The sequence below is a fragment of the Chryseobacterium sp. BIGb0232 genome, assembly GCF_024810195.1.
GTDB classification, from domain to species: domain Bacteria; phylum Bacteroidota; class Bacteroidia; order Flavobacteriales; family Weeksellaceae; genus Chryseobacterium; species Chryseobacterium pennae.
Genome location: NZ_JANUEH010000010.1, coordinates 1 through 57,671, shown reverse-complemented (window position 1 = coordinate 57,671; position 57,671 = coordinate 1). Strand labels below are relative to the sequence as shown.

50 protein-coding genes (1 of these 50 running past the window's edge) are annotated in these 57,671 nt (G+C 36.6%); 21 read left to right on the top strand and 29 right to left on the bottom strand.

Going from position 1 to position 57,671, the window contains the following annotated elements; all coding sequences use genetic code 11:
* Positions 1-2,899, bottom strand: the 5' portion of a protein-coding gene (locus M2372_RS19190) for a TAT-variant-translocated molybdopterin oxidoreductase (protein ID WP_123320375.1). Its footprint begins 167 nt before the window's first position; only the first 2,899 of its 3,066 coding nucleotides appear in the window; the start codon lies at positions 2,897-2,899; its stop codon lies off the left edge, out of view.
* Positions 2,900-2,922: 23 nt separating this feature from the next.
* On the bottom strand, positions 2,923-4,281 hold the full coding sequence (locus M2372_RS19185; RefSeq protein ID WP_123320376.1) for a c-type cytochrome: 1,359 nt from the start codon (positions 4,279-4,281) through the stop codon (positions 2,923-2,925).
* 182 nt (positions 4,282-4,463) lie between these two features.
* Here M2372_RS19185 and M2372_RS19180 point away from each other — a divergent pair, with 182 nt between their 5' ends.
* On the top strand, positions 4,464-5,021 hold the full coding sequence (locus tag M2372_RS19180; RefSeq protein WP_115968327.1) for an SPOR domain-containing protein: 558 nt from the start codon (positions 4,464-4,466) through the stop codon (positions 5,019-5,021).
* 46 nt (positions 5,022-5,067) lie between these two features.
* Here the strand turns inward: M2372_RS19180 and M2372_RS19175 are convergent, their stop codons facing one another.
* The 6 genes from M2372_RS19175 to M2372_RS19150 form a co-directional block, all read right to left on the bottom strand.
* Positions 5,068-6,345, bottom strand: coding sequence for a DUF6080 domain-containing protein (locus M2372_RS19175; protein ID WP_228455757.1), 1,278 nt, complete (start codon positions 6,343-6,345; stop codon positions 5,068-5,070).
* A gap of 77 nt (positions 6,346-6,422) precedes the next feature.
* Complete coding sequence (locus M2372_RS19170) at positions 6,423-7,379, bottom strand: T9SS-dependent choice-of-anchor J family protein (protein WP_123320377.1); 957 nt, start codon at positions 7,377-7,379, stop codon at positions 6,423-6,425.
* Positions 7,380-7,461: 82 nt separating this feature from the next.
* Positions 7,462-9,003: a YdiU family protein gene (locus M2372_RS19165; protein WP_123320378.1), complete on the bottom strand. Its 1,542-nt coding sequence runs from the start codon at positions 9,001-9,003 to the stop codon at positions 7,462-7,464.
* Positions 9,004-9,078: 75 nt separating this feature from the next.
* The gene (locus M2372_RS19160; RefSeq protein WP_115968321.1) at positions 9,079-11,454 is read right to left on the bottom strand and encodes a transglycosylase domain-containing protein; all 2,376 of its coding nucleotides are present in this window, start codon (positions 11,452-11,454) and stop codon (positions 9,079-9,081) included.
* A gap of 6 nt (positions 11,455-11,460) precedes the next feature.
* Entirely contained in the window at positions 11,461-11,925 is a 465-nt protein-coding gene (locus M2372_RS19155) for a gliding motility lipoprotein GldH (protein WP_115968319.1), read from the bottom strand.
* Positions 11,918-13,330, bottom strand: coding sequence for a regulatory iron-sulfur-containing complex subunit RicT (locus tag M2372_RS19150; RefSeq protein WP_123320379.1), 1,413 nt, complete (start codon positions 13,328-13,330; stop codon positions 11,918-11,920). The genes M2372_RS19155 and M2372_RS19150 overlap by 8 nt, the downstream gene beginning before the upstream one ends.
* A gap of 479 nt (positions 13,331-13,809) precedes the next feature.
* Between M2372_RS19150 and M2372_RS19145 the strand changes: the two genes are divergently transcribed.
* The 5 genes from M2372_RS19145 to M2372_RS19125 all read left to right on the top strand — a co-directional run bounded on the left by M2372_RS19145 (position 13,810) and on the right by M2372_RS19125 (position 19,708).
* Positions 13,810-15,051, top strand: coding sequence for an OmpP1/FadL family transporter (locus tag M2372_RS19145; RefSeq protein WP_115968315.1), 1,242 nt, complete (start codon positions 13,810-13,812; stop codon positions 15,049-15,051).
* 10 nt (positions 15,052-15,061) lie between these two features.
* On the top strand, positions 15,062-16,543 hold the full coding sequence (locus M2372_RS19140) for a G-D-S-L family lipolytic protein (RefSeq protein ID WP_123320380.1): 1,482 nt from the start codon (positions 15,062-15,064) through the stop codon (positions 16,541-16,543).
* 85 nt (positions 16,544-16,628) lie between these two features.
* Positions 16,629-17,567: a ribose-phosphate pyrophosphokinase gene (locus tag M2372_RS19135; protein ID WP_115968312.1), complete on the top strand. Its 939-nt coding sequence runs from the start codon at positions 16,629-16,631 to the stop codon at positions 17,565-17,567.
* 55 nt (positions 17,568-17,622) lie between these two features.
* On the top strand, positions 17,623-18,276 hold the full coding sequence (locus M2372_RS19130) for a 50S ribosomal protein L25/general stress protein Ctc (RefSeq protein WP_115968310.1): 654 nt from the start codon (positions 17,623-17,625) through the stop codon (positions 18,274-18,276).
* Between the two features lie 211 nt (positions 18,277-18,487).
* Positions 18,488-19,708, top strand: a complete 1,221-nt coding sequence (locus M2372_RS19125; RefSeq protein ID WP_123320381.1) for a cysteine desulfurase — start codon at positions 18,488-18,490, stop codon at positions 19,706-19,708.
* A 96-nt stretch (positions 19,709-19,804) separates the two neighbouring features.
* On the opposite strand, the gene hemE is transcribed toward M2372_RS19125, so the two are convergent.
* The 4 genes from hemE to hemA are packed head-to-tail and all read right to left on the bottom strand — an operon-like array spanning position 19,805 to position 23,794.
* On the bottom strand, positions 19,805-20,836 hold the full coding sequence (gene hemE / locus M2372_RS19120) for a uroporphyrinogen decarboxylase (protein WP_115968307.1): 1,032 nt from the start codon (positions 20,834-20,836) through the stop codon (positions 19,805-19,807).
* A 46-nt stretch (positions 20,837-20,882) separates the two neighbouring features.
* Positions 20,883-21,566: a uroporphyrinogen-III synthase gene (locus M2372_RS19115; protein WP_115968305.1), complete on the bottom strand. Its 684-nt coding sequence runs from the start codon at positions 21,564-21,566 to the stop codon at positions 20,883-20,885.
* Positions 21,567-21,624: 58 nt separating this feature from the next.
* Positions 21,625-22,533 carry a hydroxymethylbilane synthase gene (hemC, locus tag M2372_RS19110; protein WP_115968303.1) on the bottom strand — a complete coding sequence of 303 codons (909 nt, stop codon included), beginning with the start codon at positions 22,531-22,533 and terminating at the stop codon, positions 21,625-21,627.
* Entirely contained in the window at positions 22,520-23,794 is a 1,275-nt protein-coding gene (gene hemA, locus M2372_RS19105; RefSeq protein WP_115968301.1) for a glutamyl-tRNA reductase, read from the bottom strand. Before hemA ends, hemC begins: the two co-directional genes overlap by 14 nt.
* Positions 23,795-24,164: 370 nt before the next feature.
* Here hemA and M2372_RS19100 point away from each other — a divergent pair, with 370 nt between their 5' ends.
* The 6 genes from M2372_RS19100 to M2372_RS19075 all read left to right on the top strand — a co-directional run bounded on the left by M2372_RS19100 (position 24,165) and on the right by M2372_RS19075 (position 30,502).
* Positions 24,165-25,190 (top strand): rod shape-determining protein, encoded by a 1,026-nt coding sequence (locus M2372_RS19100; RefSeq protein ID WP_115968299.1) that lies wholly within the window; start codon positions 24,165-24,167, stop codon positions 25,188-25,190.
* A 28-nt stretch (positions 25,191-25,218) separates the two neighbouring features.
* Complete coding sequence (gene mreC, locus M2372_RS19095) at positions 25,219-26,073, top strand: rod shape-determining protein MreC (protein ID WP_123320382.1); 855 nt, start codon at positions 25,219-25,221, stop codon at positions 26,071-26,073.
* Positions 26,066-26,572, top strand: coding sequence for a rod shape-determining protein MreD (locus tag M2372_RS19090; protein ID WP_115968295.1), 507 nt, complete (start codon positions 26,066-26,068; stop codon positions 26,570-26,572). Before mreC ends, M2372_RS19090 begins: the two co-directional genes overlap by 8 nt.
* Entirely contained in the window at positions 26,569-28,614 is a 2,046-nt protein-coding gene (locus tag M2372_RS19085) for a penicillin-binding protein 2 (RefSeq protein ID WP_123320383.1), read from the top strand. The genes M2372_RS19090 and M2372_RS19085 overlap by 4 nt, the downstream gene beginning before the upstream one ends.
* Positions 28,611-29,840, top strand: a complete 1,230-nt coding sequence (gene rodA, locus M2372_RS19080; protein ID WP_115968291.1) for a rod shape-determining protein RodA — start codon at positions 28,611-28,613, stop codon at positions 29,838-29,840. Before M2372_RS19085 ends, rodA begins: the two co-directional genes overlap by 4 nt.
* A gap of 80 nt (positions 29,841-29,920) precedes the next feature.
* Positions 29,921-30,502: a pentapeptide repeat-containing protein gene (locus M2372_RS19075; protein WP_123320384.1), complete on the top strand. Its 582-nt coding sequence runs from the start codon at positions 29,921-29,923 to the stop codon at positions 30,500-30,502.
* A 174-nt stretch (positions 30,503-30,676) separates the two neighbouring features.
* Here the strand turns inward: M2372_RS19075 and M2372_RS19070 are convergent, their stop codons facing one another.
* Both M2372_RS19070 and M2372_RS19065 read right to left on the bottom strand, forming a co-directional pair.
* Complete coding sequence (locus tag M2372_RS19070) at positions 30,677-31,387, bottom strand: C40 family peptidase (protein ID WP_123320385.1); 711 nt, start codon at positions 31,385-31,387, stop codon at positions 30,677-30,679.
* Positions 31,388-31,893: 506 nt separating this feature from the next.
* Complete coding sequence (locus M2372_RS19065; RefSeq protein ID WP_123320386.1) at positions 31,894-34,089, bottom strand: glutamine synthetase III; 2,196 nt, start codon at positions 34,087-34,089, stop codon at positions 31,894-31,896.
* A 308-nt stretch (positions 34,090-34,397) separates the two neighbouring features.
* Between M2372_RS19065 and M2372_RS19060 the strand changes: the two genes are divergently transcribed.
* From M2372_RS19060 to M2372_RS19040, 5 genes are all read left to right on the top strand, one after another.
* Positions 34,398-36,089: a DUF6909 family protein gene (locus M2372_RS19060; protein ID WP_115968285.1), complete on the top strand. Its 1,692-nt coding sequence runs from the start codon at positions 34,398-34,400 to the stop codon at positions 36,087-36,089.
* Positions 36,090-36,264: 175 nt separating this feature from the next.
* Positions 36,265-36,735, top strand: a complete 471-nt coding sequence (locus M2372_RS19055) for a DUF1572 domain-containing protein (RefSeq protein WP_115968283.1) — start codon at positions 36,265-36,267, stop codon at positions 36,733-36,735.
* Between the two features lie 193 nt (positions 36,736-36,928).
* Entirely contained in the window at positions 36,929-38,767 is a 1,839-nt protein-coding gene (locus M2372_RS19050; RefSeq protein ID WP_123320387.1) for a M1 family metallopeptidase, read from the top strand.
* A gap of 102 nt (positions 38,768-38,869) precedes the next feature.
* Positions 38,870-39,628, top strand: coding sequence for a type III pantothenate kinase (locus M2372_RS19045; RefSeq protein WP_123320388.1), 759 nt, complete (start codon positions 38,870-38,872; stop codon positions 39,626-39,628).
* Positions 39,629-39,687: 59 nt separating this feature from the next.
* On the top strand, positions 39,688-40,224 hold the full coding sequence (locus M2372_RS19040; RefSeq protein WP_123320621.1) for a GNAT family N-acetyltransferase: 537 nt from the start codon (positions 39,688-39,690) through the stop codon (positions 40,222-40,224).
* An 89-nt stretch (positions 40,225-40,313) separates the two neighbouring features.
* On the opposite strand, the gene M2372_RS19035 is transcribed toward M2372_RS19040, so the two are convergent.
* The 9 genes from M2372_RS19035 to M2372_RS18995 all read right to left on the bottom strand — a co-directional run bounded on the left by M2372_RS19035 (position 40,314) and on the right by M2372_RS18995 (position 46,183).
* Entirely contained in the window at positions 40,314-40,745 is a 432-nt protein-coding gene (locus M2372_RS19035) for a nucleoside deaminase (protein ID WP_115968277.1), read from the bottom strand.
* On the bottom strand, positions 40,746-41,372 hold the full coding sequence (locus tag M2372_RS19030; protein ID WP_259081175.1) for a hypothetical protein: 627 nt from the start codon (positions 41,370-41,372) through the stop codon (positions 40,746-40,748).
* A gap of 43 nt (positions 41,373-41,415) precedes the next feature.
* The gene (locus M2372_RS19025) at positions 41,416-42,336 is read right to left on the bottom strand and encodes a YafY family protein (protein ID WP_123320389.1); all 921 of its coding nucleotides are present in this window, start codon (positions 42,334-42,336) and stop codon (positions 41,416-41,418) included.
* 122 nt (positions 42,337-42,458) lie between these two features.
* Complete coding sequence (locus tag M2372_RS19020; protein WP_123320390.1) at positions 42,459-42,749, bottom strand: hypothetical protein; 291 nt, start codon at positions 42,747-42,749, stop codon at positions 42,459-42,461.
* A gap of 15 nt (positions 42,750-42,764) precedes the next feature.
* The gene (locus M2372_RS19015) at positions 42,765-43,250 is read right to left on the bottom strand and encodes an SMI1/KNR4 family protein (protein ID WP_123320391.1); all 486 of its coding nucleotides are present in this window, start codon (positions 43,248-43,250) and stop codon (positions 42,765-42,767) included.
* Positions 43,251-43,258: 8 nt separating this feature from the next.
* The gene (locus M2372_RS19010; RefSeq protein ID WP_123320392.1) at positions 43,259-43,444 is read right to left on the bottom strand and encodes a hypothetical protein; all 186 of its coding nucleotides are present in this window, start codon (positions 43,442-43,444) and stop codon (positions 43,259-43,261) included.
* A 603-nt stretch (positions 43,445-44,047) separates the two neighbouring features.
* A complete protein-coding gene (locus M2372_RS19005) occupies positions 44,048-44,296 on the bottom strand; it encodes a hypothetical protein (protein WP_123947253.1) in 249 nt (82 codons plus the stop codon).
* Between the two features lie 157 nt (positions 44,297-44,453).
* The gene (locus tag M2372_RS19000; protein ID WP_115968263.1) at positions 44,454-45,491 is read right to left on the bottom strand and encodes a patatin-like phospholipase family protein; all 1,038 of its coding nucleotides are present in this window, start codon (positions 45,489-45,491) and stop codon (positions 44,454-44,456) included.
* 191 nt (positions 45,492-45,682) lie between these two features.
* Positions 45,683-46,183, bottom strand: a complete 501-nt coding sequence (locus tag M2372_RS18995; RefSeq protein ID WP_123320394.1) for a M15 family metallopeptidase — start codon at positions 46,181-46,183, stop codon at positions 45,683-45,685.
* A gap of 179 nt (positions 46,184-46,362) precedes the next feature.
* On the opposite strand from M2372_RS18995, the gene M2372_RS18990 reads away from it, so the two are divergent.
* From M2372_RS18990 to M2372_RS18980, 3 genes are all read left to right on the top strand, one after another.
* The gene (locus M2372_RS18990) at positions 46,363-47,946 is read left to right on the top strand and encodes a Na+/H+ antiporter (RefSeq protein ID WP_123320395.1); all 1,584 of its coding nucleotides are present in this window, start codon (positions 46,363-46,365) and stop codon (positions 47,944-47,946) included.
* A gap of 202 nt (positions 47,947-48,148) precedes the next feature.
* Positions 48,149-49,420, top strand: a complete 1,272-nt coding sequence (locus M2372_RS18985) for a Y-family DNA polymerase (protein ID WP_123320396.1) — start codon at positions 48,149-48,151, stop codon at positions 49,418-49,420.
* Positions 49,421-49,452: 32 nt separating this feature from the next.
* Positions 49,453-49,728 (top strand): hypothetical protein, encoded by a 276-nt coding sequence (locus M2372_RS18980; protein ID WP_123320397.1) that lies wholly within the window; start codon positions 49,453-49,455, stop codon positions 49,726-49,728.
* Between the two features lie 9 nt (positions 49,729-49,737).
* On the opposite strand, the gene M2372_RS18975 is transcribed toward M2372_RS18980, so the two are convergent.
* Together M2372_RS18975 and M2372_RS18970 are read right to left on the bottom strand one after the other, a co-directional pair.
* Positions 49,738-50,349 carry a YdeI family protein gene (locus tag M2372_RS18975; protein WP_123320623.1) on the bottom strand — a complete coding sequence of 204 codons (612 nt, stop codon included), beginning with the start codon at positions 50,347-50,349 and terminating at the stop codon, positions 49,738-49,740.
* A 4-nt stretch (positions 50,350-50,353) separates the two neighbouring features.
* Positions 50,354-51,487, bottom strand: a complete 1,134-nt coding sequence (locus M2372_RS18970; protein WP_123320398.1) for a serine hydrolase — start codon at positions 51,485-51,487, stop codon at positions 50,354-50,356.
* 98 nt (positions 51,488-51,585) lie between these two features.
* Between M2372_RS18970 and M2372_RS18965 the strand changes: the two genes are divergently transcribed.
* Positions 51,586-52,914: a M48 family metalloprotease gene (locus tag M2372_RS18965; protein ID WP_228455759.1), complete on the top strand. Its 1,329-nt coding sequence runs from the start codon at positions 51,586-51,588 to the stop codon at positions 52,912-52,914.
* A gap of 196 nt (positions 52,915-53,110) precedes the next feature.
* On the opposite strand, the gene M2372_RS18960 is transcribed toward M2372_RS18965, so the two are convergent.
* The 4 genes from M2372_RS18960 to M2372_RS18945 form a co-directional block, all read right to left on the bottom strand.
* Complete coding sequence (locus tag M2372_RS18960) at positions 53,111-54,646, bottom strand: hypothetical protein (RefSeq protein ID WP_115968252.1); 1,536 nt, start codon at positions 54,644-54,646, stop codon at positions 53,111-53,113.
* Between the two features lie 86 nt (positions 54,647-54,732).
* A complete protein-coding gene (locus tag M2372_RS18955; RefSeq protein WP_123320400.1) occupies positions 54,733-55,557 on the bottom strand; it encodes a hypothetical protein in 825 nt (274 codons plus the stop codon).
* A gap of 107 nt (positions 55,558-55,664) precedes the next feature.
* Positions 55,665-57,206: a glycine--tRNA ligase gene (locus tag M2372_RS18950; protein WP_115968248.1), complete on the bottom strand. Its 1,542-nt coding sequence runs from the start codon at positions 57,204-57,206 to the stop codon at positions 55,665-55,667.
* Between the two features lie 48 nt (positions 57,207-57,254).
* On the bottom strand, positions 57,255-57,455 hold the full coding sequence (locus tag M2372_RS18945) for a hypothetical protein (protein ID WP_115968246.1): 201 nt from the start codon (positions 57,453-57,455) through the stop codon (positions 57,255-57,257).
* Positions 57,456-57,671 lie beyond the last annotated feature (216 nt).

Sequence of the window (57,671 nt, the reverse complement as noted above, 5' to 3'; positions counted from 1 at the left end):
CACAAGCACAAGAGTTTTTGAACTCAGCATCTGTTACTTTTCTATTCTCTCTCTTCGCTGCTAAAATAGTAGCTTGAGTTTCTTGGATACACAATGAACACTTCTCCATTACCCCTCTAGTTCTAACAACTACATCTGGGTTAAGTACCATTCTTCCTAAATCGTTGTTCATGTTGTAATCGAACTTATCGTTTAGGTTATACGTAAACCAGTTGAAACGTCTTACTTTGTACGGACAGTTGTTTGCACAATATCTAGTACCGATACATCTGTTGTAAGCCATATGGTTTTGACCTTGCTTACCGTGTGAAGTAGCCGCTACCGGACATACAGTTTCACATGGAGCGTGGTTACAGTGCTGACACATTACTGGTTGGAAGATTACATCTGGATTATCAGCCGGGTGGTTCAATGCCCCTCCGTCTCCGAATGCAGTACCATATAATTCAGGTACAGCCATTCCTTCTTTTAATCCTTCATATACCTCTACTTTCTGTCTTGAAGAATAGTAACGGTCAATTCTTAACCAATACATATCTCTAGACATTCTTACTTCTTCTTTACCTACTACAGGAACGTTGTTCTCAGCCTGACAAGCAATTACACAAGCTCCACAACCTGTACAAGAGTTCAAGTCGATAGATAAGTTAAAGTGAGGACCATCAGTATCATCAAATGCATCCCAAAGGTCAATTTTTCTTGCTGGAAGAGCTCCACTGATCGTGTGGTATTCCAAAGGCTTGTTCCATCCTTTGTGCTGGTCATCGAATGGTACGTTGATGAATTCAGCTAAAGGAACTTCCTTAGCGATTTCGTAACGACCCATTAGTGTATTTTGAAGCTGGATACCTGCAAATTCGTGATCTTCTCCTGTTTTTTCAATTTTAACACCTGAAAGAGCAAGGTTAGAACCATCAAATAGAGGATAAGCATTTACCCCAGTATCTGCAGTTGCTCCTGAATTCTTTTTACCATAACCAAGGGCAAGACCTACAGATCCTTCTGCCTGACCTGGCTGAATAAATACAGGAACATCTTTTATTGTTACTCCGTTTACAGTAAGGTTTACAATAGAACCATCCAACTGCATTCTCGCGTTAAGATCGTTGTCAATTGCAAATTTCTCTGCATCTTTAGGAGAAATTGTCAAGTAGTTATCCCAAGACATTCTTGTCAATGGATCCGGCAATTCTTGTAACCAAGGGTTGTTTGCCTGAGTACCATCTCCCATAGAAGTCTTAGTATATAATACCAATTCTAATTCAGAAGCTTTGAAGTTTCCTAGTTCAGCAACAGCCTGAGCAGCGTTTCCACCTGTGTAAGCTAATGTTGTTGCGTTATTAGAAGTACTGATACCATTATACAATGCTTTGTTGAAAGAAGTACCACCTAAGATAGAAGCTGAGCTAGCTTTTAAATAATCGTAGTAATTGTTTGCTGCATTGTTTTTACCATTCTTCCAAACCAATAGAGATTCTTCAATCTGTCTTGATTTGTAGATTTTCTGGATCGTAGGCTGCATCAATGAATATACTCCGGTCTGTGGTTCGATATCTCCCCAAGACTCTAACCAGTTTGCTACTGGAATTACAGCTTTCGCTGCTTTGTACATTTCATTTTTCTTATCTGCTACAGCAACTACATAAGAAACTTTAGATAAAGATTTTTTGAAATCTTCTCCTTTTGGATGAGAGTAGATAGGGTCTACGTTGTTCGTAATTAATACTCCAACCTGACCTGCATTTACCCATCCTAAGAATTCCTGGTATCTTGCTTTATCAAATTCTTTTAGGAAGTTTGCTTTACCTGTGAAAGCTACTGAACCTAATTTTTGGTTGATTAAGTGTGCTAAAACCTGTGCTCCTTTAGAACCGTCAGCTAAAACAACAGCTTTGCTGCCTTTTGCTTTCAATTCGTTAGCGATCTCAGTAGCAGTCTTATCAGAAGTACCACCACCTACAATTGCATTATAAACCTCAACTAAAGTTTTGTTTACAGCACTTGGCTTTAATCTATATCTTGAGTCAGCGTTAGCACCAGTTAATGACATGTTAGATTCCACTTGGATGTGTCTCAACATGGTTGCACTTGGTTTTCTAGCTGCTGCGTAAGATGTTTCTAAGCTTGAAGCGTTATAATCTCCTAAGAAATCAGCCTGGAAAGAAACTACCAATTCAGAACCTTTAAGGTCGTAAACAGGTAATGCTCTCTGTCCGAATACTTCCTGAGCTGCATCTAATGCTGCAGAGTAAGGGAAAGCATCATACGTTACTAATTCTGCTGTAGGATATTTCGCTTTGAACTCACCAAATAACTTTTTGAAAGTAGGCGAAGCAAAAGAGTGTGATAAAAGCACAATCTTTTTACCTGATGCTTTAGCTTCTTCCAAACCTTTAAGAACGAAGCTGTCTACTTTATCGAAAGTTTCATCTTTACCGTCTAGTTTAGGCTGCTTTACTTTATCATTATCATAAAGAGAAAGTACACTTGCCTGAGCTCTTGCGTTAGTTTTACCTAAATCACCAGCTGCTGGGTTTGGATCAATTTTGATGGGTCTACCTTCACGGGTTTTTACTAAAACACTAGCGAAATCGAAACCGTCAAAATATGTTGATGCATAATAATTAGGAACCCCTGGAATAATATCGTGTGGTTTTACCACGTAAGGGATCGTTTTGATTACCGGAGCTTCGCAGGCAGCTAAAGTTACTGCTGCTGTAGAGAATCCTAATAATTTAAGGAAATCTCTTCTTGAAGTACTTGATCCGTTTTGTTCAGCATCTCCAAGGAAATCTTCTACCGGAATTTCTTCCTGAAACTCTTTAAGAGCCAGCTTTCCATTTAAAGCTGGGTCTTTAAGTTCATGAATACTTCTGAATTGTATTTTGTTTGAAGCCATTTATACTTCTAATTTTTTAGTTATTAATAATGACATTTACCACACTCAAGACCTCCAATTGCATCTACAGTGATCTTACCTCCATCTTGTGGATATTGTTTTTTCAACTTGTCGTGTAGATTTTTGAAGTACTCTTTATTATAACCGTTGTTCATATCAACCTCAGTCGTTCTGTGACATTCAATACACCATCCCATTGTAAAGTCGTTAGCCATTTGAACAACATTCATTGTATCAATTTTACCGTGACAAGCCTTACATACAACGTCAATTTTGTTGTTAGGATTCTTTTTGTTGAAAGAATTGATGATCGCTTGCTCACCTGCTACTACGTGCTGAGAGTGGTTGAAGTAAACGAAATCTGGCATGTTGTGGATTCTGGTCCATTCAACCGGTTGTGTTTTTCCTGTGTACTGTTGTTTAGCAGGATCCCAACCTGTTGCTGCGTAGATCTTCTGGATTTCTCCATCATAGAATGCCTTATCTTTTCCTGGCTCCATGTAGTGATCTGCGTTGTATTCAGAAATTGTTCTGTGACAGTTCATACAGACGTTCATAGAAGGAATTTCAGATACTTTTCCGTATTTAGCACTAGAGTGACATAATTGACAGTCAATTTTTTGTTCTCCAGCGTGGATTTTGTGGGAGAAGTAGATTGGTTGTTCAGGCTTGTATCCTTTGTAAACCCCGATCCACATTAACCAGTTCCAAACTCCGTAAGCAGCAAGAATAGCAAGTACAGCTATTATACCTTTTCCTACATAGTGGAACTTCTCGTACATTTCCTTGAACGAACGAACTCTCGTTTCGTTAAGCCCTGTTAATTCTTCAGACTGGCCTAGTTTTACTAATTGTCTTAGTTTAAGCAAGATCCAAACTAATAGACCTGCAATGGCTAATAGGGAAATGATTACAATGTTTGTTGTGCTTTTGTCTGCAGGAGCTGCCGCATCAGCGCCAGCTGCAGGAGTTGTTTCCGCTTTTTTCTCTTCCGGAGCCGGAGGATTAGTAGTGAATGCTAAGATGTCATCAATGTCCTTCTCCGTAAGGTTAGGAAACTGTAACATTTCAGTCTTATTATACTTTTCGAAAATTTCATTGGCGTATTTATCCCCTGAAGCTCTTAAAGCTTTGTTGTCTTTAATCCACTTGTGAAGCCAATCTCTGTCTACACCACCTTCTGTCTTTACTCGTTCTACAACCCCCTTTAATGGTGGTCCTATTACTTGTTTGTCCAGCGCGTGACATGCAGTACAATTCGCTTTGAAAAGTTTCTCTCCGTTTTTAGGATCGCCGTCTTGCCCGTAAAATGAAGCACTGGTTGATAGCAATAAGCCTATTGCGATCAACGTTTTTTTATAATGCTTTCTCCAACTAATCATTTAAATTATCTTATGTTAGTAAATTATTGAAACATATCAATTCCGCAAAAATAATATTTTTAACAGAAATTTAACGGCATATAGAAAGGGGAAAATATCATTTACGTTTAATTTGTATTGATTCTAAATAACTCGTTTGGTATAGTTTTTTAATTTGTATAAATTTGCGGAAACAAGTTTAAATGAGAAATTTGATCAAAATATTTTCGATATTATCATTGTTTGGTTTTTATAGTATTGAAGCCCAGCAAGTTGTTAAAAAAGATACGCTTTCGGGAACGGAGCTTGTTATCTCCATGGATTCCAAAATAAATGCTGCTTTGGAAGGAGTAGAAGATAAATGTTCAAAGGTTGTTACCAATAATCCTACTAAAGATTATAGTAATAATGACTCTGGTATTTCTTCAGGCATCAGTACAAAACCTCCTAAAATCTATGTGCCGAATAGGGAATTGACTAATGCAGAGATTTGTAGAAAAAATCCTAGAATTTTAGGATATAAAATTCAGATCACAACGGTGAAGAGCAATGAAGAAGCTAATGAAGTGAAGTCTTATTTCAGAAAAAGATTTCCTAATCTGAAAGTGGAAACAGATGCTTCTTTAAGACCGAACTATAAAATCTTAGCTGGAAGTTACTTTACTAAGCAAAGTGCGGCTGGGGATCTGTCTAGAATTAGAGAATATTTTAAATCTGCAGTGGCTGTTCAGTATAGAATTTTCTGTGCTGAAGCAAAATAATACTGAAGATTTTAAAACATATAAGCCGGGAATTTTCCCGGTTTTTTTATTGATAATAAGTTTCTAAAAACCAAAAGAATTCTGATATTCTGAACAGATTGTTTGCAAGTAAATAGACAAAAAGGAAACAGATTATTAGCGTTAAAAAAGCCATCATTTTTGCAGAGGATCTGTAGGCGAACAATAGCCAGCCAATAAGTAGTGGATATACAAATACAAAGTGACCACCGTAAATATATGAAGTGTGAAGCCCGAATCTCATGATGCAGTGAATGATGATGTCAAAGAGAAATGAAATCATAATAACCTGCACCCATTTGTTTTTAAAATTCTTCAGATAACTCCAACTTGTCAATATCAATAATAAGCTGATGAAAATGTAAGGGAATATTGACGAATAAAGATCCATATAAAGACCTTTAAAGTCAAAACCTTTCATATTGTGTTTGTCTGAAATAATGAAACTCGGAAAAAGAATATTTCCTCCGAAAAAGAAAGACAGGATCATATCCCAGGTCGGCATGGATTCTACATTGGAAAACTTTTCATATTGCTGATTGGTCTTTGAAAAAATGTTCTGGTATTTAAAATCAATTCTGTTCAGGTAAAGCAATGTGTAGATTGTAACGGCAGCCATACCTCGTAAAATGGCTCCTCCTAATTTTTTCCAGTTTTTAAAAAGTCCTTTTTCGAAGAAAACCGGGATGAAAACTTTTACCATGTTGGTAATGGTAAGTCCTCCAATGGTAATGCCTGCCAATGAAAGTGCTGTGGCTGGTATTTTTTCTTCCTTTCTGAGTTTTATAGCTGCATAATAATTGTACAGAGAAAGAAAGAATAGGGTGTAGGTGAAATTTTCCGGAGTAAAGGAAAGAATGATGTTGGTAGAAAATATTCCGAAGAATAATATAATCAAAAGACTATAAGGCAACGGAAGCCTGATGATATTCTTAAGGTATTTGAAAATCTGAACCACATTTAAAGTGATGATGATATTGCTGAGCCAGGCTAGGGTGAGTCTAAAGGTCATATCCATTTTACCTCCTGAAATGAATAAACAGAATTCTTTGATCCAGTTGAAAAAATAATAGGATAGAGGGTGTCTTTCAAAGCTGCCTCCAGTCATCAGAATAGATTTGTTGTCAAAGCTGAAATAGGCATCCCAAGGAATTCTGCTATCGAAGATAATTCTGTAATGAATGGCAATATAAGAACCCAGAATTCCGTAACAGATGATAAAGAACAGGAAAACTGTAAGTTCAGTGTAGGAGGAAGGGAAGACCAGCCTCAAAAAGTTAATAAATTTTGTCTTGATAAATGACACGTGCCGTATTTTTTGCAAAAGTAAAATAAAAAACCACCGGAATGGGTGGTTTTGGGAAGATTGTATACACGTTGTGATTATTGTTTGATAATTTTTTCTGTTGTAGAAGTTCCGTCAGCAAATTCTACGTTCATCAGATAGATTCCTTTTGGAAGAGATGAAATATCTGTATTTCCGGATTCTGTTCTGTTGAGGGTTTTTCCTGACATGTCAATTACTGAAGTTGATTTTATTTTTTTATCTGTTTTAATATTGATTTCTCCTTTAGTAGGATTAGGGTAAATGGCTGTGTTTGTTTTTGCTTTTGAAGCCTCACTTGTTCCAAGAGTTCCTGAAGTTGTGATTTTAACATCATCCAGCATAAACATGTATTGATTTTCAGACATATAGTTGAATCCAACTCTGATGGTTTGCCCTGCGTAAGCATCAAGGTTCAGAGTGACCATTTGCCATGACAAATAAGGGGCGCTTAAAGGAGTTGCACCTGAAATTGTTGTAAAATTACTTCCTGAGGTTGGGCTTCCGCTTCCTGTATAAATTCCCACTTTGTATTGTTCAGTATAATCGGGAGAAAGAGCTTTCACCCAAAATGTTAAAGTATTGGAGCTTGTTCCCAGTGTCACTGCCGGGGTAATAAGCCAGTCATTATTGGCAATGGTTCCTAGCTGTGCAGATGCAGCCCATGAGGTGGCGTATTTTTGTCCAGTATGTGGAGTGAAATCTCTTATTTCTTCATCTGTAGCCGTAACTGTCGTGTTGTTTGTGGCATTTGTATTGGCTGGATTAAATATTTGAAATGCCTTTGGTGAAGATGAATTGGGCCAGTTGGGTGTCCAGTTGGGATCAGTTACACCTCCAACAACCGGGCCTCCACCATAAAAAGTGCCCGCCATATCAAGGTCAAGTGTAAGCCAGCTTCCAATTCCTGTAATGGCAAAGTCCGTATAACTTTCAAAGCTCTCATTGAGCAGTACTGTTTGGGAATATGCTGCTGTTCCCAACATTAAACTTAAAGATAGGATAATTTTTTTCATATTAAAGATTTTTCTAAAATTAGTGAAAATATTTAATATGATGTAAATAATTCAATATCTACGACATTTTGTAGTATATTCATTAAGAACTACACGAAAGTGTAGAACATCCTGCGGTGTCGTCATATTCAGGTGGCCTTTTGGCGGAAAACTCAGGGAACAATTCTTCATAGGGAGTTTCCAGGGCCTGAGTTAGCTTATTCAGCATTTCAGTTTTACCATGGTTGATTTCCTCAATGCACTCATAGAGCAGATAATTTCTGAGAATGAATTTTGGATTTGATTTTACCATCATTTGTAAAGATTCTTCTCTGGAAATGGTATTTGAATTCAATCTGGACTTGTAACTTTCAATAAAGTTCTTAAGTTTCCCAAGCTTTTCTTTATTTAAAACAGAGTAGGAGATATCACTAAAAGCTGCCTTTAGATCTGTTTCGCCGGATAATTTTTCCAATTGATTAAAAAATAAAGTGTGATCCAGTTCCAGTTCCTGCATTAATCCCTGCCAGTTGGTAAAGAACTCTTCATCATCTTTTCTTAGTTCATCAAACCCGAATTTTCTGCAAAGCATTTTGTCATGAGCCTCCCAGAAATAATTGCCATATCTGTTTAAAGTATCTTCTAAAAACTTTTCATCCTTAATCAGCGGATGAAGAGCATTGGCCAATTGCCAGAGGTTCCATTGAGAGATCTGTCCCTGTTTTCCGAAGGCATACCTTCTGCCAGGAAGATCAGTGGTGTTGGGGGTGAAATTTAGATCATATTCATCCATCATTGAATAAGGGCCATAATCGATGGTAAGTCCTAAAATAGACATGTTATCTGTATTCATCACTCCATGTACAAATCCAACCCTGAACCATTCCACCATAAGATCTGCTGTACGGGTGCAAATGCTTTCAAAAAAGGCTTTGTATTTCTGGATGCCTGATGCTGTGATTTCCGGATAATAATTTTCAATGGTAAAATCCAATAGGTTTTCTAAGTTTTTGTATTCCTGCTGGGCAGACATCAGTTCAAAATGTCCAAAGCGAAGAAAACTTTCGGCAGTTCTGATTACGACTGCTCCTTTTTCCAACTGTGGATTTCCACTATACATAATGTCCCGAACGACATCTTCTCCGGTGAATGCAAGGCTTAATGCTCTGGTTGTAGGAACTCCCAAGTGAAACATCGCTTCACTCATCAGGTATTCCCTTACAGAAGATCTCAGAACGGCTCTTCCATCTGCATGTCGGGAGTAAGGGGTTGCTCCGGCTCCTTTCCACTGGATTTCTGTTCTTTTTCCGGAGTCATTAGTGATTTCTCCTGCAAGAATTGCTCTTCCATCTCCTAGCTGACCTGCCCAGTTTCCAAACTGATGTCCTGCATAAGCTGTCGCATAGGTCTGAATATTGTCAGGCAGATTGTTTCCTACCAGGAAATCCAGATCTTTTTCATCGAAATTACCCAATCCTATTTCTTCGGATAAAGTTTTATTAAAAGCTATTAACTGAGGTTTGTCAAATCCTGCAGGGGCAATCGTTGAAAATAAAACTTTAGGCGTATTTCTCTGCATAGGATTGTTTGAAAAATCTCCTGGAAATTTTTTGATAAAAGGCTGGCTTATGCGTTCGATATTCATCCTTCAAAGGTATTAATTATAAAAGAAAAGACCTTTCAAATTATTGAAAGGTCTTATGTATTTCTAAAAGAGAATTTATTTATTGAAATCTACCTCATCATTAGAGTGAAGGTTTTCATTGATATTTTCTTCTTTCTTTTCTGTAGATTTTTTGGGTGTTGGATCTGCCGGTCTTGGATTTTTGATCTCATCAATGGTCTGAAGACTTCCGTCATCTCCATATCCGCCACCTAATCCTTTAAGGTTTGAACAGCCGTCTTTCCAGTCGGAAGGTTTGATAAACTTATCATCCGGAGTAATTCCCAATGTCTTGTCTGCCCATACTTTCTTCATGAATATTGCCCATATAGGCAATGCCATTTTTGCTCCCTGCCCTTCACCCGTTCCGAAGAAGTGGGTTGCTCTGTCTTCCCATCCTACCCAGGCTCCTGTCGCAAGTTTAGGAGTGATTCCCATGAACCAACCATCGGAGTTGTTCTGTGTAGTACCTGTTTTAGCAGCAATTTCAACCGCTTTTGAGATTCCTCTTCTTCCAAGCTCTCCTGATGCAGTACCGTATTGTGCAACACCTTTCATCAATTCAATCATGGTGTAGGCATACATAGGGTTCATTACTTCTTTAGGCTCTACATTTACCTCCTTAATAACTCTACCGTTGGCGTCTTCAATTCTCCAGATCATTTCCGGTTTATTGTGGTTACCGTAGTTTGCGAAAGTACTGTATGCACCTAGCATTTCATAGATAGTAATATCTGATGAACCTAGGGCAATGGTATTGTTTCTAGGAATATCTTCTGTTACTCCAAGATCTCTTGCGGTCTGGATAACAGCGTCTACTCCCGTCATTTCTATAAGTCTTGCTGCAATCGGGTTCTGAGAATGTGCCAAGCCATCTTTTAAAGTAAGCATTCCTCCTCTTCCCGGTACATGCCAGCCGTTATGGTCATAAGTTCCGTTAGAAACAGCAGAACAAGGAGTCATTCCCAGTTTCATAATTGCAGTTGCATATACGAAAGGTTTGAATGTAGATCCTACCTGTCTCTTACCTTGTTTGATGTGGTCATATTGGAAATGCTGCCAATCGATACCTCCTACCCAGGCTTTGATCTCGCCGGTTCCTGGAACCATAGACATTAAACCTGCCTGTGCAATTTGTTTGTGGTATCTGATAGAGTCCCAAGGTGACATTTCAACCTCTTCTTCTCCAGCCCATGTGAACCTTGAAGTTTTGATCGGTTTTTTGAATTCCATCATAATGGAATCATCTGGCATGCCATCAGCTTTTAACAGCTTATATCGGCCAGTTCTTTTCATAGCCTGAAGCATTACACTACTGATTTGTTTATCAGTAAGATAGTAGAAAGGTCTGTTCTTTCTCCCTCTCTGTTCTGCGTCGAATCTTTTCTGAAGATCCGTTAAATGCTCTTTGATAGATTCCTCAGCATACTTTTGCATTTTAGAATCAAGAGTAACGTAAATTTTTAATCCGTCTTTATAAAGATTAAGCTTTTTACCGGTTTCTTTTTCATGAGACTCAAGATATTTATCAATCTCTTTTCTCAGATAGAACTTGTAGTAAGCAGAATATCCGTCAGTAATACTTTTGATAGGGTGGAAATCTACTTCTATCGGTGTATTGGCTGCTTTTTCATAAGTGGCAGCATCAATATATCCTGTTTTCTGCATTTGGTCCAAAACAACATTCCTTCTTTCCTTTGCTTTTTCAGGATATCTGTAAGGATTGTTTTTTCTTGGGTTCTCAAGCATCGCTACAAAAGTTGCTGCTTCCGGTAGGGTAAGCTCAGAGGTCTTTTTGTTAAAATAAACTCTGGATGCCATTTCAACACCATTCGCATTGAAAAGGAAATCGAACTTGTTGAAATATAGGGTAATGATTTCTTCTTTAGTATATCTTTTTTCAAGACTTACAGCAACCACCCATTCTTTCAGCTTCTGGAATGCTCTTTCAAATTTATTCTGAGATGCTGTTCCTGTAAAAAGAAGTTTTGCCAGCTGCTGGGTAATGGTAGAACCACCACCACGTCCACCTCCGTAGGCAACTGCTCTGGCGATAGAATAAAGGTCGATTCCTGAATGTTCTTTAAAACGCTCATCTTCTTTTGCCTGAAGAGCATAGATAAGGAAAGGAGGAAGATCCTTATATACGATAGGCTGAGTTTTTTCTTTCTCAAACTTACCTAGCGTTACCCCATCTGAAGAAATAATCTCAGAAGCTACAAATATGTCCGGGTTTTCCAGTTCTTTTACATCTGGCATTTCTCCAAGGAACCCTTGGGAAACTGCAAAGAAAAGTCCTGAAATCCCTAAAACTACCGCAATGAGTGCAATCCAAATAAAGGAGACCCATTTTTTCCAAGAGGTGTTCTTTTTTTTAGGAGGCAGAGGGAATGTTTTCCCCTTATTTCCTGCATTTTTGTTGTTTACTTCCATTTATGGTTACGGTTTAGCCGTTTCTATTTTTATCCCAATATCTTCAATTCCTGGTAAGATATCATTTCTCATAGCTTGAGTAAGCCCGATTTGATATTTTCCTTTTCCTGGGAATTTATAATTTAATTTATACTGAAACAATGTTTCCTTTGTATCACCAAAGCCTGTACCAAGCCACTCTCCGTTTGGTTTTGCCAGAACATAATTAAGGGTGTCTGTCTCTTTTTTCTTGTTCTGAAGATTGGTGAAATTCACAATGAACCTTATATTACTGTAAGGATAATTGTTGTTGTTTCTTACAACAAATATAATGTTTTTAGGATTCTGCGGATCTGAAATTTCAAGATTAAATTTTTGCTCACTTTTCTTATTCCACTTATTATCAACGGAATTCATAATAACATCTTCTCCTGAAGAAGAGTTACAGCTTAAGAAAAGAATAAAGGTCAATAATCCTAAAATTTTACGCATTTTTATCTTTTTTTGGAGGATATTTCTTTTTAAATTTTTTCTTGTTCGGATTGCTTTGTTGCGCATTCTCTGCATCAGGGTTTGCATCAGCTTTTACTTTTTCCACGGGTGCTTTTGGCTGCTGTTGTGGTTTGGGTTGCCTAGGCTGGTTTGCTGAATTAGCATTAGGGTTTTCCGGCTTTTCCGATCGGTTAGGTCTTTCCTGTCTTTCAGGTCTGTTTTTCTTTGGACCTTCTCCCTGAGGTTGCCTTTGTCCTTGTCCCGGGTTATTATTGTTCTGCTTAGTCTGACTGTTTCTGTTTCTGTTGTTTCTGTTTTTCTTCTCGAAGCGGTCTACATTATTTTCCTGGATAAGATCAATGCTTTGGGATGGTGTTTCCGGTTGTTTCAGGTCTTCCAGAGGAAGTATTCTTTCTCCTCTTTTGTTCTTTGCAATCAGTTTTTTAACAAGATCAATATCGAAGTCGTACCATGCGATAGAGCTGTCTACATAAGCAAACCACATTTTCTTTTTGAAAACGTCAATTTTGATACAGAATGCTTTTCCTTTTTCTGTGTCCAGTGTAGTAGAAGAAGATGGGAAGTTGCTTAATGCGTCTAAATAACTGTCAAGCTCATAGTTAAGGCAGCATTTAAGCTTACCACATTGTCCTGCCAGTTTTTGAGGGTTAATACTTAATTGCTGGTATCTTGCCACATTTGTGTTTACAGATCTGAAATCTGTTAACCATGTAGAGCAGCAAAGTTCGCGTCCACAAGATCCGATTCCACCTACTTTTGCAGCTTCCTGTCTGAACCCGATCTGCTTCATGTCGATCTTCGTTCTGAAAGCACCGGCGTAATCTTTGATTAACTGTCTGAAATCCACACGGGTCTCAGCAGTGTAATAAAATGTGATTTTTGAAGAGTCACCCTGATATTCAACATCAGTTACCTTCATTTCAAGACCTATTCTTTGAGCAATTTTTCTTGCTTCAAGCTTTACGGCTTCTTCTTTTTTTCTTGCTTCCTGCCATACCTCAAGATCTTTTTGGTTGGCCTGTCTGTATATTTTAAGTGCTGATTCTTCAGAAAACTTTTTCTTTTTCATCTGAATCTTTACTAATTCTCCCGTAAGGCTTACTACGCCTACATCGTGTCCCGGACTAGATTCTACTGTAATTACGCTACCTATATGTAAAGGAATATTATTTACATTCTTATAAAACGATTTTCTGTCATTTTTAAACCTAACTTCTACAAAATCACACCTGTTTGGTGCCGGATTGTTGATGTTAGAAAGCCAGTCAAAAACACTTAATTTATAACTATTCCCGCAGGTATTTACATTTTCACAACCACTTGCAGTTTTTTTAGGACCACAAGAATGTGCAGAATCGCCGGATGTTTTGCATCCACAACTCATATTACTATTATTTATAATCTTGCAAATTTATGTATTTTTATCTTTATGCAATTCTAAAATACTCAAATAACCTGAATTCGTGGTAAAACATTTTTGTATTTTAGTAAAGTCGGGAAGTTAAAGAAATAAAGAAGTCTGGTTGAGAGGGTTTTCAATAGGTCTTTTTTTTGCTTTTAAAATTTGTAACGGGTACAAAAAAATCTACTTTCAAAATTTTAACATTTTTTGAGATTTCACTCTATTATGATCTTTTTCAAGGTGATGATTTTCTTTTGTTAAACAATTGTTTAATGTTAAACAGTTTTAATAGCGTTATGTAGTCTGATTTGTAATTGTTTGTTAACTATTGTTTTGTGCTTTATTATGTCTAGAATGTTATTTTAAACATAGTTTTCTTTTTATATATTGTTTAAAATGTTAGCAAATATTAACAGACGTATTCAAAATAATTTTATATTTGGGTTATATAATAATAGTCTATGAAAAAAATATTAGTATCAACTGCTTTATTGGCGGGCGTTTTATCTTACGCAGGAGGCTTCAGAGTTTCTTTGCAGGGGGTAAAACAATTGGCAATGGCGCATACTAGTGCTCATGCCGAAGATGCGAGTGTGACATTCTTCAACCCGGCAGGTATGTCATTTATTCCTTCCAAGCTGAGCGTAGTAGCGGGAGGATTTGGTGCAAGTAATAAAGTTACTTTTCAAAACTTAAATACTTTGCAGAGTACGGAAACGGATAACCCACTTGGGACCCCAATCTATGCAGCGATTACTTATAAACCAATAGAAAATCTATCTGTAGGTTTTAGCTTTTCAACACCTTTCGGAAGTACGATTAAATGGCCGGATAATTGGGAAGGTAAGGAAATGGTACAGAAATTAGAACTGAAGAGTTATTATTTCCAACCAATGGTTTCTGTGAAACTGGCTCCTTGGTTGGCTTTCGGAGCAAGTTATATCTATGCAAGAGGGAAAGTAGATTGGGATAAAGCTGTGACACAATTTAATGGGCAAGTAAATATCAATGACGATAAAGCAAGCGGACACGGATATGGTTTCGGTTTCTATTTCAGACCTGATCCAAAATTGGATGTTAGTATTGCATACCGTTCAGCAATTGACATGAAGGCTGATAATGGAACTGCTACATTCAAGTTCCCAACTCAGACCCCTTATTCATTATTAAAATTAAATGCTGCAGGCCAAGATGGTTTCACAGCAACACTTCCGTTGGTTGAAGAGTATACTATCGGTTTAACTTATAAAGTGACTCCAAAATGGCAGGTTTCTGCGGATTTCAACTATCATGGATGGGAGAGATATAGTAAGTTAGTCTTGGATTTTGCGAATGCACCACTTGCACCTAATAACCCATCAGATCCAACAGTTCTTGTGAGTGCTAAGAACTTTAAAAACTCTAAAACATTCAGATTGGGAACTCAATATGCTTTCACTAATATGATTTACGGTCGTCTAGGTGCATATTATGACGAGTCTCCTTATACTAACGAAAACTTTATTCCGGAAACGCCTTCTTTTGATACCTATGTGATTACTGGTGGAGTAGGATTTAAGCTAAAACAGTTTGGAATTGACATTGCGGGAGGATATGCGATGCCTCAGTACAGAAATGTGAACAATGCTAATCTTGGATTCTATGGACAGGCTAAGGCAAAAGCGTTCTATTTTGGTCTAGGTTTATCTTATAACCCTTTTTAATTAAAAGACTATGAAAAAAATTATAATATCAACAATAGCAGTTTCTGCACTTCTTTTTACCGTAACAAGCTGTAAAACTGATTTTGATACTGATGTAAAGGATATACAAGTAACAAAAGGGGATGCTAATTTCTCGAAATATGTTGCGCTAGGGAATTCATTAACTTCCGGTTTTAGAGATAATGCTTTATATATTGACGGTCAAAATGAATCTTATCCACTAATGCTGGCAGGACAAATGAAACTTGCTGGTGGAGGAGAGTTTAAACAGCCTATGATGCCTAATAATTCGGGAGGTTTCACTAATCTAGCAAATCCTGTAACTGGAGATTTTCTAGGGAAAATGGGACTGGTAGTAGGATGTAATAATGCTTTAGGGCCAAAACCTTCAGCGCCAGGAGCTCCTTTAGATAATATTTTATCAGGAGGACCTTATCAAAACCTGGGAGTGCCCGGAGCAAAATCTTTCCACCTAGGGTTGGCTAATTATGGAACATTGAATCCTTATTATTCAAGATTCTCAACAGGTGTTAGCCCAGTAGCTGCAGCTGTGGCTCAGTCTCCTACATTTTTCTCTTTATGGATAGGTAATAATGATGTTTTATCATATGCAACCAGTGGAGGAACAGGTGTTGATCAGACTGGGAACGCAAACCCACTTCTCTATGGTTCTAATGATATTACAGATCCAACAGTTTATAAATCAGTAATTAATCAATATGTAACAGCCCTTACAGCAAATGGTGCCAAAGGGGTTTTAGCAAATATTCCTAATGTTACAAGTATTCCGTTCTTTACAACGGTTCCTAGTAAACCTGTAGCCAATCTTTCGGACGCTCAGGCTGCTCAACTTAATGCAGCTTATGCTCCTTATAATGCAGGGCTTGCACAAGTAAAGAGTTTAGGGTTGATTACTGATGTGGAGTATCAAAGCAGGCTTATTAAATTCGCTGCAGGGTCTACAATGAATGGGGCTGTAATATTGGATAAAGATCTGAAAGATCTAACAGGGATTAATCCTGCGTTAAAATCTTACAGACAAACTACAAGTAATGATTTTATTATCTTAACGGCTGCTAATTTGCTTAAGCCTTATGATGCTACTTGTAATCCTCAGGGAATTAGTGCTGGTACTGCTGTTCCATTGGAGGACAAATATGTTCTTACAGAAAAAGAAACAGCAAAAGTGATTACTGCAACAGCTGCTTATAATACTGCTCTTAAAGATATTGCAACATCAAAGGGGCTAGCTTTTGTAGATGCTAATGCTAAACTAATTGAGCTTAGCGGAAAATCAGGAATTTCATGGGATGGCGTAAAATATAGCGCCACATTTGTATCGGGAGGAGCCTTTTCACTAGATGGAGTACACCTTACGGGTAGAGGATATGCTGTTATTGCCAATGAATTTATTAAAGCAATTAATAGCAAATATAAATCTACGCTTCCACAAGTAGATCCTAACAAATATTCAGGAGTTAAATTCCCATAATTATTGATTAAATAAAAACTTAGAAACCACAAGAGTAAATCTTGTGGTTTTTTTTTAAATTTGCAAAATCTTTTAAAAAGTAAAAATGGCCGATCAGTTAAGTTATCTATTTTGTACAAGAACCAGCAGGGACTTGGCAGAGAAAATTGCCCAACATTATGGGAAAGAATTAGGGAAAATCAACTTTCAGGAGTTCAGCGATGGTGAATTTGAGCCTGTTTTGGACGAATCCGTAAGAGGAGGAAGAGTTTTCCTAATCGGATCTACATTCCCTCCTGCAGATAATCTTTTAGAACTTCTTCTAATGATTGATGCAGCGAAAAGAGCTTCTGCAAAGAGCATTACCGTTGTAATTCCTTACTTCGGGCTTGCCAGACAGGACAGGAAAGACAAACCAAGAGCGCCGATCGGTGCTAAGTTAGTTGCCAACCTTCTTACAGCAGCAGGGGCAACAAGAGTGATGACAATGGATCTTCATGCAGATCAGATTCAGGGGTTCTTCGAAATTCCGGTAGATCACCTGTATGCTTCTTCGATCTTCGTTGATTACATCAAATCTTTACATCTTGACAATCTTACCATTGCTTCTCCGGATATGGGAGGTGCAAAAAGAGCAAAAAACTATGCAGGTCACCTAGGGGCAGAGGTAGTAATTGCTTACAAGGAAAGAAAAAAGGCCAACGTTGTAGAAGAAATGTTCCTTATTGGAGATGTAACAGGTAAGAATGTGATTCTTATTGATGATATGATCGATACAGCGGGAACGCTTTGTAAAGCAGCAGATATCCTGATCGAGAAAGGAGCAAAAACTGTTAGAGCTATGGCGACTCACGGAGTGCTTTCAGGGAAAGCTTACGAGAATATTGAGAACTCAAAAATTCTGGAAGTTATTGTAACTGACTCAATTCCTGTTAAAAATAATTTGTCATCTAAAATAAAAGTGCTATCTTGCGCCCCATTATTTGCGGACGTTATGACAATGGTTCATGAGCACAAATCAATCAGTAGCAAGTTTGTTATTTAATTGATTTTAAATAGTTTGCAGATTAAATTAAGAACAATTTTTTAAATTTTTATAAATGAAATCTATTACAATTCAAGGTACAAAAAGAGAAAGCGTGGGCAAAAAGTCTACAAAAGCTTTACGTGATGCTGAATTAGTTCCTTGTGTTGTTTATGGAGGTGAAGCACCTTTAAACTTCTCTGCTGAAGAGAAAGCTTTCAAAGGGTTAGTATACACTCCTGAAGCACACACGGTATCTATTGAAGTTGACGGAAAAACAATTCCAGCAGTTCTTCAGGATATTCAGTTCCACCCAATTACTGACAAAATTCTTCACATTGACTTTTATCAATTATCTGAAGACAAGCCAGTTGTTATGGAGGTTCCGGTAAGAATTACAGGACGTTCTAAAGGTGTTGTTTCTGGTGGTGTTTTACGTCAGTCTTTCAGAAAGCTAAAAGTAAAAGCTATCCCTGCTAACCTACCTGACGAAATCGTTGTTGATGTTACTCCATTAAGAATTGGTAACAAACTTTATGTAGGTGGTATCAAAACAGAAGGATATTCTTTCGTGCACCCAGACAATGCAGTAGTAGTTGCTGTTAAGATGTCTAGAAATGCAATGAAAGGTGGTGCTGCTGCAATGGATGAAGAAGATGAAGAAGAAGCAGAAGAAGTTGCAACTCAATCTCCTGATGTTCCAACAACAGAAGAAAAATCTGCAGAATAAGTATTGCTTATTTAATGATATAAGACCTGTCAAATTTTTTGGCAGGTTTTTTTTGTGCTTTTCAATCTATATCAGTTTTATTCATGTGATATCATTGAATATTTCTATTAACTGACAAGTATCAGCTTGTGACCGGATGCTTCCTTTCGAAAAAAAAGCCGTAAATTTGAAGAGTTCTAAATAAGGACGTCTTAATTTAAAAAATAAATAAATGTTTGACATTCAGGAAATAAGAAGCCAGTTTTCTATATTGGACAGAGAAGTGAATGGTAAGCCGTTGGTTTATCTGGATAATGCAGCTACATCTCAAAAGCCAAATTCGGTTTTGGAAGTCTGTCACGCATATTATACGGAACTTAATGCAAATGTTCACAGAGGAATTCATACATTAAGCCAATTGGCAACAGAAGAAATGGAACTTTCCAGAAGAAAGATCCAAAAATTCATTAATGCTGAACATGACTTTGAAGTAATTTTTACAAAAGGAACAACAGAAGGACTGAACCTTATTTCTTATATTCTAACGCAAAAATTACAAAAAGACGATGAGATTATCATTTCTTATCTGGAGCATCATTCCAATATTGTTCCATGGCAATTGCTTTGTGAAAGAACAGGAGCAAAACTTCGAGTAATTCCTATTGATGAAAATGGTATTCTTCAGTTAGATTATTTTGATAAATTTTTAAGTGAAAAAACAAAAGTAGTTTCTGTAAATCAGGTTTCTAATGCGTTGGGAATTGTAAATCCTATTGAGGAAATCATAGCGAGAACAAGAAAAAACACGGATGCCTATATCGTTATTGATGGGGCTCAGTCTGCACCTCATTTCAATATTGATGTTCAGAAATTAGATTGTGATTTCTTTGTATTCTCAGGACATAAAATGTATGCTCCGATGGGAACAGGTATTTTATACGGAAAACGTGAAATATTAGAAGCTTTGCCACCATTCCATGGAGGAGGAGAGATGATTGCAACATGTTCTTTTGATGGAACAACGTATGCAGGGCTTCCATTTAAATATGAAGCTGGTACACCTAATGTAGGAGGGAATATAGCGTTGGGAGCAGCGGTTGATTTTATGAACAGAGTAGGGCATGAGAATATTCAGAACCATGAAAATGCTTTGTTGGAATACGCTCAAAGACATCTTTTGGAAATTGAAGGATTGAAAGTATATGGCGAGAAAGCGAAGAGAACAGGTGTTGTTTCTTTTAATCTCGAAGGAGTAGGGATTTCTTCCGATGTAGGAATGATCCTGGATAAAATGGGTATTGCTGTAAGAACGGGACACCATTGTACACAACCTATCATGGAGTTCTTTAATATTGCAGGAACGGTAAGAGCAAGCTTTGCTGTTTATAATACTTTTGAAGAAATTGATCTTCTTGTGGAAGGTGTGAAAAAAGCACAACGAATGTTGAGTTAGTGCTATTTAAAACCAAACATATAAAAAAAGCCCTGTCAGTAATGATAGGGCTTCTTTTATTATCTTAAATCTTCGGTGTGAAGATTGATTTTGTGTTTATAAAGTTGGTTTCCAGTCAACCACTGCTCTGATGAATGCTTCAGCATTTTCAACAGGAACATTAGGGAGAATTCCGTGCCCTAAGTTGGCGATATATCTGTCCTTTCCGAAACGGTTGATCATTTCATTTACCATTTTCTTGATGGTTTCAGGAGTTGAATGCAATCTGGCAGGATCAAAGTTTCCTTGCAGTGTCATCGTGTGGTTTGTCAATGTTCTTGCGAATTCCGGCTTAATGGTCCAGTCAACACCAAGAGCAGAAGCTTTAGACATCGTCATATCTTCCAATGCAAACCAGCATCCTTTTCCGAATACTACCACATGGGTAAGTGGGCTTAATGCTTCAACGATCTGGTTGATGTACTGCCATGAGAATTCCTGATAGTCAGTTGGAGAAAGCATTCCGCCCCATGAATCAAAAACCTGTACAGCAGAAACTCCTTTTTCTACCTTTCTCTTAAGGTAGGCAATCGTAGTATCAGTAATCTTCTGAAGTAATAAATGAGCTGCTTCAGGTTGTTGGAAACAGAAAGATTTAGCAATATCAAAAGCTTTACTTCCTTTTCCTTCTACGCAGTAGCAAAGAATTGTCCATGGAGATCCGGCAAAGCCGATCAATGGAATGTCGTTATCTAATTTCTGAAGAGTAAGTTCAATAGCATCAAAAACGTAACCTAAAGTATCATTCACGTCCGGAGTCACAATATTCTGAACCTGTTCCATTGTTCTGATCGGAGTATCCAACCATGGACCAACGGATTCTTTCATTTTGAAATCGATTCCCATAGCCTGTGGCACTACCAAAATATCAGAAAACAGGATCGCCGCATCTAAAGGAAATCTGCGGATAGGCTGCATCGTAATCTCTGCAGCAAGTTCAGGCGTTTGACATCTTGTAAAGAAATCGTATTTGTCTCTTAAGGCAATGAATTCCGGCAGATATCTTCCAGCCTGCCTCATCATCCAGACAGGAGGTCTTTCTACGGTTTCTCCGCGAAGTGCTTTTAAATATAGGTCGTTTTTTATCATAATCTATTTAAACTAATATCACCGTCTAAATCCGGTAACAGATATTCTAAAGTTTGCTCACGATTTCCCGTCTTATCAGCTCGAATATAGAATTCAGCGTGTTTTCTTCGGACGTGAAAATATTCTCGTGAGTATAATTTCTCAATTCCCCGGATGTAGTTTCTCCAATCGAAAACAGCTTCATCTCTTTCAGGGAATTTTGCTTTGCAAAACTACGAACTCCGCTTGGACTAAAAAATACTGCAGCATGATATTTTTCAGGAATTAAAGGATTGGTTTCCTCCGTATTGTAGATCGTAATTTTTTTATACTTAATGTTTTGCAGAGGAAGATCTTTGTCCAGTACATTAATAGCAAGATTACCACAGAAGTGGAGAAATTGCTCATGTTGGCAGTTTCCGATGATAAATCTGGAAAGAGTTTCAGCATTTTTTAAGACTTTAAAAGTTCCAAATCCGTGCTTTCTTAATGCTTTTTTTGTCTTTTCACCAACACAGTAGATCTTGTTATAGTTTTTAGCCGTGAAATTTTCATTAGGCTTAAACCTGTTTTTGAAAAATGAAGCTACACCATTCACGCTGGTAAAAATCAGGGAATAGTTTTTCAGATCAAAGGGGCTGATCAGAATAGGCTTGGTCTTAATCACCTCAACACAGTCAACCGAGATATCCTCTCCTAATTCTTTGGATATAATGGTTTGGTCTATATTTTTGGTAAATAAGATTTTCATGTCTGTTGGATTAGAAGATGAAAAATACAGTTAAAAGAAATTGGAAATCTAAATTATCTTAGATCTGGCTTTTGATTTCAGCCATCAATTCTTTTCCTCCGTTTTCCAGTACTACCTTTGCGAATTTTTCTCCAAAATTTTCTTCCGGATTGTATTCGAAATTTTCATCAATGGCAATACAGTTTTTACCATCAAGAGAACAAAGTGAGGCTACAAAGCGGATCTGATCCTCAATAATTTCAGCAAAAGCTCCGATAGGTGCTGTACATCCTCCTTCTAAAGTGCTAAGGAAGTTTCGTTCAATTTCTACACAGATCTGGGTAGGTTTGTGATTGATCTGTTTCAGTATTTCATTGATTTCCGGTTTGTCGGAATGTCCTGCTACGGCAATAACACCCTGAGATGGGGCTGAAATCATGACCGGAAGCATTTCGTAATCAATTTCCATTTTCATTCTTTTGATCCCTGCCAAAGATAGAATGGTCGCATCAAAATTTCCATCTTCAAGTTTTTGAAGACGGGTCTGGATATTTCCTCGGATATCAGAAAACTCAGTATTCGGAAAATGTCTTAACCAGAAAGCTCTTCTTCTCAGGCTGCTTGTGGCAAGCCTCAGTTCATGAAGTTCTTTATTTCTGGCTGATTCTTTTCTGATGAGAATGTCCTGTGGAAAGTCTCTTTCAAGATAGGAGATCATCTCAATATTCTGAGGTAACAGGGTAGGAACATCTTTTAAAGAGTGAACAGCAATATCTATTTCATCATTCAATAAGGCAGTATCAAGGTCTCTTGTGAAAACCCCGGTGATTCCTAATGAGTATAAAGGCTGATTAAGATTCTTATCGCCAGAAGAAACGATAGGAACAATCTCCGTTAAATAATTGTTGTTCTGAAGGTGCCTTGCAACCTCTCTAGCCTGCCAAAGTGCAAGTGCGGAATTTCTTGTTCCGATTCTAATGCTTTTCATTGAATTCGTTGTTTGGTTGTTCAACTAATATTTCGTGCATTAATTTACTAATTTCTTCGGCTTTTAAAGGATTATCGATGATATATTTTGCAAAACGGTTGGTGATCTTCTGGATCATTTTATCAGAAAGCTCCATATCCGTGATGTCTATATATTTATTTTTCTTGTAAAAATTATGCATTTCATTGCGTTCCATGTTCTTTAAAACAGCTTTGAAATGATGAATGTTTGGTGCTAATTTTCTTTTTTTCTCCCACTCAATGAAATCTTTCATCAGATCCTTAATGATCTTTTCAGCTTTTGGAATTTCCTTTTCTCTTTGCTGGATCGTTTCCTGAATCTGTTTTGAAAGCTCATCCACATCAATTAACGTTACATTTTCATTTTCCGTAACATTCTTTTCAACGTTATGAGGGATGGAAAGGTCTATTACCAATGTTTCTTTTCCGTTCGGGAAATGCGATTGGTTAATAATCGGGTGTTTAGCCCCCGTAGCCACGATAAGAATATCAGTGTTTTTTAATTCCTTGTCAAAATCAGAATAATCAACGTGAGGAATATTATATTTCTGGGAAATCTTTTCAGCTTTCTCCTGAGTTCTGTTCGCTATTTTAATTTTTGGCTGGTAAACATGTTTTACCAGGTTTTCAACAGTGTTTTGCCCAATCTCACCCACACCAAGAAGAAGGATGTTCTTTTCAGCAATTCTCTTTTGGCTGTTTAAGATATAGTGAACGGCAGCATAAGAAACAGAAGCAGCTCCATTGGAAATTCCTGTTTCATTCTTTATCCTTTTAGAAATCTGAATGGCAGCATTAATGGCTCTTTCCAGATATGGATTAGAATTCTGTCTTTCCTTTTTAAAACGGCTGTATGCTTTTTTGATCTGACCAATAATCTCAAAATCTCCGATAATCTGGCTTTCCAAACCGGCGGCTACTCTGAAAAGATGTATCAAAGCCTCTTCTTTAGTCAGAATATTGGCAAACTGAAGGAAGTCTGTAAGGTTTACCCCGATGGTTTTGCAGTATTCTTCAGCGACTAAAAGATAATTGGAAGAAGTGGTATAGATTTCAGTCCTGTTACATGTGGAAACCACAAATGCATCCCCAAGGTCTTCCTGATGGACGCGGGAAACAAAATTTTTGATGTTTTCATCAAAGAATGCAAACTTTCCTCTCGTTTCTACATCGGCCTTTTCGTAGCTTATAGAAAGCACGGCAAAATTCGATGTTTGATGGATGTTGGAATACTGTAACATAAGCAACGGCAAATTTACGTTTTTTTTAATTAATCATCCCCTGATAGTGTATATGATAATTATCGTAAAAAACTATAGAGAGATTCAAAAAGGCATCCGTGGAAGTTAAAATGCTGTTGAATACAAAATATAAATAAAGAAATTTTCAAATTCGCTTATTTACCTGTTTATTTTCTCTGCTTTTCTTTGTGTTTTTGAGTCTCAAATTGTCCCGTTAATTTTAGTTGAAATCAAACTCTGTAATTATCTAAACAGAAAGTTAATAAAGAATTATAAATTTTAATAAAATTTTAACCAAATTATGTTGTAATGAAATTTCTTTAGTAGGGTTAAATTTATATCTTTGTAAACTTAAAATCAGAAGAAAAATATGAGTTTATTTGATATGTTTACGCAAGAAATTGCGATAGACCTGGGAACAGCTAATACCCTTATCATTCACAATAATAAAATTGTTATAGATCAGCCTTCAATTGTTGCAATTGAACGATCTACGGGTAAACCTATTGCTGTAGGGGAACAGGCTAAGCATATGCAAGGTAAAACTCACGAGGATATCAAGACGATTCGTCCATTGAAAGATGGGGTTATCGCAGATTTCCACGCTTCTGAACACATGATCAAGGAATTTATCAAAAAAATTCCTGGAATCAAGGGTAAATTCATACAGCCTGCATTAAGAATTGTGATCTGTATTCCTTCTGGTATTACTGAAGTTGAAAAAAGAGCGGTAAGAGACTCTGCTCAGAAAGTCAACGCAAAAGAAGTAAGGTTAATTTACGAGCCAATGGCAGCTGCTATAGGAGTTGGGATCGACGTACAGAAGCCTGAAGGAAATATGATCATTGATATAGGTGGAGGTACTACGGAAATTGCAGTAGTAGCTTTAGGTGGTATCGTATGTGATAAATCTGTAAAGATTGCAGGAGATGTATTTACCAATGATATTGCTTATTTCTTAAGAACTCACCATAACCTTTATATTGGAGAAAGAACTGCTGAAAGAATTAAAATTGAAGTAGGTTCTGCTGTAGAGGATCTTGATGTAGACATCGAAGATATTCCAGTACAAGGTAGAGACCTTATCACAGGGAAACCAAAAGAAATTATGGTAGGGTATAAAGAAATTGCCCGTGCATTAGACAAATCTATCATCAGAATTGAAGATGCTGTAATGGAAACTCTTTCTCTTACGCCACCGGAATTGGCTGCTGATATTTATAAAACGGGTATTTATCTTGCCGGAGGAGGTGCATTGTTAAGAGGTCTTGCGGACAGAATCCACAAAAAGACAGGTCTTCCTGTATTTGTAGCGGAAGATCCGTTGAGAGCTGTAGTTCGCGGAACTGGTATTGCCCTTAAGAATATGGATAAATTCAATTTCTTAATTAAATAATTTTAACTTTTTACGACTATATATCTGAATGGGATTTTTGCTGAGATTATTTTCGAAGAACACACTTTTTATCTTCTTTATATTCCTGCAAATTATTGCTCTGGTTCTGATATTCTCTAGAAATGCCATGCAGAGATCCTGGATTGCGGGCCAAACGGCTGCGTTGAATTCATGGATTTCCGGGTATATTGATGAGGGGGTTTCTTATCTGAAGCTAAAACAGATCAATGAAGATCTTGTGGTTCAGAATAAAGCCCTTATGGCAGAACTCTATGGGAAAGACGGATCAAAAAATCCTGTTTTCAAAAGAGTACATGATACCATCGGAGGTGGTCAGATCTATACTTTTGTTGATGGTGAAATTGTTTTCAACAGTATCAACAGAAGAAATAACTATTTTACAATCAACCGTGGCCGCAGAGACGGGGTCTTTCCTCAGATGGGGGTAATGGCACCTAGGGGTATTGCGGGGATTGTTATCAATTCTACAGACAGTTACGCATTGGTTCAGTCAGTATTGAGTGTCAACAAAATCAGAATTAATGCAGCGCTGAAAGATTCAGGATATTTTGGAACGTTAACATGGAATGGAGATAATTCCAGAGTGATGCATCTTGCGGATATTCCAAAATATGTTGCTTTAAAAGTAGGAGATACCGTTGTTACAGACGGTAAGTCTGCCATCTTCCCGAAAGGGGTGACAATTGGAACTATTGCCGGATATTCTGTAGATAATAAAACAGGTTTCTGGGATATTTCTGTGGAATTGAGTGAAAAAATGGGTGCGTTGAATAAAGTGTATGTCGTGAAGAACCTGAAGAAAGCAGAAGTGCAGAAGATTCAGGACACGATGCAGGCTGTAATAAAAAAGGAAAATGATTAGCAGGACTTTATTTACTGATATATTAATCATGATATTTCTTGTTGCATTACAGATTTTTGTATTGAACAGGATTACCATTTTCGGGAAATATACTCCGGTATTATATCCTGTATTCGTCATGTTCTATCCTTTTTTCAGAAATAAATTTCAGTTCCTGGCGTTAAGTTTTCTGATAGGATTATCTATTGATGGTTTCCTCTATTCATGGGGAATCAATGCTTTTGCAACAACATTGATTGCTTATTTTAGAACCTTGATATTCAGAACATCTACAGATACGTCTACAGACTTTTTCTCCTTTCAGTCCCTGCAATGGGCGCAGTTTTTGCTGTTTTTATTTTCAAGTATTTTCCTGCATCAGCTTTTAGTTCAATATATTGAGTTCTTTAAGTTTAGCAGGTTTTTCGAAATATTATTTAATGTGTTGGTAACTAGCGTAATTTCATTTATATTTATAGTTGTCTACGCATTAATATTTAAAATCAAACAAAAAGTTTGAACACACGTTATTTAAAAATCTTTTCCGTCCTTGTTGTAATCGCTCTTATTTTTGTAGCGAGGCTTGCATATTTGCAGTTGTTTACAGACCGTTATGCACTGAATGCAGCCAACACTTCCATCAAAATTGAATATGTAATTCCTCAACGAGGGGTAATTTTTGACCGTAACGGAAAAATTATGGTGGGAAATCAGCCCGCTTATGAGATTTCCTTTACCCAAGGCTTAATGAAACCGGATTTTGATACAATAGGTTTTTGCAGTCTGATGAAAATCAATAAGGCAGACTTTATCAACAAGATCAATATTATTAAGAAAGAAAAATATTATTCTAAGCTGACACCTATGACCTTTTTAAAGGATCTCAGCAGGGAAGATATTGCGAGAGTGCAGGAAATTATTTTTAAATATCCTGCCTTTAATATTGTACAGAGACCTCAGCGTCAATATGAAGTTTCTACTTCAGGTAACCTTTTAGGATATACCAGTGAAGTAAATGAAAAAGAGATTAAAAAAGACTCTGTCTATTATTTACCGGGAGATTTTATCGGAAAAACAGGTGTTGAAAAGTCTTATGAGAAGGAACTCCGTGGGGTAAAAGGAATGAAGTATATCCAAAAAGATATCAGACTCCGAAATATTGGATCTTATAAAAACGGATCTTTGGATAAAGATGTAATTACGGGTAAAGATATTACGTTAACTATTGATTATGATCTTCAGAGAACGGCTGAAGAAATGCTGGTCGATAAACACGGTGCCATTGTAGCTATTGACCCTAATAATGGGGAAGTATTAGTAGCAGCAACCGGACCGGATATTGATCCGAACCTTTTCACCGGGCCTTATAAATCCAAAAATTTATATGCCCTGTCAAAAGATACGCTTTATGAAAACAAGCCTACTTTTGATCGTTCTTTACAGGCGGGATATCCTCCGGGATCAACTTTCAAGTTGTTGACTGCCTTGGCTGCCATGCAGATGGGCGTAATGGATGAAAAGACTGTTTTTCCTTGTGGTGGCGGATTTTTCTATAAAGGAAAAAGAATTAAAGGACATGGTGGTGCAGATCCCTTGATTCCTTCTATCCAGGTTTCCAGTAACTGCTTTTTCACCTATGCATTTATTGCTATTATCAAAAAATATCCCGGAAACCCTTCAAAAGGTGTTGATGAATGGAAAAAGATCATGAGCAGCTTTGGTGTTGGAGAGTTTTTAAATAATGACTTTGCGGTAGGAGCAAAAGGAAGAATTCCTTCCGGAGATTTTTATGAGAAAAGGTTTAAAACCATCATGAAAGCAAGCGGGTCTCAGAGAACTGATTTTAAAAACTGGGATGAAATGTCAACCGGAGCCATCTATAACGGGATGGGGCAGGGAGATGTTTTGGTAACCCCTATTCAGTTGGCCAATTATGTGGCTGCTATCGCTAACAAAGGATGGTATTACACACCTCATATTGTAAAAGCTATTGATGGAAAGGCAAATCCTGATCCAAGATTTAAGGTAAAGCACCAGACTTTAGTTGATCCAAAACATTTTGAACCTGTTTTAAAAGGTATGGAAGCCGTAGTGTTGAGAGGAACGGCAAGAGGACTGAAATCCAATGACTTTACACAATTAGCCAAAACAGGTACCGCACAGGTACCGCAAGGAAAAGATAACTCCATCTTCGTATTGATTGCTCCTGCTGATAAACCAAAAATTGTTGTGGTTGCAGTAATGGAACACGCGGGATTTGGAGCAACGTGGGCAGGCCCGGCTTGTACAGTGATTGCTGAAAAATATATTACCGGAGATTTAAAAAGAGAAAATCTTTATAAAAAAATGATTACTTCGAGTTTCATGCCGGAATATAAGAGACAGTGGATTGCAGACTTGAAGCGTAAAGGACTTTATAAAGATCCTAAACCGGATTCCATTAAACAAAAAAGAATAAAGGATAGCCTGGAACTTGTTAAACAACAAAAAGCCAAGCTCCAAAAGAAAATAGAAGAAGATAAGAAGAATAGTAACACTGTTAAAAAACCTGTTAAGCAATGAAATGGACAGAAGGGATAGATAAACTGGGCCTTGGGCTGTATTTCCTGCTTTGCATTTTTGCCATTGCCAATATCTACAGTGTTGACCAGAAATTAGGAGAAAAACAGTTGATATTCTTCTGTATATCTTTAGTGGTGGGACTCGTTATATTTTTAGGAAGAAGTAAGTTCTTCGAAAATATGGCCGGTATTATTTATATAGGCGGGGTTTTGTTACTGATCGGGCTTTTCCCTTTCGGAAAGGAAATTCTGGGGCAGAAGAACTGGTATAAGTTCGGAAGTCTTACCATGCAGCCTGTAGAGTTCGCAAAAATAGGTACTGCATTGATGCTGGCCAACTATGTTTCAGGGCCTGATTTTAATCTTAAGAATAGAAAATCACTGCTTACAGGTTTAGGGATTATTGGTATTCCGGCGGTTGTAGTATTGGCTATTCCCGATGTTGGTTCTATGCTTGTATTTATTGCATTCTTTATCGCTTTATACAGGGAAGGATTAAGTGGTTTGCTATTTGGGGTAGGTTTCGTTTTCGCTGCCGTTTTTTTGGTGGCTCTTGCGATTCCGCCAGTATATGTAGCGGCTGCTATTCTAATCATTGCAGGTGTTCTGATCGCGATGAATTATCATAGAATGTCGTGGGATGTGATTTCGATTTCTGGAATTTCAGGGTCTATTCTTTTATTATGTGGATTGGCATTCGGGTCACCTTATATCTTAGAAAAATTGCCTAAACACCAGAGAGAACGAATTGAGGTTCTTTATAAAGGTGAAAAAGCATTTAGAGACACTTCAGGATACAACTTATTATATTCCAAAACAGCGATTGGATCCGGAGGCCTTTTAGGAAAAGGATACCGTGAAGGATCAGTCACCCAGGGGAAATTTGTTCCCGAACAGGAAACCGATTATATTTTCTGTACAGTGGGTGAAGAATGGGGCTTCTTAGGAAGTGCTATCCTTGTTTTATGCTATATGGTATATATCGGACGGATCTATTATCTGGCAGAGAGGCAGAAGTCTACCTTTAACCGGGTATTTGGGTATTGCTTTGCTTCGATTTTATTAATGCACTTTTCAATCAATTTAGGGATGGTTATGGGGCTTTTCCCAACAGTAGGAATCCCGCTTCCGTATTTCAGTTACGGTGGAAGTTCTTTGCTGGCCTTCTCCATGATGACTTTTATTTTCTTTAAACTTAATTATTCGGATAAGAACAGCTTAGTATAGCTATTTCCAAAGATTTAACTTTGTTTAAGTTCTGCAGAATTTGTGGATTCTATTGTTATACCTATAAATCATTACTTTTTATGAAAGACGCTTATATTTTAGATCAAAATTTTGAGAATACAGATTTTGTACAATCTCCATTGGAAAAAGGAGAGTACGAGAATTGTACTTTTAAGAATTGCAACTTTGAATATGGAAACCTATCCGGTTTTAGTTTTACAGATTGTGAATTTATAGGATGTAACCTCAGCATGGTAAAACTTACCTCAACGGCTTTTAGGAATGTTTTTTTCAAGGAATGTAAAATGTTAGGCCTGCAGTTTAGTGATTGTAATGGCTTTGGTCTTTCCTTTAAGTTTGATGGGTGTGCTCTTCGTAATTCTATATTCTATCAGACCTCAATAAAGAAAACTGTTTTTAAAAATTCTAAGCTGATTGAAGTAGATTTCACCGAATGTGATTTATCCAATGCAGTATTTGGCAACTGTGATCTGTCAGGAGCTGTTTTCGACAATTCTAACCTTGAAAAAGCAGATTTGAGGACTTCGGTAAACTATTCGATAGATCCGGCTTTAAATAAGCTTAAAAAGGCCAGATTTTCGCTTTCTGAAATATATGGACTTTTGTATAAGCTGGATATTGAAATAGACAGAAATAGCTAGGTGTTGAATGTTGGTCTAAGCATTAATCATTAATTTCAATAGAAGCGAGCTTTAGTCTGCTTTTTATATAAAATGCATTCCATTGGATTTAACCTAAACTTAATGGGGTAAGACAAATAAAAAAGCCGTCAGAATTTCTGATGGCTTCATTATTTAAATCAATTATTTATAAAATTAAAAATTTGCTGGTGTAGCTTGAGTAGCAGAAGCTAGATTGTTGTAATTTTCTCCTTCTGCATTAATTACTCTTTTTGCGAATCTGAATTTAGGGCCCCAATAAGAATCATTCAGTGAAGAAACCATTACTCCTTTAGATGTTGCTGCGTGAATAAATTTGATCTCTCCTTCTTCAGTAACACTTTCTACAATACCTACGTGAGAAATTCTTCTTCCATGAGAAAAGAAGATTAAGTCTCCTTTCTGTAATTCTCCTTTTTCAACTCTTTCACCTTCCTGAGCCTGAGAAGCCGCTACTCTTGGTAAAGTAAGACCTGCTGCAGCTCCGAAAACAGAAAGAACGAAAGCTGAACAATCAATACCTCTTCTTGTAGTTCCTCCATATCTGTAAGGAGTTCCAAGGTATGTTTCAGCTTCTTCAAGGATACCGTCAATGGTTTTATTGTGTTTGATTGCTTTTGCAATCTCAGAATTCTTAACTGCTTTTTTAGCATTTGCTATAGATGCCGCTTTTTCTGCAAGGAATGAGTCTATCAATTTCTGCTTATCCTGCTCCATCTTTTTGTTATCAATAGAAGCTAGTTTGGCATCTGTTTTGTATTCTTTAGCGTAAGTTGCTGGTTTTGAAACTACATAATTGGTAGCACACGATTGCAATGATACAGTAGTAACTAAAGCAACTAAATAAAACAAAACTCTTTTCTTCATATATACTTGATTAACCGTGTTAAATTGGAATATTTATTTTCAAAAGCAATACAAAAGTAGAGATTCCGAGCTAAAGACCCCTGATATGATAATTGTCAGGATCTTATTTTAACACTATTTAACATATTATTTACATATGTTAAAGAAAAATAAACCGCAACTGCCTATTTTTGGTAAACCTGCGGTTTTTTTTATTAAGATTCTTTAACAAAATTCATCGATATTCTTCTATAAATCATGTTTTGTAATTTAAAACTCTAATTTTCAAGGGTGTTAAAAAAACAAAATAAATTTAAAAAAAACCTTTATTTCATGGGTGTTTGAGCTTTGTTTTGCTTATTGCTTTAAATAATATCTCCTATTATTATATAAAACCGGATTTTAAAAACCTTTTTTTGATAAGAAGTGATCAAAATCTTAACAAAAAACCATCCTTGATCATAGTAAGGGAATAAAAAAATTCCTCAGTTTTCTGAGGAATTTAACTAATATGGAACTTTACAGAGTTATTTTGTAAACAACATCTCTCTGTATTTCGTCATCGGCCAAAGCTCATCGTCTATCATCATTTCAAGGTTGTCAGATGCTTCTCTGATACCGTCAAATAAAGGTTTTACTTTGTTGCAGTACGCTTCTGCCTGCTTTTGGCTGTCTGATATGCTTTTTGCCGCTTCTCTGGCTTTGATAAGGTCTTCAACACCCAGCTTGATTTTTGAAACATTTTCAGAAATGCTTGTGATTAGGCTCATCTGTTCTTTTGCCAACGGTTTAAATTCTTTATCTCCGAAGATATCCTTAAGACCCTTAACGTTCTCAATTAATCTGTTCTGATAATTTAAAGCGGAAGGAATAATGTGATTTCTTGCGATGTCACTCAACACTCTCGCTTCAATATCAATAACAGTAGAGTATTTCTCTAGTTTAATCTCGTTTCTTGCTTCCACTTCTCTGTGGTTAAAGATTCCCATTTCTTCGTAAAGATCAAGGAATTTTTTATCCATTTCCTGCTTAAGAGCTTCTGGAGTAGTTTTCAGGTTATTCAACCCTCTTTTTTTAGCTTCTTTTGCCCAGTCGTCAGAATATCCGTCACCTTCAAACATAATGCTTTTGCACTGTTTGATGTATTCTCTTAATATATTGAAAATAGCTTCGTCTTTCTTCAGTCCTGTTTCGATCAAAGCATCTACTTCTTTTTTGAAATCACCTAATTGCTTTGCTGCAATCGTATTCATTACCGTCATAGATTCTGCACAGTTTGCAGATGATCCTACCGCTCTGATCTCAAATTTATTTCCTGTAAATGCAAATGGAGAAGTTCTGTTTCTATCTGTATTGTCCAGTAGAATTTCAGGGATTTTTCCAACTACATTTAATTTTAGCTCTGTTTTTTCTTCAGGAGATAATTTTCCGTTAGTTACTTTTTCAAGTTCTTCTAATACACTGAATAACTGGCTTCCGATAAATACGGAGATAATTGCCGGTGGAGCTTCATTAGCACCCAATCTATGGTCGTTACTTGCAGAAGCGATACTTGCTCTTAAAAGATCTGCATACTCGTAAACAGCTTTAATTGTGTTCACGAAGAATGTTAAGAACTGTAAGTTCTTCTTAGGGTTTTTTCCCGGGCTTAACAGGTTTTCACCAGTATCAGTTGCTAAAGACCAGTTGTTGTGCTTTCCGCTTCCGTTTACCCCTGCGAATGGCTTTTCATGGAACAAAATATGGAAATGGTGCTTGTGAGCAACTCTTGCCATGATATCCATCAATAAAGAGTTATGATCTACAGCAACATTTACTTCTTCAAACATAGGAGCCAATTCAAATTGATTTGGAGCTACCTCATTGTGTCTTGTTGTTGCAGGGATTCCCAGCTTCATACATTCGATTTCCAGTTCTTTCATGAAGTTCATTACCCTTGTAGGGATAGAACCGAAGTAATGGTCATCTAATTGCTGTCCTTTTGCAGGAGAGTGTCCTAACAAAGTTTTACCTGTTAATACAAGATCCGGACGTGATTGGTATAATGCTGAATCAACCAGGAAATATTCTTGTTCCCAACCTAAAGTGGGAGTTACTTTTGTTACGTTTTTATCAAAATACTGCATTACGCTGGTTGCAGCTTCGTCTACAGCATTTAAAGCCCTTAAAAGAGGTGCTTTATAATCTAAAGTTTCTCCAGTATAAGAGATGAAGATTGAAGGAATACATAATGTAGTTCCCATAATGAAAGCCGGAGAAGTAGGGTCCCAAGCTGTATAACCTCTGGCTTCGAAAGTGTTTCTGATTCCTCCATTCGGGAAAGAAGACGCATCCGGTTCCTGCTGGATCAATAAGTTTCCGCTGAATCTTTCGATCGCTCTGCCTCCTTCGATAGGGGTGAAGAAAGAATCGTGTTTTTCGGCAGTTGTACCCGTCAAAGGTTGAAACCAGTGAGTATAGTGAGTTACTCCTTTACTCATTGCCCAGTCTTTCATTGCTACGGCAACCTGATCTGCAATGTGTCTCTGGATTTTAGTCCCTTTTTTTACCGCATCCATAATAGACTGGAATGCTTCTTTCGTTAAATATTCTCTCATTGTTTCTTCTGAGAAAACATTTTGGCAGAATAGTTCTGATAATTTCGCCGGGATTTCGACATTGTTGTCTTTTCTGAAATCCTTAAATGGAAGAGTTTCTAATGCTTTGAATCTTAAGGTTGACATATTTGGGTAGATTTTGATAGGGCAAATTTACAAAAAAAATGAAATGAAAATGATTTGACCCCTAAAACTTTCAGGGGTGTTGTGAAATTTTATATAAATTAAACAATTGTTTGGGGTGTTTTTGATAGGGGTGATTGTTTTTTTTAATGGTTAAAATGTAATATTTAAAGGGGTTTTAAAGGGTAGGGTAGTTCTAAATACATTTTACATGATACATGCTGCAATCCTGTGCGAATTTAAGCTACTTATTAAAAGATAGTTAAAATAAAATGGACAAAGATTTCGTATATTTGTGTGAAATTTATTTTATGACAAATTCTAGAGCAAGAGAAACAACAGAAGCTATTGAAAGATTATATATCTCTATGAGACACTTATTTTATAGAGGATTTTTCAAACCGGCGGGTGTTTCAGGAGAAAGTATCAGAAGCTTGTTGAAAACCATCAATCCGGAGATTTATGGAACCATGAGTGTCCCGAGTAAATTGGAACTTGATGGTCTAATGTATGTATTAGACAGGCTTCCGGAAGGGATTGAGGAATGTGCTTTTATTCATCTTACATCTGATGAAGGTTTTGATAAAGGAAGTTTCGAACCTATTGTTCCAAAGAAAAGAAGAAGAAACTGTTATAGAATAGACGAACACCAGATGAATATTGAGGTTCTTTTGGGCCGTTCCGAAATTTATGACATTCTTACTCACCTTACATTCCTATTTATAGAAGCTGATAAAATCCGTAACCTGGCATTCATTCAGGACGAAAACTGGAAGCCGACACGAGCCTTCAAAATTATTGAAGAGGTAGTGAAAGGTGAAAAGAAATTCAGCAGAAAAGAAAAAGAAGTGGCATTGATCCACCTTTCTTCATTAATAGGAAGATCTTTTGATGAAACATTAATAGCTTATAATACTTTTGGTGATGATAATAACCCAGACCGTTTATTTAAAATCATGTATAATCTAGCAAAAGTAAGTCTTGAAGATGCAAAGGGAACTACGGAAAGAGAAATTCATTTCAGTGCTATATTAAAGGAAAGGGTAGGACATCACTATTTCGGAGAGAAGTGGGCTAATAAAGTGAAGGAGGTTTTATTTGAAAACAATCTTCATACCCGTCCATTGCATATTATTTCTGCCAATATGCACTCTGTGAAAAATATGCTTTATGCGAATGATGCCCTTAAAAAGAAGCATAATAACGAAGTGGATTATAAACTGTATGAAGAGATTTCAAACAAAAAAGAACTTCGTGATAAGGTATTGAAGTATGCTTTAGACGAAGGAATGATTCATATTGCGGATAAAAGCGGAAGCAATATCGATGTACAGATTATTGATCTTAGTAAGATGAACCTGAAGAATACTCCGTTTGCTGACTGTAAGTTTGGAGGGGATGATGTGGTAATGGTATTTGATTATGCTTTCGGAGAACAGGCTTTTGAGGTAATGGATGAATTGCTGAAGCCTTACGAACATAAAGGAGAAGTATACATGATGCATGTAAAATCTGTTTCTATTATGGGGAAAGCAGGTATCCTTACCGGAGAAAAAGGAGATATTATGATCCCGACTTCTCACATCTTTGAAGGAACTGCTGATAACTATCCTTTTGAAAATGCATTGAAGCTTGATGATTTTAATGATGATGAACTGAAAGCATTTGAAGGTCCGATGATTACTGTTTTAGGAACATCGCTTCAGAATAAGGATATTTTATCTTACTTCATGAACACTTCATGGAAAGCGATTGGTCTTGAAATGGAAGGAGCTCATTATCAGAAAGCGATTCAGGTAGCTTCTAAAATCAGACATCATATTTCTCCGGATCTGTTTGTTTGCTATGCATACTATGCTTCAGATAATCCTTTGGAAACAGGGAGTACCCTATCTTCAGGAGGTTTAGGCCTTACAGGAGTGAAGCCAACGTATCTGATTACTTTAAGAATCCTTGAAAAGATCTTAAAAAGCGGAAAAAAAGAAGTTTCTGCTAAGAAATAATTGTAATTTCATATTATAATATAAGCCTCAGATGTAAAACACCTGAGGCTTTTTTGTTTTAAAATACTTAGGATATTGAGCCTTGTCAAGGTTTAAAACCTTGACAAAGCTTAGTGTTATCTGCAAGATCTAGATCAATATTTTAATTACTTATCTTTAGAAAAACATATTGATCATGAGTTCTGTATTACAATTAGCCAAAAGATTCAGAGAAGTTTTGCTAGATGGCCTCTGGATTGCCAATACCAATTTTAAAGATCAGCTTTCTGATGTAACATGGGAACAGGCTGTAACGAAGGTTGGTACTTTAAATACTATTGCTATGCTCACTTTTCATATTGATTATTATATTGCCGGGATTACTCCTGTTTTTGAAGGAGGAAATCTGGAAATAAAAGACAGGTACAGTTTTGATCTCCCACCCATAGAATCTCAGGAACATTGGGAGGCGCTGCTGACTAAGCTATGGTCAGACTCAGAGAAGTTTGCCGTTTTATTAGAAAAGATGCCGGATTCAAAGCTTGATGAAATGTTTGTGGATCAAAAGTATGGAACGTATCAAAGAAATATTGACGGGATGATAGAGCACGCATATTATCATCTGGGGCAGATTACTCTTATCAAGAAACTATTACAAAAGCAATAATGTATTAGCCGGATAAGACAACACCAGATAGTTATCTGTGAAAATCTGCGTAATCCGTAGTTAAAAAAATAATCTTACCGTTCATTTAACAAAACAGATGGAAAGTTATCTAAAACAGAGCAAAACCCTGTTATAACTCCACATTTTAAGGTTTTGTTTAAATTACTTACCTTTAAAAAAAAATAAATTTTAAATGAGAAAATCGGCTGCAATCATTTTTGCGTTTATCATTTCACAATTTCAGGCTCAGCAAGGAGCTTATTATCAGCAGGCTGCGAAGTACAAGATGGATATCGATGTTAATGCTGAAAAATTTACCTATCAGGGAAAACAAACTTTAGAATACACCAATAACTCACCGGATGAGCTTAATGTAGTGTATTTCCACCTGTATTGGAATGCTTTTAAGTCTAATTCCATGATGGACCAGAGAGTCTCTTCCCAAGGGAAAAATGGTGACGGAAGGTTGCAGAAAAACGGAATCTCAACACTGTCTTCCATTCCAAAAGATCAGGAAGGCGCTCAGAATATTCACTGGATCAAACAGAATGGTAAAGATCTGAAATTTGAAGTTCAGGAAACCATTATGAAAGTATATCTGGCAGAACCTATTAAGCCAGGCTCCATAACTACTTTTACGATGGATTGGGATGCTGTAATTCCTCAGCAGATCAGAAGGAGTGGAAGAAATAACAGAGAGGGGGTGGATATGACCATGACACAATGGTATCCAAAAATTGCAGAATATGACTATGATGGCTGGGCAACTTTTGATTATCTGGGAAGAGAATTCCATGCGCCTTTCTCTGATTTTGATGTAACTATTAAAATCAATAAAGATTATGTAGTAGGAGCAGGAGGAATTCTTGAAAATCCAGCTGAGGTAAAAGGTTATGACGCTGCTGCGAAGATCAAAGCAGAAAAAGATAAGAAAGCCACATGGAAATGGACTGCCAAAAATATCCTTGATTTTGCATGGAGTGCAGACAGAGATTATTCTGTAGAAAGCTTTAATGTTCCTGAAGGACCAAAAGTATATTTAGTCTATCAGAAAAATGATAAAACGAAAGTATGGGGTGAAGCTCAGTCTTATATTACCAAGTATTTCCAGATTATGAATTCTCATTTCGGAAAATATGTATACCCTACTTATGCTTTCATTCAGGGAGGTGACGGTGGAATGGAATACGGAATGTGTACCATGATTCTGGGTGAGGCTAAAGATATCAAAGGGCTGATGGGGCTAATGGCTCACGAAGGTTCTCACTCATGGTATCAGCAGATGCTTGCTACGAATGAATCTGTACGCCCATGGATGGATGAAGGCTTTACCAGCTATGCAGAAGGTTATACTATGTACCAGCTGTTCCCGGAAGAACTTCCGAATCCGTTTGCCAATACTTTGAATGCATACAGAAACTTCGTTAAAAAAGGAATTGAAGAACCGGCTGTCTGGTTAGGAGATCACCATGATAACGGAACATCTTATACGTATGCTTCTTATGTAAAAGGAGAATTGTACCTGGTACAGCTGGGATATATCATGGGAGAACAGAATCTTGCAGAGACTTTAAAGCAATATTATGACCAGTGGAGCATGAAACACCCTTCAGACAGAGATTTTCTTCACATTGCTCAAAAGGTTTCAGGAATGGATTTAAAATGGTTCCACAATTATTGGATCAATACCACCAAAACGATCGATTACGGAATTAAGGATGTAAAGTATGATGCAAAATCTACAACAATTACCCTTGTTAATAACGGTCAGGTTCCGATGCCGGTTGATTTCAGTGTAATGACTACAGATAAGAAAATCGTTACTTATCAGATTCCATTGAATATGACCCATACCTGGAAAGAGAAAGATGCTTACGGAGAATTCAAGACAATGCCCTACTGGCCTTGGACGCAGAAAGAGTATACGATCACGGTTCCTTATACAAAATCTCAATTGTCTGTATTAGGAATTGATTTCAGTCAGAGAATTGCAGATGTAAATATGGAAGATAACTTTGTAGAAGTAAAATAAAAAGATCAACATAGAGATAAAAGGAGTATTTGTAAGTACTCCTTTTATTTTTTTATAAATTTGGAACTCAAATTTTTTCAAATCCTAGCCTGTTAAAATATAATGAATTCAATTGTAATAAATGTAGGGAACAGTAATATCAGATTTGGTCTTTTTAATGGTGATAATTGTGATATTTCCTGGGTAATCAATACAAAGCCTTACAGAACAGCAGACGAGCTTTATGTACAGATGCTGATGCTTTATCAGACTTATAAAGTTGAGCCAAAAGAAATAGAAAAGGTAATCATTGGATCTGTGGTACCTCAGCTTACCAAAGTCATGAGTTCGGGAATCAAGAAGATCCATGGAGTAACACCGGTCATTGTTGATCGTACAACTCCGTCAGCAGTGGTGGCGAAGTCAAAGCAGATGGGGACGGATATTTATGCGAACCTTGTAGCTGCTCATAATCTTTATCCAAACAGAAAAAAGATTGTTATTGATTTTGGAACGGCACTTACAGCAAGCTGTGTTGCAGAAACTGGGGAAACCTTGGGGGTAATTATTGCTCCGGGAATTGTAACCTCTTTAAATTCTCTGATCCATCAGACGGCTCAGCTTCCGGATATTGAACTTAAAAGACCTAAATCAGTATTGGGATTAGACACGGTAACCTGCATGCAAAGCGGAATGGTATACGGTTTCCTGGGAATGGTAGAAGGTTTTATCAACCGGATCAATGATGAGGTGAACGATGATTGCTTTGTCGTGGCAACAGGAGGTGTTTCTCATGTGTATAAGCCTTTAACGGATAAAATTCATGTAATGGATAGACTTCATACTCTGAAAGGGCTTTATTTCCTTGGAAAAGATCTCTAGATCATCCAAACCTTTTGGGTTAAACTTCAGCTGTATTACCCAATTTAACCATGAATAAAATGAAAGAATTAAAAGAATTTCCAAGAATTGAAACCGAAAGACTGATCCTTTCCCAATTGAAAGAGAAGGATATTCCTTTTATTGTTGAATTTCTTAAACACAGGATTTATTCGGATCTTACTTCTAACATTCCTTATCCTTACACGGAAAATGATGGTAAGATGTGGGTGAAAATGTCCAGAGAAGCTTTTGAAGAAAAAACTGGCTTTACGTTTGGAATCCGAAATAAAGAAGAGCAGCTTATCGGAGCCATTGGTCTTCATGATAGGGATGATGATATGGCAGAACTAGGGTATTGGATAGGAATTCCTTACTGGAATAAAGGATATGTTACTGAAGCAGCAAGAGCCATTGTAAAATTCGGATTTAAAGACTTAGGTTTTAATAAAATTTATGCTACTCATTTGCTTCACAATCCTGCTTCCGGAAAAATTATGGAGAAAATAGGAATGGAGCAGGAGGCAATTTTGAAACAGCATGCCAAGAAAGATGAAGAATATTTTGACCTTGCAATGTATTCTATCTTTAAAGATTAATTGGGATCATTCTTTATAAAATAAAAATCAGAGAACATTCAATATTCTCTGATTTTTTATGTTTGTCAAAAAGGCTCTTAAAGAAAAATCTACCTTTTGCTTTTAAAAAAGTCTTTAACAATAGAAGAACATTCGTTTTCCATAATACCTGTGATAATCTCTGTTTTTGGATGTAGGGTAAGATGTTTGTTAATAAAACCTCTTTGTTCATCCCTGGCTCCAATTACTACTTTGGATACCTGAGACCAAGATAAGGCTCCTGAACACATCACACATGGTTCCATCGTAACGTAGAGCGTACAGTCCTTTAAATATTTACCTCCTAAAAAGTTAGCTGCAGAGGTTATAGCCTGCATTTCTGCATGGGCTGTAACATCGTTTAATGTTTCGGTGAGATTATGGGCTCTTGCAATGATACGATTATTGGAAACTACAACACATCCGATAGGGACTTCATCCTGTTCCAAAGCGGCTTCTGCTTCCTGCAGAGCCATTTTCATATAATATTCGTCTGTAAACATCTAATCTGTCATCGTTAAAGTTAAAGGAATTCTGAAACGGAATCTTGCCGGATCACCTTTGACAAGGGCGGGAGAAAATTTTTCAGAAATAGAGTAGAGAGCAATTTCAGCTTGCCTGTTGAAAGTGAAATTATCACCCTGTGCATGAACATTGCTGATGCTTCCATCTTTTTCCACAATAAAGGCAACATCTGTTTTTACTGTTTTTAATTCAGAATGAACGCCGTCTACATACAGCAGATCTGCAACTTCCTGTCTCAGAGTATTGATTCCTCCGGGATAATCAGCAGTCTTTTCTGTCTGGGTAGCTTTATCACTAAGATCTCTGGAGTTTCCTTCATTTGATTTTAAAGTCTGAAGATCCTCAATATTCCTTACTCTCAGAAGTGCTCCGATTAAGGCTGTGTTTTCAATACTGTCCATCTTTTTCATGAAAAAGAGAAAATCTCCTTTAATTGCATCCTTTTTGAGGATATTGGATTCAGCATCGAACTTCTTCTTGAATTCATTATTCAGCATCCCTCTGTGCTGATTGTAATAGTTTTTTACCAATCGGAATTCTTCTTTCTGCTGTGATAAGCAAAATGAAGAAATAGTACAAAATATGCAAATGAATAAAGTTCTCAATAGAGGATGTTTATGTAAATATAATTAAAAAATATGAGATCTATTAGCTTTCAAAATATCGGTTTAATGATTCCTGAAGATGGTTGCGGATGTCATCAACTAAACATTTCGGTTCTAAGACAGTTACTTCTTTTCCATATGATAAAATCTCCTGCATAAAGTCATAAGTAGGGTGAAGGAAAAACTCAAAATAAATCTCTTCCGGCGTTTCTTTGGTCTCTTTCTGTGACTGATGAAGCGGAAAACTTCTGATGTATTCTCCCTGATGACGGCTGCATTTTAATGTGATTTTTTCAGGCTTTTGCTCTGTAAGATTCATCACTCCAAAGGCATTTTTAAAGTGCTCTCTGAAATTGTATTTATATTTTTCTCTGAACTGGTTCTTTGTCACATCCAGATAATTGATTCTGTCTAATCCAAATGATTTTAAAGCTTTGTCTTTGGTATCGATCGCGATGAGGTACCATCTGTCTTTAGACTCTTTTAAAGCTAAAGGGTGAACCTTTCTGGAGGTCATTAATTTGTTTTTATAATTGTAATGTTCAAAAGTTACTACCCTTTTGTTGCGGATGGCAAAGAACAGATCATAAAAATGCTCAATGCCGGTTGGCTTGCGGCTTTCAAAGAAGATAAAATCTGAAAAATCCGGATGAAGATTCAGGGCGTTGCTTACCTGGAAAGATTCCAGCAGTTTTTGGTTGTATTCATCTACTTCCATGATCGGGCGACTCTCTATATAATATCGGTTGTCTCCTTTTTTCTTGTTGTGAATAGAAAGGTTGAAAAGATCGGAGATCTCACGGATATCTCTCTGCAAGGTACGGATAGAGTAGCTTTTGATCCCCGCATCCTGGAATTCAAAAGAATTTAAAAGATAGTCCTCCAGCTGAGAATAGGTTGCCGGAGAACTTTCTAATCTTTTAATGATTAACGCATATCTTGTCAGATAAAAATCTTTCTTCATGGTAAAATTTTGTACCACAAATATATGAGCTTAATGCGACAAAACGTGTCGTGTTTTATTTTATTGTGAAGAAGGAATATTAAAAATTAATATCATTGTATATTCTGGCATTTAAATCGTTTTTACAGTTCATCTTCCCATTCCTCAGCATAGCCATGCTTTGTGTAAGTACAGTGTACTTCTCCTGTCTCAGTATCTACAATAACAAATTGAGGAATAGGTTCATAATATCCCTCAAGATAATAAGTTACTACAAAAATATTCCTTATAGTATCTTCATATTTTCCATAATTAATCCTTTTTTGTTCTTCATAACGAATCTGATCTTTTTCATCAATAGAAATATATTCTCTCTTGCGATCCTGTAAATATCGCTTAACGATTTCTAATGCTTTTTCTTTATCAATGCTCATTATTGTCAATTATTTTTAGCTTTCCTCTTTTAATCTTTTAAAGGCAGTATCTATCTTTTTTTCAATAAAAGTACTGAAGTTTACCTTTAAAGATTTAATATCTTTTTTATTATCATCAGTTATCGAGTAGTCTGCCAGATACACGGTTGGATTATTTCCTTCATCTAAATAAAAAAAATAAAATTGCTCACATCCATTGCTTTCTGCAAAGAGCCAAAAAGGACGTATTAGTGTATGATGTAACCCTGTTTCCCTGATTTCCTCCTGCATGATTTCATAGTGCCAGTCTGAAGAAATAGTTTCGAGATCAGCAGTATCCATTATAGGCAATGCTCCACATGATTCACCAGCTAAGAAAAGAAATTCAGAATAAGCCAATGGAAACTGTATATTGAACTTTTCTTCCACTTTTTTTATCTCATTTTCCGATACACCTCTTATTTTCCAGATTCCGATTTTAGGTGTTGCCTGGAGCTTCTTCAAATATTCTATAGTCATCATAATCTGTGCTATTTCCAAAACTCCTGTAAAAAGTTTTGCTCAATTTTTAGAGATTCTTCTTCAGTTATATGAAGGGTCTTCTTATAGCTTAAAACATGTTTTACCAATTCAGGGTTAAGCTTTATATGGGGATATTTTTTTATATATTCAATGATGTATTGTGGCCATAGCCATATTCCATCTGTATCGATCATATTATACGCGATAAAACTTTCATCATTATAATATTGTCCGTTCCAAATAAAGGATTTTTTGCATTTTTAACACATCCCATTAAAGGAACTGCCATAATTTCCCTTTGTAAATAGGGCAATACTTTATCTTTATTATTATCTATAGAAGCTGTGCTGGAAATTAATTCGTGAATGCCCTCTGAGACAGGGGTAATCGTCATGTTCTCTTATAAATCCAAAATATTTCATATTACTAAGATGATTAAAAATTATTTCCTATCAGATAAAAAATCTTTAGGGAAAATCTTATGCACAATTAATACTTGTTTTTTGTTGGAAGTTAAGAAAAATAATAAGCCACAGAAATACTGTGGCTTATAAAATATAAAAGATGGTGATTGGTTTGAAGCTTTATAAGATCACTTCAGAATCTTTGGCCCTGTTTTTAGTGGTCGCAGGCCAAATTTCCACTGTAATATATTTTCAGACATCGTTCTGGCTGCCCAACATTTTGTGAATGGTGAATTCAAAGGTGTTGGAAATGTTTAATGAGACTGTGTATGATAAGGATATCAAAGGTAATGGTGGACAGCATCAGAACTTGTCATGTTTTAAAGTTTTTATTTATAAGACATCTTCTTCAAGAATGTCTTCTTCAAAATCTTCCCTGAAGAAATTTTCAATGTCGTTGAGATAGTTTTCATAGTCTATCTCTGCATTTTCGATGTCACTCCATTCCACGGTGTAGAGGTCTTCATCGAAGAGTATATCTGTATTGTGATTAGGTGTTTCCATGTTTTGTGTTGTGATTGGGTGTTGTTTGTATTCTGAACATACTTTTGGCTGTTCAGCATAGGTGAATGATGAATTCAAAGGCGTTTTTAAGTTTTTGTTGATAGTTGTCTTGTGTCTTTTGATATTCCAAAGGTAGTGGGGCAAAGCGACAAAACTTGACGTGTTTAAAAAATGATTTTTAATTTTCGAAATATAATTTTCAGAGCTTATATTGGGAGATTATAAGGTTAAAAGCTTATATTTTATTTTTGATGAGTTTCTGAACGATCTGGTTCAGGGTTTCTCTGTTATCATCAATATAGCTTAATCCAGCCTGTATCAGATTTTCAATATTAGAGCGTCTTACATTATCCATTGCCGGAGAAGCATTTTTCAGTGATGGATTCAGACGGTAATAATTTTTCTGATTTCTCAGTCCTAATGTCTGAAACATTTGAGAAAGCTGATAATCCACAGTTTCTGCATTGGCAGACATTAAAATGTCAATGATTGGGTTTACCCAGCCTATTTTTCCTGCCTTTTCCAGTTTATTAAAAGAATACGGTCTCGCTTCAATTCCGGTTCCGATGGAGATAATGATCATATCATTTACTCCGGGATGATTGGCTTTCTGATGATTCTTTAAAACTTCCGCAAAAGGTATTTTTCGGGCTTCTGCATAAGCACATAAAGCGGGATTATTCGCAAACATGCCACCGTCAATCAGGCTGAAGATCTGACCGTACATTGATTTGATCTGTACAGGGCTGAAATAGGTAGGGGCTGCAGAAGTGGCTCTACAGACGTCTTTTACATAAAAATTATCTGTGCTGAGATGAGCTTCACATGAATTGAAAAGCTTAGCTCTTCTGTTTTCTATATCATAACTTGTTATTAAACATGGTTTTATTAATTCCTTTAATTCTAAATTTCCAAAAAAGTCATTGAGGTTTTTCTCAAGGGCTTCCTGAGAAATCCTTTCATTCAATAATCCAAATGGATTAATTAGCTTTTCCCAAAAGGAAACCTGGAAGATATCACCGCCCTTTTCAGCATACAGTTCCAATCCTTTTTGGATGGAATACTTTGCTTTACGGACTTCATCAGGACATAGAATAATAGAAGCAATCAGCCCTCCTGTACTGCTGCCTGCCACCAGATCAAAATAATCTCCAAGTTTGGCACCCGGCTTATCATAATACTGAAGCTGTTCTTCTATGTAACGCAGAATAATACAGGTGATAATTCCCCTTATTCCGCCTCCGTCCAAAGAAAGAATGGTTGTCTTTTTCATGTTATATTGTTAATTGTTTTTTTAAAGGACACATTGCAATATAATCTGGTGGAATCAATAGCTTTTAGTCAGAAAAAATGTTTGAATTCCATAGTCAGATCATGTTGCTTTTAGCGGTTCTTTGTAAAACAAAGGTAGGACGGAGAAGCGACAGAACTTGACGTGTTTTAATTAATTTCAAATAAAAAGGATTAAAAAACAACATAATTTTGTTGATCTCTCGGCATCTTCAAAAGCTTTCTCCAACTGGTTTTTACAGATCCTTTCTTCGATGGAATTGCCTTTTTTTCGAAGTGAGGAAGGTCCTTAAATGTTTTCCAGTTTCCGCCCCAATCCCAGCCGTGTTTGGCGAAAATTTTTACACATTCGTACCAATCTGCTACTTTGTCATTATCCCAGTCTTTTACTGTATCCCAACTGGCTGTTTTTCCGTCAATAATAAGGCATATATCAACAGCAAGACCATAGTTGTGAATACTCTGTCCCGCCTTGGCATTTGTTACCTTTTTACCGGAAGTAATTCTCCCGATGGCATATAGCTTTTCCTGCTCTTCAAAAGACCTTAATCCTTGTGTGATTCTTACCTTAGCTCTGCCTGTGAGTGCTTCATCACATTCCTTAATAATCAGCTTTACTTCATCTCTTACCAATGGGTGAAGTTTCTGAATTCTTTCTAATGTTACCTTATCCATAGTTTATACTGTTAGGAAACAAATATATAGTCGCAAAGCGACGAAACTTGACGTATTTGGATTGAATTTTAAAATTTATTAAGCGGGATTGAAGCAGATAATTGATAAAAAAATAATTTTTAGCTTTTAAAAACCAATTAGAAGTGGTAAATATGAATTGATAAAAAACACAATACTAAATGCATACGATTTTACCTTTCTTCCTTGCGATGATCGCAGCCATTGTACTATTGAATATGTGGGCTACCAAATTAAAAATTGCCTATCCGATCGTGTTGGTGGTATTTGGGCTTCTTGTTAGCTTTATACCTGGGTTACCAGTAGTAAAGATAAATCCTGACCTTATCTTTTTTATTTTTTTACCTCCTTTACTGTTTGAGGCCGCATGGTCTATTTCCTTTAAAGAAATGAGGCGATGGTGGCGCATTATTGGAAGTTTTGCCTTTCTGGTGGTCTTTTTTACTGCACTGGCGGTTGCTGTAACCGCTAATTATTTTATTCCTGGATTTACGATTGCCTTAGGGTTTCTATTGGGAGGAATAGTTTCTCCTCCTGATGCAGTAAGTACAGGAGCTGTGATGAAGTTTGTTAAAGTACCCACAACCACCTCTGCGATTCTGGAAGGTGAAAGTTTGCTTAATGATGCTTCATCACTTATTATTTTCCGTTTCGCCCTAATTGCTGTGGGGACCGGGCAGTTTGTATGGCAGGAAGCTTCGTTGGATTTTTTATGGATGGTCCTGGGTGGGGCTGGAATAGGCCTGTTGCTTGCCTGGATCTTTGTAAAGGCACATAAACACCTTCCTACTGATGCTTCATCGGATATTGCACTTACACTTATTGAACCTTATCTGATGTACTGGATCGCAGAACAGTTTCATTGCTCCGGTGTATTGGCAGTAGTATGTGGCGGATTATATATGTCGAATCAGCGAATGACTTTTCTAAATAGCACCAGCCGTATCAGAGGTTATAGTGTCTGGGAAAGTTTTGTATTTATTCTGAATGGAATTGTATTTCTGATCATTGGGCTGGAGCTTCCTGAGATTGTGGGGGGATTACGTTCAGAAGGAATTCCTCTGGGAACTGCTATTCAGTATGGGTTTCTGGTGACGGGTATTCTCATTGCTGCAAGGATTATCAGTGCATATGCTGCGATGATTGCAACAATAATTTTTCGGCCAGCTGTTGCCCCCAGAATTCCTTCTGTCAGAAGGCGCTTAATGATGCCCCTTTTACTGGGGTGGACTGGGATGAGGGGAGTTGTATCATTAGCTGCTGCATTAGCAATTCCTATTACGCTTGAGAATGGAAGCCCTTTTCCCAATCGAAATCTTATTCTGTTCATCACTTTTGTAGTTATTTTACTTACTCTTTTAGTGCAGGGGCTTACATTGCCTTATTTTATTAAGTACGGACATGTATTTGATGATTTTGTAGATGAAGAAAAAGAAGAAGATGTAAGGAAAGAGGTCAAGCAGAAGCTTAAACAGCATACTTATCATTTTCTTAAAACCAGGCATGAAAGCGAACTTAATAGCCATGCAGGGATAGAACGGATTTTGAAACATTGGGAAGAGAAAAATCAAACCAACAATACAGATTGGATGGATGAAAAAGTAAAGGCTGTTCTCTTTGAAATGTTGGAAAGTCAAAGAAAATTTCTTTCAGAGCTCAATAAAGATATTTCGATGAATGAAGAAATTATCCGTCATCAGCTATATCAGATCGATTTGGAAGAAGAGCGTTTAAGGATGATTTGATAAAGATGAGGTGAAGTTTTCAGGGTTATGAAATAAAATGTTTTTGGAAAACAAAATTAGTACGTTAATACGACAAAACATGTCGCATTAAAAAATAATATTCATTTGTTTTTCAATGTGTTAAATGTGATGTTAATTCCTGATTAAAAAGTGATTTTATTCTTGAAAAATAATAATTTTGTATAGATAATTCACGATCATCATGTATGCGCTGGTAGATTGCAATAACTTTTTTGTTTCCTGTGAAAGGACTCTGGATCCTGACCTTGAAGGCAAGCCCGTTGTGGTTCTTTCCAACAACGATGGCTGTGTGGTGTCCCGAAGCAAGGAAGCGAAAGATCTGGGAATTCCTATGGCAGCACCTGCATTTAAATACAAAGATCTTTTTAAACAGTATGATGTAAAAAGTTTTTCTGCCAAATTTGAGCTGTATAATTACAAAAGTCAGCAGGTAATCAATATTGCCCGTTCTTATGTTCTGGATTATGAAATCTATAGTATAGATGAACTCTTTCTTGATCTTACAGGCTTTAAATATATTGATATCCACGAATATTGTTCTAAAATCAAAACTGAAATTCAGGAGAAAGAAAATATTCCTGTAAGCATAGGAATTGCGCCCAGTAAAACCTTATGTAAAGTAGCCAATAGAATTGTAAAGGATTTTCCGGAGCAGTTTAATGGGGTTTATATTATGGATACTCCTGAAAAAATAGAAAAAGCACTGAAATGGCTGAATATAGGTGATGTTTGGGGGATAGGAAGAAAGTTGGCTGCCAAAATGAATGACAGTGGTGTTTATAAAGCCTGGGATCTTCTTCAGAAACCCGAAATGTGGGTTCGGAAGATGATGGGAATTCATGGAGTAAGAATGATTCATGAACTAAGAGGAATCCGTCAGCTGGAACTGGATGCTCCATCACCAAAGAAATCCATTGCGGTTACCCGAAGTTTTATGGAAATGCTTACCGATAAAGAAGCAGTCCGGGAGCGGGTAGAAACCTTTGGAATGTATTGTTCGGAAAGATTACGCCGGCAGAATACCTGCTGCAAAATGATAACGGTCTTTGTACAGACCAACCGGTTCAGGAAAGATCTTCCTGAATATAAAAATGCCATGACTCAAATTCTGCCCAACCCAACCAATTCATCCATATTGATAGGACGAGTTGTCAATGAACTTTTTGAAGCCATTTACAGGGATGGGTTTCATTACAAGAGGGCAGGAGTGATGGTAAATGATTTTGTTCCAGAAGATCAAAGACAGATCAGCCTTTTTGAAGAAGATATACAGAATCAGCATCTTCCTGTGATGAAGGCAATGGATGCCATGAACCGGAAATATGGAAAAGATAAAGTCCGGCTAGGAAGCATGAGTGGTGAGAATACTTTTGGCCGTGCCCAGTTATCTCCTGAATATGAGGCTTTCCTGAAAAAAAATACACTGCCAGAAGCGAATTTTAGATTTCATTAAGCATACTTTTTTAGATGTTTTATTTTTGTTATATGAAAAATAAAACCGTTGAGATCAATAATCTGCTATACAAAATATCCCGAGAAGATTTTTCTGGATATGAAATTGTTGATTATTGGGATGCTGATACTACAGCTATAGGATTACAAAAAGAAAATATACTAATATATGTTTCATCATTTAATTTTCCAAAAACCAACAATTACGATCTTATTATTGAAGATCTTAAAACTGGTAAAATATTGAAATCCGAAACGATAGAAACATATGCAGAATTTATTAATGGAGTTCAGGTATTTTTGAAATAATATTAAACATTACTTTCTCTCATACTTCCAATTTCTCCCTTTTCCTTCTCCAATCCATTCTAAAGCCTGTTCCATTCTTTTATTCCGGGTTGCTTCTGTTTTCGCATCTACAATCCATGTGATGTATTCTTTTCTGAATGATGGTGAGGCTTTTTCAAAAACGTCCCATGCTTTTGGTTGAGCTTTTAATGCAGATTGAAAATAATCAGGAATTTCTATTTCTGTTTTGGAAGGCGCTGCTTTCTTCAGGGTAACTCCCATATCCGTAAGTTCCATTGCTTCTTTGATGGCTTTTTTCAGCTGAGATTTTGAAGGAAGATCTTCAGTTCTTGTAATTTTACCGAGGCTGAACATAGCGTTTTTTTCAATATTCTGTGTAATTTCCTGCATGGTTTTCATTTCCTTCTCCAGCCAGAACCCGAAAGTACAGTGTTGTTTGAAGGAAGCCTTAGCACAGAGATTTTTCCCTTTGTATATAAAATGTGGAAAACTCCACTTCATGGTTTCTTCTGCATCAGGGCAGCATTCATGAACGGTTTCGCGGATATAATTCAGAATCGGCTTTGCAAAATCCTGAGACTGTTCAATATAGGAGTCTATTTTTGGGCTGTATTTTTCCATGTTTTTATTGAAATAACTGTACGGTTTCATTAACGAGGAATTTCACCTGATCTGGTCTCCCTCTGTCATTTTTAGGATTATTGGAATAGCTTCCGGTTTTTACAATGACCATATTATGTTCCGGAACCATAATGATATATTGACCTTGAAGTCCCAGAAAATAATAATGTTTGATCGGGTTGTCATGATTAATCCAGAGTCCCATTCCGTAAATGTTTTCAGACTTTTCTGTCGGAGTTCTCATTTGCTCAATAAAATCTACATTAAGAATCTGCTTATCCCCAAATTTACCATCATTCAGAAACAGCTGTCCAAGCTTGGCAAAGTCCCTTGCATTAGAATGGATACAGCAATAGGTCTTTTCTATTCCGTGATCGTCTGTGCTCCATTTCGCATCCTGTTCCATTCCCAAAGGAATCCAGAATTTTTCAGAGAGATAACTTGCTAGCGGCTTCTTCAATGCTTTTTTCAGGGCAAAACCAAGAAGCTGTGTAGCTCCGCTTTGATATTCGAATCTGACTCCCGGGTTTTCTTTAAATTTCCTTGAGAACACAGCTTTTACTAAGCTTTTTCCATAATAGGCTCTGGCATTGGGAAGAAACGGATTGTTGTAATTTTCATCCCAGTCGAGACCAGATTCCATTTGAGCCAGATTTTTAAGCGTTACTTCATTTCCGAAAGTTTTTTCTTTAAATTCAGCATAAAAATCTGAAAGTTTTTCATCAATATTGCTGATAATCCCTTCCTCGAGAGCCTTTCCCAAAAGCATAACAGTAACCGCTTTTGCCATAGAGAAAGAATTGGTCTGTGAAAGCTGATTGTATCCGTCCCAATATTGTTCATGAAGGATTTTACCATTCCTGATCACTACAAAAGCGGCTGTTTTAGAATGTTTTAAATCATCAACTAAAACTTTAGGTAGCTCTTTGGTGTTGTATTCAGGGTCTTCTTCCCATTGTATGGGAGATTCTGTAGCAATAGGATTGCTGGGGAATAGATTTCCATCATCAATATAGGCACTTGATTTTCCTTTAAGATACGTTTTGGAAATCCCACTGAATAAATAATCATATCCCAAAAAGTAAGCTGCTGCAGCTCCGGCTACAGCTCCTCCTATCATGTACTTTAGTATTCTCATTTTTTAGTGAATCGGTCTTTAACAAATTTAGAATAATTTGGATGAAAAATTGAAAATGAATCATCAAATACATTATTTTTGTTTAATTGATGAAAAATATGACCAGAAAACTTATTGTATTGATGTGCTTCCTGCTGTCAGTAGTGGGAATTGCTCAGACTTATAAAACGATAGATACCGCAGACTACCTTCAGCGGAAAGATTTTCTAAGAAATTTTACAGCCGGTAATGAAGCTTTGATCAAAGGGCTGAAGTCTCAGTATTCCGGAAGGACAGGTTCGGAAATGTCTAAGATCTATAAAGAATTCGGGACCGATTTTGAAAATCAGGTAAAAAATAAAGACTTTGTTTTTAAATCTGAATTCGATGCTGTAATTAAATCCCTGGTACAGCGTCTCAGAAAAAATAATCCTAAAGTTCCCCAGGATCTTAAAATTCTGATTGCAAGAGATAATACTCCAAATGCTTACTGTCTTGCAGACGGCACTTTTGTCATCAATATGGGGCTGTATAACTGGATGGATAATGAAGCTCAGGTTGCCGGGGTAATTTCCCATGAATTAGGGCATAAAATAGAAGACCATACTTTAAAATCTGTCCTGAATATTGTGGAACAGAATAAATTGGATAAATCTACGGTACAGAGTATTAAAGAAACTACAGATCGCAGAAGCCAGGGACGCAATGAAAAAGCGTTTGACATTCTTAAAAACAGGATTTATAAAAAAAGCGTTGAAAAAAGAAATCTGGAGATTCAGGCAGATTCTCTGGGATATGTTATTTTTAAAAACAGTGATTTTAAGAAAAATGAATTTATAAACGGTCTTCAGAAACTTCAGACATTTGATACGGTTTCGCCAAGAGAGCTTAAGATTGAGACCTACAAAAAGCTTTATGATCTTCCAAAACAGGCTTTTAAAGATAAATGGATGAAAAAAGAAGACTTTTCACTTTACAATTATAATTTTTATAAAGAAAAACTGAACAAGGATTCTTTGGCATCACACCCTGAAATGGTTAAAAGGCTGGAAAAGCTTAAAAAAACTTTTCCGGAGCTGAATACCCCTGTAGAGGCAGAAAAGCCTTCAGAAGCTTATCTGATGCTTAAAAAAACAGCAAGGATGGAGATTCTTCCGAATTTTTTCCACTCTGAAGATTATGGACTGGGGATTTATACAGCCATGCAGTTTTTGCAGGATGGGGAAGAAGAAAAATATTATAAAGGATGGTTGGGAAAATGTTTTACCAAAATTTACAAAGCCCGGAAAAATTATAATCTGAACCGTTATCTGGATAGGGTAGAACCCAAAAATCAAAGCGAAAGTTATCAGCAGTTCCTGAATTTTATGTGGAACTTAAGTCTGGATGAGATTAAAAATATTTCAGAGTATTATCAGTCTGTTGAAACGGTTGCAAAAACAAAATAACGTTGGAATTTTATATCTCACTGATTTACAGGTGGATAGATTTTATCCTTGTCAAGGATAATGTTTTTACATAAAACCTGGGTGATTTCTTTGCCTTGTTTTAAAAATTAGGAAACCTATCTCAAAAAATGAGATAGGTTTCTTTTATTGTAAGTAAGATTACTGTAGCAAAAGGATGCTTACTATTTCATGTAGATTAATAGTTCAGCTTTTCCAAACGGATCTTATTGTATTTATCTTTCTTATTATATTCACGAAGAAGGATATACCCTTCCTTGGCGACGTATGGAGTGACTTCATAGTTGTCCTTTTCAGAAATTGGAATAATCTCCTGCTTGAATTTTCCATCAATAACTGTATTGATGAAAAGATTCCATTTTTTTTGTCTGGTTACTTCATCTTTTTGGTAATCACGGTAAAAGAAAACTACGTCTTTACCACCATTGAGATATTGTGAAAACAGATAGTCGCTATTCACAACCCATTTTGTTTTTTCTTTTTCCAGGACTTTAAGGTCTTTGATTTTAAAATCTTTATCTGTATACAGGTATACGAGATCTGTTGTTTTTGGAGCATTATACTGGCCTGCAGGTTTATATTTTTCAGAAAGGATACCTACACTGCCGTCACTCATGAAATATAAATCTTTTGTCAGGAGGTAATATCCGCTTTCTACAAAGCCGTGTCCGTCAATTTTAGGTAAATAGGGAACAAAATCCGGTTTATAATCAAGGGTTTTTGTATTCACGCTGAAATCTGATTTATTGATCATCAATCTGGCGAAGCCAATGTCATAATCGTTGGATGCATAGTTTCTTCCTGTCAGTACGATTTTATCATCGAAAGTTTTATCATTATCAATACCGCTGTAGTTGGCGATAAAAGTATCAATATATTCGATGGTTTTATCAGTAATTCCTGTGATAGGATTATTGGCCACCTGTTTTCCTGTTTTCATATCAAGGACAAGAAGACTGAATGTTTTTTTATCATCATCTACCTTTTTCAGGATAGAATAGATATAGTTTTCATCTTTTTCCAGAGGAGTTAAAGTAGAATATACTTTCTTGGTGCCGTCTGTGTTGTATCGATACCGCCATACTTCTTTTTTATTTTCATCAAATTTCATCAGGCTGTTACTGTTAACATATTTCCCGTAATCTTTATATTCTACAGCAAAATAACCGCCCTCTTTCGTTTCTCCTACTGCGGAAATATAATTGTAACCCTTTTCTTTTTTCTCACTACGGTTGTCTTTCCTTTGTTCTTTCCAGCTTGTAGGCTCATTGATCTCTTTGAAGCTTCCATCTTCGAGATAGTCATAATATACTTTTCTGGCAATGGTATTGGTCTTTGGATTAATAACCATAGAAACTGGTGTGAAAACTTCTCTGCTTTTTACCAGAGAATAATCCATCATGGATGGTTTTAAGATGATTTGTCCCTTAAAGTCAACATATCCCATATAGGATGCTGCGGTAATGTCACCTTCAAACTCTTTATTGGCAACAGGGTTGAGGTTCTTATCTAGAATAACGTATTCGAATTTCTTGGTTTTGTCTCCGGATTTCCCATAAGAATAAATAGATACATAGCCGTAAAGATTATCCTTATCGTCAAATAGTGCATTCATTCCGACATGGTCTCCTGCTGCTAATGTTGTTAAATCCTGGGTTTGAGAAAAGGCAAATGTCTGGATCAGTCCAAACATCAATAAAGTGAGTTTTTTCATGGTCGAATTTTGGACTAAAATAATAAATTATAGAATACGTTGAAGAAAAATAAAAAGCCCTGAAACCAGAGCTTTTATTTGAAAAATTACTTATTGTATTGGTAACTATAAATATGAGTATTGGTTCCGGATGAGCCTCCTGTATACGTCATAGCACTTTGAGTAGGATAAGCTGCATTATTCAGAGTATGATTTGCAGTGGTTTTTCTTGTACTAACTATAGTTCCTGTAGAATTTTCACTTCTGCTTACTAAATTATTATAAGCCAGTTCGCCATCATTTAGATAAAACAAATCAATTTTTACATAGCCCTTTACATTTTTCATTGGATGATTGGCATTATCATAGGTGTTCGTAACATTATGGGTGGTTCCATTATAAGTATGGCTTGTGGAAGCTACATTACCATTATTGGTCAGATAGGCATCCACTTCTGCAAATTGAAGATCAGAATATACTCCTGTTGCCGGATTATAAGTAGAGCCTTTATACTCATTAAATTTAACGTGAGTATTGGTGATGTATTGATAGTTTTTTGTGTAAACCAATATTCCGTAATCTGTTCGGGTTATTTTTTCAGCAGTTAATTTTCCGTTAGAATACGTAAACTCTCTTACTTGTCTTATTATCCCTCCTTCAAGTTCTTCAGTTTTTACAATATCATCGCCATTATAATAATAGCGTGTAGTTTGATTATCAGTTGCACTAACAGATTCTGTGATCTTATCACCATTATATTTGAATTCAAGGGTATAGACTTGCCCGTCTTGTGTAGTTTCGGTAACTTTTTTTAAAAGATAAGGAGTGTTATTATTGTTGTTGTTGTTGTTATTATCTTGAGTATCGCCATTAGATGAGCTGCAGCTTACAATCATTGCTATTGCCAGCGATGAAATAATTAATTTTTTCATGATTATTATTTTAATGTTTAAAGTCCGGCTAAAATAATAATTTATTTAAATATGTTCAGTACTACTTTTGGAAATAAAAAAAGCCCTGATTTTTCAGGGCTTTTAGACTATATTTTAGAAAGTAGATTTCTGAAGTTGGTCTTCTCATCAATGATTCTTCTCAATTCTGAAACCGGAACTCTTTCCTGCTGCATCGTATCTCTGTCTCTTATGGTTACGGTATGATCTGTTAATGAATCATGGTCTACCGTAATACAGTAAGGAGTACCAATGGCATCCTGTCTTCTGTAACGTTTTCCGATCGCGTCTTTTTCTTCATAGAATAAGTTGAAATCATATTTCAGATCGTTAAAAATCTTCTCCGCATACTCTGCTAAACCATCTTTCTTCATCAATGGAAGAATAGCAGCTTTAATTGGTGCTAAAGCAGGAGGTAAAGATAAAACAGTTCTTTCTGAACCGTCTTCCAATACTTCGTCTTTTAAACAATGTGAGAAGATAGAAAGGAATAGTCTGTCTAAACCTACGGAAGTTTCCACTACATAAGGAACATAGTTCTCATTTCTTTCAGGATCGAAGAACTGAAGTTTTCTTCCTGAGAATTTTTCGTGTGCCTTAAGGTCAAAATCTGTTCTGGAGTGAATTCCTTCCAATTCTTTGAAACCAAATGGGAAGTTGAATTCAATATCAGCCGCAGCATTCGCATAGTGCGCTAGTTTTTCATGATCATGGAATCTGTAATTATCATTCCCTAATCCTAAAGCTAAGTGCCAGTTCAGACGTTTTTGTTTCCACTGTTCGTAGAATTCAAGTTCTGTACCCGGAGCTACAAAGAACTGCATTTCCATCTGTTCGAATTCACGCATTCTGAAGATAAACTGTCTTGCAACAATCTCATTTCTGAACGCTTTACCAATCTGTGCAATACCGAATGGAAGCCTATGGCGTGAAGTTTTTTGTACATTTAAAAAGTTAACAAAGATACCCTGAGCCGTTTCCGGTCTTAAATAAAGATCCATAGCACTGTCTGCAGAAGCTCCAAGCTTAGTTCCAAACATTAAGTTGAACTGTCTTACTTCTGTCCAGTTTTTAGAACCGGTGTCAGGATCAGCAATTTCAAGCTCTTCAATCAAAGCTTTTACATCAGCAAGGTCTTCATTTTCCAGAGATTTTGCCAATCTTGAAAGAATAGCCTCTCTTTTTGCTCTGTACTCCAAAATTTTTGGATTGGTAGCCTCAAACTGAGCCTTATCAAAAGCATCTCCGAATCTTTTCGCTGCTTTTTCAATTTCTTTTTTCTCTTTATCTTCAATTTTAGCGCAATAATCTTCCACCAAAACGTCTGCTCTGAAACGTTTTTTAGAGTCCTTATTATCAATCAATGGATCGTTGAAAGCATCTACGTGGCCTGATGCCTTCCATGTCGTTGGGTGCATAAGGATCGCCGAATCAATACCTACAATATTTTCGTTAAGCTGTACCATAGCTTTCCACCAGTATTGTTTGATATTATTTTTAAGTTCAGCTCCGTTCTGTCCATAGTCATAAACAGCGGATAAACCGTCATAGATCTCACTTGAAGGGAAAATAAACCCATATTCTTTAGCGTGAGAAATTACTTTCTTGAAAACATCTTCTTGCTTTGCCATAATTTTTATGTCTGATGTGCAAAAATAATGTTTTTTATTGGGAAAATATTAATACCTGTAAGATCCTACATTGGATATGGTCATTAAAAAGCATCCTCCTGCACCAATGATAAATAAAATACCGGCAAAAATCAGCAATAATATTTTGGCTATTTTATATTTTTTAAAGGGTACAAAAATAATTGTAGCGATTGCTATAATGACAGAAATTACAGTCAATTTTACAAAAAAGCCAAAATAATCTGTCATCGTTTTTTTAATTAAGGTTATACCTGATACTAATATAAAAAAATTATTCGAAGTATAGTGATTATATATAATGAGCCGGGAACCTGCTTTCGCTACTCGCTTTTTCTCAGTTTCGGGGGGGGGGGGGGGGGGGGGGGGGGGGGGGGGGGTGGGGGGGGGGGGGGGGGGGTGGGGGGGGGGGGGGGGGGGGGGGGGGGGGGGCGGTTGGGTGGGGGT

Coding starts and splice junctions, on each gene's coding strand:
- M2372_RS19185 (WP_123320376.1), bottom strand. CDS start 4,281: ATGATTAGTTGGAGAAAGCATTATAAAAAAACGTTGATCGCAATAGGC.
- M2372_RS19180 (WP_115968327.1), top strand. CDS start 4,464: ATGAGAAATTTGATCAAAATATTTTCGATATTATCATTGTTTGGTTTT.
- M2372_RS19170 (WP_123320377.1), bottom strand. CDS start 7,379: ATGAAAAAAATTATCCTATCTTTAAGTTTAATGTTGGGAACAGCAGCA.
- M2372_RS19165 (WP_123320378.1), bottom strand. CDS start 9,003: ATGAATATCGAACGCATAAGCCAGCCTTTTATCAAAAAATTTCCAGGA.
- M2372_RS19160 (WP_115968321.1), bottom strand. CDS start 11,454: ATGGAAGTAAACAACAAAAATGCAGGAAATAAGGGGAAAACATTCCCT.
- M2372_RS19155 (WP_115968319.1), bottom strand. CDS start 11,925: ATGCGTAAAATTTTAGGATTATTGACCTTTATTCTTTTCTTAAGCTGT.
- M2372_RS19150 (WP_123320379.1), bottom strand. CDS start 13,330: ATGAGTTGTGGATGCAAAACATCCGGCGATTCTGCACATTCTTGTGGT.
- M2372_RS19145 (WP_115968315.1), top strand. CDS start 13,810: ATGAAAAAAATATTAGTATCAACTGCTTTATTGGCGGGCGTTTTATCT.
- M2372_RS19140 (WP_123320380.1), top strand. CDS start 15,062: ATGAAAAAAATTATAATATCAACAATAGCAGTTTCTGCACTTCTTTTT.
- M2372_RS19135 (WP_115968312.1), top strand. CDS start 16,629: ATGGCCGATCAGTTAAGTTATCTATTTTGTACAAGAACCAGCAGGGAC.
- M2372_RS19130 (WP_115968310.1), top strand. CDS start 17,623: ATGAAATCTATTACAATTCAAGGTACAAAAAGAGAAAGCGTGGGCAAA.
- M2372_RS19125 (WP_123320381.1), top strand. CDS start 18,488: ATGTTTGACATTCAGGAAATAAGAAGCCAGTTTTCTATATTGGACAGA.
- hemE (WP_115968307.1), bottom strand. CDS start 20,836: ATGATAAAAAACGACCTATATTTAAAAGCACTTCGCGGAGAAACCGTA.
- M2372_RS19115 (WP_115968305.1), bottom strand. CDS start 21,566: ATGAAAATCTTATTTACCAAAAATATAGACCAAACCATTATATCCAAA.
- hemC (WP_115968303.1), bottom strand. CDS start 22,533: ATGAAAAGCATTAGAATCGGAACAAGAAATTCCGCACTTGCACTTTGG.
- hemA (WP_115968301.1), bottom strand. CDS start 23,794: ATGTTACAGTATTCCAACATCCATCAAACATCGAATTTTGCCGTGCTT.
- M2372_RS19100 (WP_115968299.1), top strand. CDS start 24,165: ATGAGTTTATTTGATATGTTTACGCAAGAAATTGCGATAGACCTGGGA.
- mreC (WP_123320382.1), top strand. CDS start 25,219: ATGGGATTTTTGCTGAGATTATTTTCGAAGAACACACTTTTTATCTTC.
- M2372_RS19090 (WP_115968295.1), top strand. CDS start 26,066: ATGATTAGCAGGACTTTATTTACTGATATATTAATCATGATATTTCTT.
- rodA (WP_115968291.1), top strand. CDS start 28,611: ATGAAATGGACAGAAGGGATAGATAAACTGGGCCTTGGGCTGTATTTC.
- M2372_RS19075 (WP_123320384.1), top strand. CDS start 29,921: ATGAAAGACGCTTATATTTTAGATCAAAATTTTGAGAATACAGATTTT.
- M2372_RS19070 (WP_123320385.1), bottom strand. CDS start 31,387: ATGAAGAAAAGAGTTTTGTTTTATTTAGTTGCTTTAGTTACTACTGTA.
- M2372_RS19065 (WP_123320386.1), bottom strand. CDS start 34,089: ATGTCAACCTTAAGATTCAAAGCATTAGAAACTCTTCCATTTAAGGAT.
- M2372_RS19060 (WP_115968285.1), top strand. CDS start 34,398: ATGACAAATTCTAGAGCAAGAGAAACAACAGAAGCTATTGAAAGATTA.
- M2372_RS19055 (WP_115968283.1), top strand. CDS start 36,265: ATGAGTTCTGTATTACAATTAGCCAAAAGATTCAGAGAAGTTTTGCTA.
- M2372_RS19050 (WP_123320387.1), top strand. CDS start 36,929: ATGAGAAAATCGGCTGCAATCATTTTTGCGTTTATCATTTCACAATTT.
- M2372_RS19045 (WP_123320388.1), top strand. CDS start 38,870: ATGAATTCAATTGTAATAAATGTAGGGAACAGTAATATCAGATTTGGT.
- M2372_RS19040 (WP_123320621.1), top strand. CDS start 39,688: ATGAAAGAATTAAAAGAATTTCCAAGAATTGAAACCGAAAGACTGATC.
- M2372_RS19035 (WP_115968277.1), bottom strand. CDS start 40,745: ATGTTTACAGACGAATATTATATGAAAATGGCTCTGCAGGAAGCAGAA.
- M2372_RS19025 (WP_123320389.1), bottom strand. CDS start 42,336: ATGAAGAAAGATTTTTATCTGACAAGATATGCGTTAATCATTAAAAGA.
- M2372_RS19020 (WP_123320390.1), bottom strand. CDS start 42,749: ATGAGCATTGATAAAGAAAAAGCATTAGAAATCGTTAAGCGATATTTA.
- M2372_RS19015 (WP_123320391.1), bottom strand. CDS start 43,250: ATGATGACTATAGAATATTTGAAGAAGCTCCAGGCAACACCTAAAATC.
- M2372_RS19010 (WP_123320392.1), bottom strand. CDS start 43,444: ATGATCGATACAGATGGAATATGGCTATGGCCACAATACATCATTGAA.
- M2372_RS19000 (WP_115968263.1), bottom strand. CDS start 45,491: ATGAAAAAGACAACCATTCTTTCTTTGGACGGAGGCGGAATAAGGGGA.
- M2372_RS18995 (WP_123320394.1), bottom strand. CDS start 46,183: ATGGATAAGGTAACATTAGAAAGAATTCAGAAACTTCACCCATTGGTA.
- M2372_RS18990 (WP_123320395.1), top strand. CDS start 46,363: ATGCATACGATTTTACCTTTCTTCCTTGCGATGATCGCAGCCATTGTA.
- M2372_RS18985 (WP_123320396.1), top strand. CDS start 48,149: ATGTATGCGCTGGTAGATTGCAATAACTTTTTTGTTTCCTGTGAAAGG.
- M2372_RS18980 (WP_123320397.1), top strand. CDS start 49,453: ATGAAAAATAAAACCGTTGAGATCAATAATCTGCTATACAAAATATCC.
- M2372_RS18975 (WP_123320623.1), bottom strand. CDS start 50,349: ATGGAAAAATACAGCCCAAAAATAGACTCCTATATTGAACAGTCTCAG.
- M2372_RS18970 (WP_123320398.1), bottom strand. CDS start 51,487: ATGAGAATACTAAAGTACATGATAGGAGGAGCTGTAGCCGGAGCTGCA.
- M2372_RS18965 (WP_228455759.1), top strand. CDS start 51,586: ATGACCAGAAAACTTATTGTATTGATGTGCTTCCTGCTGTCAGTAGTG.
- M2372_RS18960 (WP_115968252.1), bottom strand. CDS start 54,646: ATGAAAAAACTCACTTTATTGATGTTTGGACTGATCCAGACATTTGCC.
- M2372_RS18955 (WP_123320400.1), bottom strand. CDS start 55,557: ATGAAAAAATTAATTATTTCATCGCTGGCAATAGCAATGATTGTAAGC.
- M2372_RS18950 (WP_115968248.1), bottom strand. CDS start 57,206: ATGGCAAAGCAAGAAGATGTTTTCAAGAAAGTAATTTCTCACGCTAAA.
- M2372_RS18945 (WP_115968246.1), bottom strand. CDS start 57,455: ATGACAGATTATTTTGGCTTTTTTGTAAAATTGACTGTAATTTCTGTC.